The sequence below is a fragment of the Acinetobacter sp. AKBS16 genome, from assembly GCF_002899995.1.
Taxonomy (GTDB): domain Bacteria; phylum Pseudomonadota; class Gammaproteobacteria; order Pseudomonadales; family Moraxellaceae; genus Acinetobacter; species Acinetobacter baumannii.
The window spans coordinates 1-57,671 of the sequence record NZ_POYH01000019.1 but is presented as its reverse complement, the minus strand read 5'-3'; the positions used below and the strand labels follow the sequence as shown (position 1 = coordinate 57,671).

The following is a 57,671-nucleotide window of genomic DNA, read 5'->3' as shown; positions in this document are numbered from 1 at the left end:
AACTGTTGATTTGACATAACCAGCTAGTTTTTCGGCAGTATCTCTTTTTTCACTCGCTGGGAAATGTTGTACTAACTGAGTAAGTACATTTTCAATAATTTCTTCATTGAGTTGTAAAGCGATTTTGTCTCGAAGTGGATATAACGGTTCACTAGAATTTTTATTCGCAATTCCAGTCTGTATATCGTTCAATAAGCCTTCAGAAGGGGTAAAACCAAAAAACGGCATGGTGTATCCTCAAATTATTCGTTTTATTGTCGTGCCAATCGAATCGGTTTTGGCATCCATGTAAGATCCGATACTCGGCAAGGATTGATATCAAGTCCACCGCGGCGAGTATAAGTTGCATAAACCATCAGCTTTTCAGGTTGCAAATTTTGCCAAATATCGGCAAAGATTTGTTCGACACATTGTTCGTGGAAACCGTTATGCTGACGGTACGAAATAATATAGGCTAAAAGACTACGATAACAAGGTTTTTTGCCCTTAAAACGAATAAAAACTGTCCCCCAATCCGGCTGGCCCGTGACTGGACAGTTACTTCTCAAAAGATGAGAATACAGTTCAACTTCGATTTCTTCACCTGACTCATCAAGTTTTAAGAGAGTAGCATCAGGATGTTGTTCTAAACGCTCTGGCATAAGATCATCAATACAGATCCCTTGAGGTTTAGAAATCTCTAAATCATCTACTTGAAATAGGGTTAATTCAACTTTTGCACCAGCCGCAGCAGATAGATCTTTTTCAACTGTTTCAATGAATGACTGTGTAGAGTCAAACTGAGTGAAGTTAAGACTATTGAAATAAAGTTTTAATGACTTTGATTCAATCAAATTCGGTGAACAAGCTGGCAGTGTAATTCTGCCGATAGCAACCTGTGGAATACCGTGAGCATTTAACCAAGAAATTTCGAAAACGTGCCACCAATCTTTACCTTGGGTTATACCTTGGATATGAGCATATTTTTCACGAGATTGAGCACGTGCAATTGGAAATAATACATCGGGTTGATAGCTAGTTGGATATTGGGTTTCTTTACCCAATAAAGACTGTTCGACACTCATTCACGCATTCCTGAACCACGAGCAAGTAAATAATAAGCAATTCCGTAAAGTACAGCACAGCATAATGTCACAATGATTAAAGAGAACGAAACGTTCACGTCACTATGACCTAAAATGCCGAAACGGAAAGCATTTACCATATAAACAATAGGATTAATTAAAGAAAGTTTTTGCCAAAAAGGACCAAGTGCACTAATGGCATAAAACACACCACCTAAATAGGTAAGTGGAGTAAGTACAAATGTTGGAATAATAGAAATATCATCAAATGATTTTGCGTAGACTGCATTAATAAAACCGCCTAAAGAAAATAAAACGGATGTAATTAATACTGTATATATAGTTACGAACCAGTTATGGATAAAAAGATCAGTAAAAAACATACTCATCGCGGTAACGATTGCACCAACCAAGACACCTCGACAAATACCACCAATAACATAGCCCCACAAAATAATATGCAGAGGTACAGGGCTCATAATCAGCTCTTCAATGCTTTTTTGAAATTTCACACTAAAGAAACTCGATGATACATTGGCATAACTGTTGGTAATGACAGCCATCATGATGAGGCCAGGTACAATAAATTGCATGTAACTTACGCCACCCATTTCACCAATACGTGAGCCAACTAAATTACCGAAAATGACAAAGTACAAACTCATGGTAATTGCAGGTGGTAATAAGGTTTGTGGCCAAATGCGTAGAAATCGGCGTACTTCTTTACGAACTAGAGTCCAGAGGGCAATTTGCAGTTGGTTAAAGTTCATTTTGCCGCTCCTTCAAGATTTTTCTCGACCATTTTGACAAATAGCTCTTCAAGACGATTCGATTTATTTCGCATGCTGCGAACACGAATACCTTGTGACTCTAAAAGTTGGAATAAATCATTTAATGTATGTGCTTTATCCATTGTTACTTCTAAAGTACTACTATCAATTAAGTTGAACTTCACACCAATAATATTGAGCTGGAGTGGGGCAATAGGTTCAGCCAAATCAAAAATAAAAGACTCTTCACTCAGCTGGTTTAAGAAACTTTTCATGCTGGTATCTTCTTTAATGACACCACGGTCAATGATGGCAATTTGACGACACAACATTTCTGCTTCGAGATAATGTGTCGTTAAAATAATAGAAGTACCGTTTTCGTTCATTTCAGTCAGAAAATCCCACATAGAACGGCGTAACTCAATATCTACACCTGCAGTAGGCTCATCTAAAATAAGAAGTTTAGGCTCATGCATCATGGCACGGGCAATCATAAGACGGCGTTTCATACCACCTGACAGCATACGTGCTTGTATATTACGTTTTTCCCATAAGCCCAGTTTTTCTAAATAATGTTCTGCGCGCTTTTCTGCAATCTTTCTATGGATACCGTAATAACCAGCTTGCGTTACTAAAATATCAAATGCTTTTTCAAACTGCCCAAAGTTAAATTCCTGAGGGACAACGCCAAGCTGCTGTTTTGCTAAGGATGGATGAGTGTCGAGATTATGTCCGAAAATCTCAACTGTTCCTGAGGTCTTTTTCGTGAGGGAGCTGATAATACCAATGGTTGTTGATTTGCCGGCGCCATTTGGACCTAACAACGCATAAAATTCACCTTCAGGCACAGTGAGGTTAATACCTTTTAACGCCTGAAAACCATTACGATATGTTTTGGACAAATCTCTTAAAACCAAAGCATCAGTCATGAAATTCTCACATTATGAAAGAGGGGTATATTTTGAGCGATAATGATTAATAAACCAAGTAAAATAGTCGGAATTTTATAAAATTGAGATAAATTTATGAAGTTATTATATATAAAATGGTGCGCTCGGCGGGGATCGAACCCACGACCCCAGGCTTCGGAAACCTGTACTCTATCCAACTGAGCTACGAGCGCATGTGTGGGGCACATCATAGGAAAAAAACACTTGCAGGTAAAGCACGAAATACGTACCAAGTGAATTTAATGCTTAATTAAACAGCAGCTTGTTATGTTTTAGTTCTTTTGCTGAATGAGCTGAATTGAATAATTAATAGAGTGAAGCGTATGTGCCAGCTCATGAGGGGGAATCCTTGACTCTTGCAAACTGGTAATCCATTGCATTTGGCACATTTTTAGTTCTTGAAAATTTTTAATTTGTTCTATTTTTTGAATAAGTGGTTTGGCCATAAGCCCACAGTATTGGCTTAAGCTTTGTTTCATTAATAGTTGTATTTCTTCAAAACTAAGTTGTTGAACAGGAATTGGTGGCTGAGTATTTTCAATATTTGAAGAATGGCATGATGGTTCTAGAGAAACTTTAATTTCTCTAGTCAGATCGGCACTTTCATTTTCATCTATGGTGCTTTTTTGTTGCGCTTTTACTTCTAAACTCGTGGTAGGTGATACTGAGAGAGCTATTTGTTCAGTAAATTCTGAATCGTTTTCGCTAATAGGGGCAATAAGCTTTAAGTCAATAAGTTGTTGAATGAGTTCTGGTGGAGCAATGCGTTTTTTAAACTCGGTATTGAGACTTTGAAAATCTTCATGATCAATTAATAGAAGTAAACGTCTTTGTTTGGCATTTAAAGCAATATTACGTTGTTGAAGCGCGACTCTTCCCAAATTGGTTCGATAAAAACCAGCCATCATTTTTCCCCAATATAAAAATGAAGCAGCCTGTTTGATTTTTTCTATCAAACAGTACTGTTCTTAATAAAATATAAATGGGGCTAACGATAAAACTCAAAAATGACAATATGATGAAGAATTTATGAATATCATCTATTTAGGCCGTTAAAATGCACTTTCTAATGCTTTACGTAGGTAAACGTCCAGCTCGTCTTGGCGCAATAGCCATTGAATATAATCTTTAGGAAGTTCAGCAATAGCTGTACCTTTATGCTTGCCAAAGTTAATTGTTGTGGGAATACGTGCTTCTTCAGAAACACGGTACAACTCTTCAATGTCATGAATATTTAAATGATAGACAATATGCATCAAGATATTGGCAGTTAAAATAATATCCGCATCGGCACGGTGCGCGCCTTTGAGTAATTCACGAGCTTTACTGCTGCCTTGAGAAATCATATAGATCAGTGCTGAGATATTATGCGCTTCTGCATCAGGCCAGGTTTTACGTGCTAAAGCTAGCGTACAAATTGGTTTGATATGAGAAACATCTACACCGCAACGCGCAATCGCGGCAATATCATAATCAATATTGTGGCCAATAATATAAGTTGTAGTGTCTGGCAATTTAAAAGTTTTATAGTGGGGCTGATTTTCTAAATCCGATTCTAATATATGGTGTACTGCCATAGCTGCGTAAGAGATAGGGGTCCCAACTTGATAAAGTTGATCAAACAATTTGCTTTTATCTAAGGTGAGCTTGCCTGCATTAATTTCAATTGGGGCATATGCAATTTCAATAGGCAAACCATTTAGTGTATGTGTTTCTGTATCTAAAATAATGGCTTGCATATCCGGCCCTTTAAACAATTACGAGTAACCAAGAATGTTAACAGTTGGCCTCGCACTTTAAAACCTGAAGTGAGGCGGAAAGTGGTGAGAACGACAATTTATATTAAAAATAGAATTTTTCAGGGATTGATTTTGTCGAATAGAACTTGCGGAAAATTAAGATTAGGCGTAATTGTTTTTAAGACATTAGAAAATATTGATTAAAAAACTAAAGCACAACAAAAATGGAATTTAAGGGAAGATATGCCAATGAAAATGAAACTATTAATGACGAGCGTTCTTAGTACGAGTTTATTTTTAGTCGCTTGTGGAGGCGGAAGTAGTGATGATGGCCCAGCTACTACTAATCCATCCGGAACTCCAACCAATAATATTCAAAATCCAGTTGTTAAAGTTGAAGCCTATACAAGTACTAACTTAGGATCAGTTGCCGCAGAAAGTAGTATTTTAACTTATAAAATGTTAGGTCAAAGTGGACAAGAAGTGCAGGCAACAAGTCTAGTGTTTACACCAAACACTCCACCACCAGTCGGCGGTTGGCCCATTGTAGTCTGGGCGCATGGCACTACGGGTGTGGCAGATGTATGTGCACCAAGTAAAGCAGCTTTAGCAGACAGTACAAAAGATTTAATTAGTAAATTATTAGCAGCAGGTTATGTTGTTGTGGCACCTGATTATGAAGGTTTGGGTACCCCAGGCATACATCCTTTCTTAAATGTTAAAAGTGAGGCTTTTTCAATTACCGATGCTGTGGTTGCAGCGCGTAACTATTTATCGCAACGTAATTTATTAACTTCGAAAAAATGGGTCACTGTGGGCCATTCTCAAGGTGGGCATGCTGCATTAGGAGCTGCACAGTATGCGAGCCGTGCACAACTAGACTATAAAGGTACTGTAGCTGTAGCACCTGCTTCTAATTTGGGAAGTATTTTAGTAGATGGAGAGGCACAAGTTGCGAATGCACCTATAGACATTAAAATTGGAATCTATGCACAGCTTGATACATATACAGCTTTGGTTACAGCTGGTATTCGCAACACACAGCCGAGCTTTGATTATGGACAAGTATTTACTTCACAAATTTCAAGTATTGCTGCCCAAGCAGAAAACCTTTGTTCTGGACCATTGTATGGAGCTTTTTATGAAGGTATGAGTAATTATGCTAAAGACCATAATGGGACACTAGATGGCTTTACACGTACACAACCTAACTTTATGGCTGTACCGTTAGTTAAAACATTTTTAGATAAAGATTCGCAGCCGTTACAAGTAAAAGTTACTACTCCAATCATCATTTATCAAGGGATAGCTGATCCTACAGTACCTAAATTGGCAACTGATCTATTGATATCTAATGCCACTGCTGCAGGCACTAAAATTAATAATTATGTGACGGGTAACTGGGATCATGGGACGGCAATGAGTAGTAATGTAGATAATATTGTTGGAAATGTTCAGTCTTTACTGGCAGCTCAATAGAGTTATTGATATTTAAAAACTTTTTAATATTTTTATAAGCTAAAATTAACGATGGATAAATTTAAAATATAAGCTTTAAACGAGCTTTTTAATTGATTTATAAACAATGGCTCATTTTTTATAAAACTTGAGCCATTTTTATTTAAAACTGAGCTAACTTCATTCTGTTTAATTATAAAGTTCATGCTACAATATGCCGCAATCTTAGCACGGCTTAAAAGCCCTAATTTATAGGACCCCCGCTAATGTTTGCCAATATTTCCATTTCTGAATTTGATCCAGAATTAGCTCAAGCAATTGCTTCTGAAGATGAGCGTCAAGAAGCACATATCGAGTTAATTGCATCTGAAAACTATTGCTCTCCTGCGGTAATGGAAGCGCAAGGATCAAAACTTACGAACAAATACGCAGAAGGTTATCCTGGCAAACGCTATTATGGCGGTTGCGAATTTGTAGATGTTATTGAGCAAATGGCGATTGACCGTGCTAAAGAACTTTTTGGTGCAGATTACGCAAACGTTCAACCACACGCTGGCTCACAAGCTAACTCTGCTGTTTATCTAGCGCTTCTTAACCCGGGCGATACAGTTTTAGGTATGAGCTTGGCTCACGGTGGTCACTTGACTCACGGTGCAAAAGTTAGCTTCTCTGGTAAAACGTATAACGCTGTTCAGTATGGTCTAAATGCTGAAACTGGTGAGATTGATTACGAAGAAGTTGAACGTTTAGCATTGGAACACAAGCCACGTATGATCGTTGCTGGTTTCTCTGCTTATAGCCGTGTTGTAGATTGGCAACGTTTCCGTGACATCGCGGACAAAGTTGGTGCTTACCTTTTTGTTGATATGGCTCACGTTGCTGGTCTTGTTGCTGCTGGTGTATATCCAAACCCAGTTCAAATTGCTGACGTAACAACAACGACGACTCACAAAACACTTCGTGGTCCACGTTCTGGTTTAATCCTTGCGAAAGCGAATGAAGAAATCGAGAAAAAACTTCAATCAGCTGTATTCCCTGGTAACCAAGGTGGTCCATTAATGCATGCGATTGCTGCTAAAGCAATCTGCTTCAAAGAAGCAATGTCTGACGACTTTAAAGCTTACCAACAACAAGTTGTGAAAAATGCTCAAGCAATGGCTGAAGTATTCATCGCTCGTGGTTATGATGTTGTTTCTGGTGGTACAGACAACCACTTATTCTTGTTATCTTTAATCAAACAAGACGTAACTGGTAAAGATGCAGACGCTTGGTTAGGTGCTGCTCACATTACTGTGAACAAAAATTCAGTTCCAAATGACCCACGTTCTCCATTTGTGACTTCTGGTATCCGTATCGGTACTCCGGCAGTAACAACTCGTGGTTTTGGTGAAGCTGAAGTTCGTGAACTTGCTGGTTGGATCGCTGACGTGATTGACAGCAAAGGTGACGAAAAAGTTATTGCTGATGTAAAAGCAAAAGTTGAAGCTGTCTGTGCAAAATTCCCTGTATATGCAAAATAATTTGTGTATATAAAAAAAGCGCCGTAAGGCGCTTTTTTTATTAACTACTCCAACCGCCTCCTAAAGCACGGATTAAATTGATGCTTGCAATGATTTGGCTACCTTTCAGCTGAGCTGCTAATTGTTCTTGTTGCAAAATAGTGCGGTCAGAATCAATGACATCAAGATAGCTAATAGCACCTTCTCGATAACGTAAATGAGAAAGTTGATTGGCATGACGAGAAGAGGAGAGTGCTTGGTTTTGAGCCTGAATTTGCTGATCGAGAATTCTTTGATCAGATAAACCATTTTCAACTTCGCGAAATGCATTCAGTACAGTTTGTCTATAGTTGGCGACGCTTTCCTCATAAGCCGCTCTTGCTTGAGCAACGCCTGCTTTACGTTGTCCACCATCAAATAAAGGTAACGACAAAATAGTACCAGCGACAGGCCCTAGTAAAAAAGTCCGACTCGACCATTTACCCAACTCGCTTAAACTTGAAGATTCATAACCTAAAGCTCCTGTAAGACTGAGTTTTGGGAAAAATGCTGCACGAGCAATTCCAATACGCGCATTATCTGCTGCCATTGCACGCTCTGCAGCCGCAATATCGGGTCGTCTTTCAAGTAAAGTTGACGGCAAACCGGCAGGGAGACGGATACTATTTGCAGTTAAAGGTTGAACTGCCAAGTTAAAGTCTGCTGGTGGTTTTCCTAATAAGACTGCAAGCGCATGTTCTGCACTGGCTCTGTTACGAGCAATATTTAGGGCAGTGGTTTGTGCGGTAGCAAGTTCGGTTTGTGCACGAGAAACATCTAATTCACTGACCAGTCCGTTTTTAAAACGAAGCTGCATTAAATCTCGTGTTTCACCTAATAATTTGATTGTACGGTTATAAATTGCCTGTTCGGTATCAAGTTGACGTATCAGAAAATAACCTTGGGCAACATCCGCTTGTAGAGCTAAAAGTGCCGACTGGTATAAAGCTTCTTGTTGCTGTAGATCTGCTGTTGCTGCGTTGACACTACTTGCTACACGACCAAATAAATCGAGCTCATATGAAACATTGGCTTGAGCGCGCCATAAGGTTTGAGCCGAAGTATGTGCATTGTCATCTAAACCGAGTGAAGCCGGAGACGGCTTTTGGCGAGTTGGCCCAAATCCGGCATCAATACTTGGTAAGCGTTCAGCTTGAGCTGCCGAACGTAATGCACGTGAAGCCTGAATATTTGCTGCCACCGCTTTTAGGTTCTGGTTGCCTGCGATAGCTTGCTGTTCAAGTTCGTTCAGTTGAGCATCATTGTAAATGCGCCACCATTCACCACGAGTTTGTTGATCGGCAGGTTGGGCAATCTTCCAGTTATTATCTTCAAGTTTGGGGTCAGATTCTTTGAATTTGACTGGCACTATAACTTTTGCAGGTTGATATTCTGGGGCCAATGAGCAGCCTGCAAGGAGCAGGCTTCCCATGAGTGAGGACAACAACCAGTTTTGTTTTGATGTAATCACCAAATGTCCTCCTTAATGATCGTGTGGGCTAGCTAACGGCGCTTCATGAACTGCCGCAGAATGCAGTTTATGTTTGCTGTTGAGGGTACGAATCAGAACGTAAAAGGCCGGGGTGAGGAATAAACCAAAGAATGTTACACCGATCATGCCGAAGAATACGGCAACACCCATCGCATGTCGCATTTCAGAACCTGCGCCAGTTGAAGTAACCAGTGGCACTACACCCATAATAAATGCAATAGAGGTCATTAAAATTGGGCGTAAACGTAGACGACTTGCTTCAACGGCTGCTTTAAAGGCAGTCGCACCTTGCATTTCAAGTTCCCGCGCAAATTCGACAATCAAAATAGCATTTTTACAGGCTAGCCCCACCAGTACCATTAGACCGATTTGGGTAAAGATGTTGTTATCTCCAGCTGTCAACCAGACACCTGTCAGAGCTGCTAAGATTCCCATCGGTACAATTAAGATAACTGCTAATGGTAGGGTTAAGCTTTCATATTGAGCAGCTAATACTAAGAACACGAGTAATACGCTAATTGGGAATACCCAAAGTCCAGCATTACCAGCCAAGATTTTTTGGTAAGTTAAATCTGTCCATTCAAACTTGATACCACGCGGTAGAGTTTGTGCAGCAATACGTTCAACCGCAGCTTCTGCTTGGCTAGATGAATAACCTGGGGCAGGGCCGCCGTTAATATCTGCTGATGTGTAACCGTTATAACGAACGACCATTTCAGGACCATAGGTTTGAGTTACATTCACCAATGAAGATAATGGCACCATTTGTCCGGCACTATTACGGGTTTTAAGCTGCAAAATATCTTCAGGGTTAGCACGGAAAGGCGCATCGGCTTGTGCACGAACCTGATAAACACGTCCAAAGCGGTTAAAGTCGTTAACGTACTGAGAACCTAAATAAATCTGCATAGTGTTGAAAACATCTGTCACAGCAACGCCTTGCTGTTTAGCTTTTACACGGTCCAGATCTACGTTGAGTTGAGGTACGTTAATTTGATAACTTGAGAACATTGGACCCAGTTCAGGGGCTGATTGTGCTGCTTTCATAAAGTTTTGTGCAGCATCATTCAAGGCTGAATAGCCTAAGGCACCTCGGTCTTCAAGTTGGAGTTTAAAGCCGCCCATAGTACCTAAGCCCATCACTGGTGGTGGTGGGAAAACAGCGATATAAGCATCTTGAATAGCTGAATATTTCTGGTTGAGCGCACCTGCAATTGCATTTGCAGATAAGTCTTTTGCCTTACGTTCATCAAATGGCTTTAAAGTCACAAAAACAATACCGGCACTTGAGCTATTGGTGAAACCGTTAATTGATAGGCCAGGAAAGGCAACCGCACTTTCTACACCAGGTTGTTTAAGCGCAGTATCACTCATTTTACGAATGACTGCTTCGGTACGATCTAATGATGCGCCGTTTGGTAGCTGCGCAAAGCTAATTAAATATTGTTTGTCCTGCGCAGGAACGAAACCGCCCGGAACAATATAGGAAATACCAACGGTTAAACCTAGAAGTGCTGCATAGACACCCATTGCCGAAGCTTTATGGGAAATGACACGGCTGACGCCTTGACTATAACGGTCTGAAGCACGTGAAAACACACGGTTAAACAGTGCAAAGAAACGTCCGAATACACGATTCATAATACGTGTTAAGGCATCCGGTTTAGCATCATGTCCTTTCAGTAACAGCGCTGCCAAAGCAGGAGATAGGGTAAGCGAGTTAAATGCCGAAATAACCGTTGAAATGGCAATGGTCATGGCAAATTGTTTATAGAATTGCCCTGTTAAGCCTGTCATAAAGGCAAGAGGTACAAATACTGCAACAAGTGTTAAAGCAATGGCAATAATCGGTCCACTGACTTCTCGCATGGCACGGTAAGTCGCCTCTCTTGGGTTTAAGCCTGCTTCAATATTCCTCTCGACATTTTCGACGACCACAATCGCGTCATCGACCACAATCCCGATGGCAAGTACCATTCCGAACAGTGATAGCGCATTGATTGAGTAACCAAAAGCGAGCATGAGCGCGAATGTACCAATAATTGAAACTGGTACGGCAAGCAATGGAATGATTGAGGCACGCCATGTTTGTAAAAATAAAATAACAACCACAACAACCAGTGCAATTGCTTCAAGTAAGGTATGAACGACCGCTTTAATACTGGCCCGTACGAATTGAGTCGGGTCATAAACAATGTCGTATTTAATTGAAGATGGAAAATCTTTTGAAAGCTCCTTCATTGTGCTACGCACTTGATCGGAAACTTGTAAAGCATTCGCACCTGGTGCTTGGAAAATTGGAATCGCGACCGCTTGTTTATTATCAAGTAATGAACGTAAGCCATATTGAGAGGCTGCAAGTTCAACACGAGCAACATCACCCAATCGGGTAACCGCGCCATCTGGTGCAGTTTTTAAAATGATATCTGCAAATTCTTGTTCAGTAGTTAAACGACCTTGAGCATTGACTGAAAGTTGTAAAGGGGAATTACTTGGTGAGGCACCGATTGTACCCGCTGCAACCTGAATATTTTGTTCACGGATTGCATTCACAATTTCGGTCGCGGTGAGGTTACGCTGCGCTACTTTTTGCGGGTCAAGCCATACACGCATCGCGTAGTCACCAGAACCAAATAATCCGACTTCACCAACCCCTTGTAAACGTGCCAAACGGTCTTTTACGTTGAGCACCGCATAGTTACGTAAGTAGGTCATGTCATAGCGATTATCTGGGGAGGTCAGATGTACCACCATAGTTAAAGTAGGTGAGCTTTTTAGTGTGGTTACACCTAAGCGCTGTACATCTTCAGGTAAACGGGGCATGGCCTGAGACACACGGTTTTGAACCAGTTGTTGCGCTTTGTCTGGGTCGATACCGAGTTTAAAGTTCACCGTAATGGTTAAATTACCGTCGCTGTTTGCTTGAGATTGCATATACAGCATGTCTTCGACGCCGTTGATTGACTCTTCGAGCGGAGAAGCAACCGTTTCAGCAATCACTTTTGGGTTTGCACCCGGATATTGGGCGCGTACCACCACAGATGGTGGAACAACCTCCGGATATTCAGAAATCGGTAATTGGAATACCGAAAGCAGACCGGCGAGTAAAATCAAGACTGATAGCACACCAGCAAAGATCGGCCGATCAATAAAAAATTTAGAAATATTCATATGTGATTAACCTTTTGCCGGAGTTGATGTTTTATCTGTTGGCTGAGGTTGAGGAGGAGTAGCGCTAGCAGTGATTTGTGAATTTGGCATAGGAACGAGATGCGGTGTAACAGGGTCACCCGGACGAATTCGCTGTAAACCATTCACTACAATACGATCACCCGCTTGTAATCCGCTATTTACGATTTGCAAGCCATCTTGTTGGGCACCGAGTTTTACTTCGCGATAAGCAGTTTGATTTTTCGCATCAACTACTACGACAAAACGTTTATCTTGGTCGACACCAACCGCGGTTGGACTAATCAGAATCGCTGGGCGAGGTTGGCCTCCACCTAAACGGATTCGTGCATATAGGCCCGGTAATAAAACACCGTTTGGATTGTCAAAAGTTGCGCGAACACGAATCGTACCTGAGGTTGTATCCAGGTTGTTATCGATTGAGTTGATCGTACCTTCGCGAGTAAAGCCTGTTTCATTGGCAAGTCCCATATAGACAGGTACTTGCGAAGAATTGCGCTGATTACTGATATATTTCAGGTAAGTTTGTTCATCAACATCGAAAGATGCGTATAGGCGTGATACAGACACTAAACTTGTTAAAACCTGTGCTCCGTTACCTGCAGAAACCACATTACCAACGGTGACTTCGGCACGGGAAATTCGACCACTGACTGGTGCAGTAATACGGGTGTATTCCAGATTTAAGCGGGCAGATTGGACAGCAGCTCTAGCGGCTTGTAGGTTAGCATTTGCTGAACGTGCATCATTTTCGGCTAAATCCAGTTCTTGGCGAGAAACAGCATTACTCTGAATGAGACGTTGAATACGCGAAAGATTGCTGGCGGTATATGTTACCTGTGCTTCAGCTGAAGCAAGCTGGGCTTTTGCACGGTTCAGTTCTGCTTCAAAAGGACGAGGGTCGATTGTGAAAAGTAAATCACCTTTTTTAACGAGGCTTCCATCTTTGAAATGTACGGCAATGAGTTTTCCTGAAACTTGAGGTCGAATATCAACTTGATCAATTGCTTCTAAACGACCGGAATATTCTTGCCAATCGGTAATGGTTTTGCTTACTACTGTGGCTACATCAACAGTAGCAGCTTGTTGGGCAGCGGTTGGTGCAGCTTTTGCATCGGCATTTTCATGTAACAACATAAAACTGCCACCGGTTGCTAAAATAGCGACAAAGATGGCAGACAGTGCAAACTGTTTGCGGGAAAATGACATGAGGTGCTCCTAGTTATTTGGATACCTGTTTTCAGACTTTTAGTTATGGTCCGTATGGGAGAAACAGGGTTTATGGAATGGACGGAGCATAAAAGTTTGTCAATCACGAATAAATATATTAAATTTGATAACACTATTCGTATTTTTATAACAATTGATGTGTTTGCACTAGAAAATGCATTAATAGGAGTGTGCGTGTGGATCTATTTCATGCCATGAGAGTATTCAACAAAGTTGTTGAAACAAATAGTTTCAGTTTAGCAGCTGATAGTTTGGGTTTACCGCGTGCTTCTGTGACTACAACCATTCAGGCTTTAGAGAAGCATTTGCAAGTTCGATTGCTTAATCGGACAACACGAAAAATTAGTCTCACACCGGATGGCGCCGTATATTATGATCGGACAGCCCGTATTTTAGCGGATGTTGCCGATATTGAATCTTCTTTTCATGATGCAGAGCGGGGGCCAAGAGGTCAGCTTCGTATTGATGTGCCTGTGTCCATTGGCCGTCTAATTTTAATTCCAAGGCTCCGCGATTTTCATGCACGCTATCCTGATATTGATTTAGTAATTGGTCTGAATGACCGACCTGTAGATTTGGTTGGAGAAGCAGTTGATTGTGCAATTCGGGTGGGTGAATTAAAAGATTCAAGCTTAATTGCGCGTCGTATCGGAACTTTCCAGTGTGCAACTGCTGCTTCACCGATTTATTTAGAAAAATATGGCGAACCTACCTCAATTGAAGATTTGCAAAAAAATCATAAAGCGATTCACTTCTTTTCAAGCCGTACCGGACGCAACTTCGATTGGGACTTTGTAGTTGATGATTTAATTAAAAGTGTGTCAGTACGTGGACGTGTTTCGGTAAATGACGGTGATGCTTATATCGACTTGGCTTTGCAAGGTTTTGGTATAATTCAAGGCCCACGTTATATGCTCACCAATCATTTAGAATCAGGTTTATTAAAAGAGGTATTGCCTCAGTGGACGCCAGCGCCGATGCCGATTTCAGCAGTTTATCTTCAAAATCGTCATTTATCGCTTAAAGTAAAAGTGTTTGTAGATTGGGTCGCTGAACTTTTTGCAGGCTGTCCATTACTTGGCGGTACAGCTTTACCTTTCGACCAGAAATGTGAATTTGCCTGTGATAAAGAAACTGGTCATGAATATACAATTCGTACTTTGGTCGAGCAGCATAATATTGCTGAAGCAAGAGTATTAAAAACTTAAACTTATTGTTTATTGTAGTTTAAAGATGAAAGCACCCTAGACCAAAAAGGTACTAGGAGTACTTTTTATTATATTTTATAGATGGGTGTTTTTAGAAAACACATTAATAATCACAATGCCTGCGATCATTAAAGCTAAACCAATGCAGGCAGCTAAGTCTAAATGTTGTTTGTAAAATATCCAGCCAATTGCAGAAATTAAAATAATACCTGCGCCTGACCAAATGGCATAGGCAATCCCGATTGGAATTGTTTTGAGCGTAAGAGATAATAAATAAAAAGCAACTGCATAACCCACAACCGTAATAATAGACGGAATTGGAACAGTAAAACCTTGAGATGCTTTTAATGCTGAAGTTGCAATAACTTCACAAGCAATCGCAATTGCTAAATAAAGATAAGACATGGGAAGCTGCGCCAGAAAGGGTTTTAATCAATCTACATGAGATGTTGATATAGTTTGACCTGTTTTAACGATTGTTCAATTTTTTTGGTACAAAAGTACCAGTAAATGGAACTAAACTGATAAATTGATTTTATCACTAGCAATATGCTCTAGACCATTTCTTCATTTATTTAATAGCTGGTCAGCATAGTCATAAAAAGAGGATCAGCGATTTTAACTTGATCCTCTAAATGGTTTTAAGAAGAGAATGAGCCAATTAAATTCAGGCCTTTAAATTTCTCTAATAATTGTTCTTTGTTTTCAATATGTGCAGGGTCTTGTTTAATGCAATCGATTGGACAAACCGCCTTACATGTTGGTGCATCATAAAAACCTACACATTCTGTACAACGAAGTGGATCAATTTCATAAACTTTGTTGCCTTCAAAAATAGCCGTATTGGGGCATTCTGGTAAGCACATATCACAATTGATGCAGTCACTCGTAATTAAAAGTGCCATATTTAACTCGCTGAATAAGCCAATGTAGATGCAGTAATACTTTCTTTTGCATGCGGCAAATTACGTATGAGTAGGGCATAACTGATATCAACATCTTGTGAAAGTGGAATCTCAACAAAATGTCCCGAACCTTTAGCATCTGTAATTGGGTTGCCTTTTAAATCGCGCATTTCGGTTAAGTTAAAGGTGATATTGCCTTGAGGCGTCATCAGCTCAAGTGAGTCACCCACCACAAAACGGTTTTTAACTTCAATCCGAATATAATTATCGCGACGTTCTACAACCTCTCCACAAAATTGTTGGTAGTCGAAATGTGATGATCCATCAGCATAGTTTTGATATTCGCTATGTACATGCCGTCTTAAAAAGCCTTCGGTATAACCGCGATTTGCCAACCCTTCGAGTTGGGTCATTAAGCTTGGGTCAAAAGGTTTACCTGCTAAAGCATCATCAATGGCTTTTCGATAAATTTGAGCAGTACGGGCACAGTAAAAATAGGATTTAGTACGGCCTTCAATTTTGAGTGAGGCGATGCCCATTTTTGTTAAACGATCTACATGTTGTACCGCACGCAAATCTTTGGAGTTCATAAAATAGGTGCCGTGTTCATCTTCTTCGGCAGCAAACATTTCTTCATCATTACGTTGTACGAGTAAAGTTTGAACCGAGGTTGTTTCTGATTGTCCTGATGAGCAGCAAGACTTTTCTGGGGTATTTAGCTGAGTGACTGGAATTACATCGCCGTTTAAATCTTCTTGGGCTTCATGCAGTTTATAGTCCCAACGGCAAGCATTGGTACAAGCACCTTGGTTGGCATCACGCTTGTTCATATATCCAGAAAGTAAACAGCGGCCTGAGTAGGCCATGCATAGAGCGCCATGTACAAAAACTTCGAGTTCAATATCTGGCACATGTTGCTGGATTTCTTCTATTTCTTCTAAAGATAATTCACGAGATAAAATCACACGGCTTAGGCCGTAGTCTTTCCAAAATTTAACAGTGGCCCAGTTAATAGCGTTGGCTTGAACCGATAGATGAATTTGTATTTCTGGAAAATGCTCACGTACCATCATAATTAAGCCGGGATCAGACATAATCAAAGCATCTGGCTGCATAGCCACAATCGGTTCAAGATCACGAATAAAGTTTTTTAATTTGCTGTTATGTGGCTGGATATTCACCACAACATAAAACTTTTTACCCAAAGCGTGGGCTTCATCAATTCCGATTTTTAAATTGTCATGGTCAAAAGCATTATTTCGTACACGTAAGCTATAACGTGGTTGTCCTGCATATACGGCATCTGCACCATAGGCAAATGCATAGCGCATGTTTTTAAGTGAACCTGCGGGAGAGAGAAGTTCGGTTTTCATAAAATAAAAGGCATAAAAAATATATGGTTTTATTTTATTAACTCTATATTTTCGATTCAACCTACTGAATTAGTAGGGATTTGATCTATATCTTTTTGTACAGGCAGCATATTTTTTGCTAACTCTCCTAAACGCATCAAAGCATTTAACATTTTAGGATTTAACTCAAAACAAGCTGCAATACGTAAACAATGACTAAAACGTTTATCAGCCGAGCACAAAATTCCCGGCATACATAAGATTTTTTCATCCATGGCCTGATGAAACAGTTCTAGGGTATCAATTGATTCGGGTAGCTCTAACCATAAAATAAATCCCGCTTGTGGACGACTGACTCGAGTACCGACTGGAAAATAACGACAAATATAAGATTTGATGGTGTCAATTTGTTGTTGATAGCGTTTTTTGAGCTGACGTAAATGTAGATCATATCCGCCATTTTCTAAAAAAAGTCCCAACGTTTCTGTGAGTAAAGCTGGCTCGGCAACAGTGGTTGTAAATTTAAGCTGCTGCACAATATTACGGAAGCGTCCAGCTTCTAGCCAACCAATTCGATAGTCGGGTGCCACAGTTTTGGTGTAGCTGCCACAGACCAAAACCCATCCATTTTGGTCAAATGCCTTAATGTTTGGCAAAAGAGGCTCGGTGAGTTGTAATTCGGCATACATCGCATCTTCAATAACAGGAATTTGGAATTGATTAGCGAGCTCTGCTAAGCGACGCCGGTTGTTTTCAGGCATGCTAAAACCAAGAGGATTATGTCCCGTTGGAATAGTTAATATGGCTTGTACGCTTTGAGATTTTAAGAGTTCTTCAAGTGCGTCTAGACACATCCCTGTATGCGGCGAAGTCGGCACTTCTACAATTTTTCGTCCTAAATTCTGAAGAAGTGGATATAAGTTATGAAAAGTAGGGATCTCAAGCGCTATGCTGTCACCTGCTTGGGTGGTTGCCATAATCGCGAGACTTAAAGCCTCCATAGTGCCATGAGTCAGCACAATGTCATCTGCGGATAGAAACATACCAAGCTGTAAACTACGTCTAGCAATTTGAGTACGTAAACGTATAGAGCCGGGCGGTAAAGTATAGCTTTTAAAAATATCCGGCTGTGTTCGTAAAACCTGAGCAGTTAAACGTTTTAAGCGTTCAATCGGGTAGAAATTTTCACCAGATGGGCAAGCTAGGGCCAAATTGATATAGTCGGGGTCCATCTGCTTTTTAACAATTTGCGCGAGAAAACAGCTAATTCCTGAAAGGGGCACTTTTTCTTCACTGATATAACGCTCCTCAAGATCTGGCAAGTTTGAAGGTGTATGGCAAACATAATAGCCAGACTGTGGACGAACAGAAATTAAACCTTGGTCTTCAAGCTTCCGATAAGCTTCTTTTACGGTGTTAATACTAACTTGATAATGTTGGGCACAGTCTCGAATTGATGGCAACCGAGAACCCACAGGTTGCCTGCCATTCTGAATTTGAAGAGTAAGGTCATCACTCACTTTTTTATATTTGTACATATCAATTTATTAAAAAGCAAAAGCAATGGATACACTTTATAGTGATCTCATATTTATCTCAAATATTGTGATTAATTTAGTTTAATACTTTTAATGGAGGATTTAGTTTTAAGAACTGTGTCTATTATTTTTCATATTAACTGATACTGTGACCATTAAAAATAAAACAGTAAGATCAAAAAATGGTGAGGATTTAAAGCCATATTTTAAATTATAAAATCAGTAGGAGTGGTCTATGTCTGTTGTCGCATTTAAACAAGTTGATGTTTTTACTTCACAAGCATTTAAAGGTAATCCTGTTGCAGTCATTATGGACGCCAGTACTTTAACGTCTGAGCAGATGCAAGCCATTGCGAACTGGACCAATCTTTCTGAAACCACATTTGTATTGCCAGCCACTGATTCACAAGCTGACTATCAGGTTCGAATCTTTACTCCACAAAGTGAGTTGCCGTTTGCAGGACACCCTACCATTGGTACAGCCTATGCTTTGCTTGAGGCAGGCCTAGTTAAAGCGAAAGAAGGTCAGCTGGTACAGCAGTGCGCTGCTGGTTTGGTGACTTTGACTGTAAGTGATTCAAAGCATATTTCATTTGAACTCCCTAAGCCTAAAATTACTCCACTTGATGCAATGTATACTGAAAAATTGGCAGAAATTTTAAAATGTAAAATTAATACACAATGGAATGCCGCATTGGTAGATGTCGGAGCCCGCTGGGTTGTATTGCAAGCTGTTAATGCTGAGGCTGTTTTGGCAAGTCAGCCTGATCTAAACGCTTTAAAGCAATTTAGTTTAGATATGAAAGTAACAGGCTCTACAATTTATGGATTTTATGAAGAAAGTAATGAGCAAAAGCGCATAGAAGTTCGTTCATTTGCTCCGGCATATGGAGTTTACGAAGATCCTGTTTGTGGTAGCGGTAATGGTAGCGTGGCATCTTTCATTCGTTACCATGGTATTTTGCCTGCGCAAAATGATGTGGTGCTTTCTTCTCAGGGGCAAGCTTTAGGGCGTGAAGGACAGCTTCAACTTGAATTACATCAAGATAAAATTTTAGTGGGTGGAGCTGCTGTTACTTGTATCGACGGTACGATTAAGTTGTAAAAACAGAAATAAAAAACCGAGGACTTTGCCTCGGTTTTTTAATTAGAAAAAATCTTATTTTTCTACGAACGCACGTTCAATGACATAGTCGCCCATTTCACCCATACGAGGTGATTCAACTAAACCGTGTTGGTCAAGTAACGCAGCAACATCTTTCAAGAATGCAGGGCTACCACAAAGCATTGCGCGGTCAGTTTCACGGTTGAAACGTGGTAAACCAATTTTTTCAAATAAAGCACCAGTTTCAATTGCAGTTGTTACACGGCCTTGAGTATGGAAAGGTTCACGAGTAACGGTAGGGTAGTAAACAAGTTTGTCTTTAATACCTAATTCTTCAAAGAACTCATTGTTTGGTAATTCGTTCAAGATTAGGTCTTGATAAGCTAATTCAGAAATATACCGTGTACCGTGAACCACGATTACTTTTTCAAAGCGTTCGTAAGTTTCTGGGTCACGAATAATTGACAAGAATGGAGCAAGACCAGTACCAGAAGATAATAGATACAAGTTTTTACCAGGTAAAAGGTCATCATGAACCAATGTACCTGTTGGTTTTTTAGAAACTAAAATTTCGTCGCCAACTTGTACTTTTTGCAAAATCGAAGTTAAAGGACCGTCTTGTACTTTAATCGAGAAGAATTCTAACTCTTCTTCGTAGTTCGCACTTGCAATCGAATATGCACGCATTAACGGTTTGCCATTCACTTCAAGTCCGATCATCACGAACTGACCATTTTTAAAACGTAAGCTAGCGTCGCGTGTAGTTTTAAAACTGAAAAGGGTGTCATTCCAGTGGTGCACATGAGTAATGCGTTCAACGTTAAAAGCAGCCATTAAAGGTCTCGATCACGATTAAAAGAAAACAGGTTGCTATTCTAATCTAATTTCATTCCCGATAAACTGAATATATTTAATTGTGTTTATAAGAAAAAGTGATGATGAATTCTGTCACCCTCCCAATAGTCGGGCACATGTGCTCACCTTTTCGAGAAAAATTTGGTATTCCACGTCAGCCTAATTTGGTCAATATCGAGTCTTATATCGAAATGGTAGAACCTTATAATGACTTATTAGCTTTTGAGGGAATCGAACAATTTAGTCATCTTTGGCTCATCTGGCAGTTTCATGACAATAAAAATCAGGAGACTGCAACTAAGTTTCGGCCTCAAGTTCGCCCACCACGTCTAGGGGGCAATGAGAAAATAGGTGTGTTTGCAACACGTAGTATGTATCGTCCAGCACCTATAGGCTTATCTGTAGTACGTTTAAACAAGGTTGAAAAAGTCGGTAAATCATTAAGAGTTTATGTTACTGGCAGTGATTTATTAAATGGCACGCCAATTTTAGATATTAAGCCTTATATTCAATATTCAGATGCAATTGTTGATGCTCAAAGTGGTTATGCGCAGGCTGAACCAGAACGAAAATCGGTCTTATGGTCTGAAAATGCATTGTCTACCCAGCAGTCTCTTTTTAAAAATAAAGAAATTAATGCCCAATATCTTGATGAATTAGAACAAGTATTATCATTAGACCCTAGACCTGCCTATCAAGAAGACCCTGAACGAGTCTATAAAATGAAATTTTCGAATTTTGATATTCATTTTAAAGTTAATGGCAATGTCATTACAGTTGTTGATATGGTTAAAGCTATTTAGAACCAATGTATGTTCATCCAGAGCAAGCTAATAAATATTGTCATATGCAAAATTTGGGCAGGTATGAAAGCAAGGGCATAATGCAGTCCACCAGAAATGGCAGAGTTAATGCTCTTGGCAATTGCATGAACAGCAAAGCCACCCATGAACGCGATTAATAACGACGTCTGAGAGTTATTTGGTTCACCTTGTACAATCACTGCTGCAATAGCGGCATGTATTTCGAACAAAGAGGCAAGTAGTGTCCCTGCGATTAAGCCTGCATTACCTAAATATAGACTTAGGCCATAAACCCCTGCCTGAATGAGCGTAAGTGTCCCAGCAATAATAATCGCTTCTTTTAAGCTGAACATTCTGGTATCGAGTTCAGATGAAGTCGTACTTGGTTCTGCCTTACGTAATAAGATGAAAGCCCATACCGCTAAAAAAGCCAATGCAATGAGTGTTGGAAATATAATGAGTTTGAACCATGCCAAACTTATACCGACGACAATAATTAAGGTTTGTACCAATGTGGAAACGCATGACATTAATGCTGCACCTGCATTTGTTTTTGCATTCGCGCGACCAGAGCGTACTTCTAAGCCTAGACTCGCGATGGTGGCAGTACTTGAAACAAAACCCGAGGCTAAAGAAGAAAGTAATAAGGCATTTTTAGAGGATAAAAGCCGCTTTGCAATATGTGCGAGGGCTTGTACAAATAAAATCAACGTCAGTAACTTTAAAATCACATGAGGGTTTAGAACGGGTCCCCAAAAAGGTTTATTGGGAACTAAGGGTAAAGCAATTAGAAGTAGAGCAAGTAAAAAAATCCCGTCGCGCAATTCTGATTCGGTAATCCATTGACTGGCAATGCCGTGCATTGATTGTTTTGCTAATAAAATAATCGTCATGATGACGGCGAGTCCCGCAGCTAACGAAATATTCCAGATACAAAGTGCCCCAATAAAGTAAGTCATAATAAAGGCAAGTTCTGTGGTGACACCGGGGTCATTTGGCTGATTTTTAAGAGATACAATACTGATCGCGCCTATAAGTAGAGCGCCTACAATCCCGATTGCGGTACCAAATAAAAAACAAACTGCTCCGAGTAAGGAACTAATTGCAAAAGAGCGAAAACCCGCGAAAGTTTTATATTCGTGTTTTAACTTACTTCGTTCGCGCTCCAGACCTACCAATAAGCCGCAGCCTAATGCAGCCGCAATGGTGGTAATAAACTCTTCAAAAGATACGGTTTGTAATGACATTGTCATTGGAAGATTCATAATACTTCCTCTTTGGTTTATTGTTATATGTAGATGTCAGCCATTTAAAAATCATGTATTCCATTTCAGTTTATGCTTTTTCTTGTATTGAGCCTAGTCTCTTTTTTAATCAAACTATCACAATAAGCATCTTTATAAATATGATCTACGACACAAAAAAATACTAAGTTGAGAATTGGATTAATTATTTGAAGTTCAAAGATATTTAAAAGCTAAACTTGGGTTTTTTAGACGGGCTAAATCTAAAACTTCTCTGATATATTATAAAAATATATTGGGGAAAACACATGAATATACATGTAGAAATAGACACACATTGGTGTCTAGAACAACTATTACAAGAAGGCCGTATCACTGAACGAGATAAGTTACTTGTACAAACCACAAATAGGCAAAAAGATCAGTTGAAATGGCATCCATTACAGTGGATTGCGCATTTTAATTTAAAAGACCAACATCATGTACAAGCACATTTAAGTTTAAACCGTCTGTGCCAATGGTTTGCAGATCGGGCGCAATTACCTTTATTTGTGATTGATCCTTTAAAGGCAGATGTGAGTGCTTTAACTCAAGTCATGTCGCAAGAGTTTGCGATCCGTAATCATATTTTAGCTGTAGAAGTCCATGCGGACCGAATTGTGATAGGAACAGACCAGCCTTTTCAAACAGACTGGCTAAATAATTTAGAGAAGAGTTTGGCACCCAAAAAAATTGAACGGGTATTTCTCAACCCCGAGCAATTACAACGTTATTTACGAGAATATTATCAAGTCAGCCGAGCAGTAAACTCAGCTCAAAAAGATGCGGCTCATGACCGTGATAACAAAGGTGTAGAAGCGCTTTTACAACTTGGCGATAGCCAAAACCCTGATGCCAATGATCAGCATATTGTGAAATTGGTAGACTGGATTTTGCAATTTGCATTTGAACAGAGCGCCAGTGACATTCACATGGAACCGCGTAAAGACAATGGCAAAGTTCGGTTCCGTATCGATGGTGTTTTACATACCATTTATAACATGCCTTCAAATACTCTGACCGCCGTGATTTCTCGGATTAAAATTTTAGGGCGGCTAAATGTAGCAGAAAAGCGTAAACCGCAAGATGGTCGATTAAAAACACGTACGCCGAAAGGACAAGAAACCGAACTACGTCTATCTACCTTACCAACAGCGTTTGGTGAAAAACTGGTTATGCGTATTTTTGATCCAGATGTGTTAGTACGTTCTTTTCAGCAATTGGGTTTTGACCAGTCTTTATTACAGCAATGGCAGCGTATTACGCAAAATAGTCACGGCATTATTTTGGTTACGGGGCCAACAGGTTCTGGTAAAACTACAACGTTATATTCTTCTTTAAAACAGCTTGCAACCGAGCAGGTCAATGTCTGTACCATTGAAGATCCGATTGAAATGCTAGAGCCTAGTTTTAACCAAATGCAGGTCAATCATGCAATTGAACTGGGCTTTGCAGATGGTGTGCGTGCGCTTATGCGACAAGACCCAGACATTATTATGATTGGGGAAATTCGTGACCAAGATACTGCGAATATGGCCATTCAGGCTGCACTCACAGGCCATTTAGTATTATCAACTTTACACACCAATGATGCGCCGTCTAGTTTGACCCGTTTACACGATTTAGGCGTACAACCATTTTTAACAGCCGCGACTATTTTAGGTGTATTAGCGCAGCGCTTAGTGCGTAAGCTTTGCCCGCACTGCAAACAACAAACTCATATTAATGAAGATGAATGGCAGCACCTAACATTTGACTACATTATGGAAATGCCAGAAAAAGTTTATCGGGCAGTAGGTTGTGAAGAGTGCCGGCATACGGGTTATAAAGGTCGAATCGGCATTTATGAGTTTATGCCAGTTAGTCTTGAGCTTAAGCATCTTATTAGCAGTCATGCGACATTAAATGAATTAAGAAGCCAAACTAAAAAAGAAAGTGTAGAGCCTTTAAGAATTGCAGGAGCTCGCAAAGTTATTGAAGGTTTGACCACCTTGGAAGAGGTATTGCGGGTTGTTCCATTAAATTAAATTTTTCTTAAGATTCACCTCATCTACCGATGATGTAATTGTTTTATTCCAAGGGTAAACCAAATAACAGAGGGTAATTTTATGAAAATGCTTAAAGTAATTTTGATGACTGCGGGTATGGCAACAGCGGGTGTGGTTGTAGCAAATACACCTGTGAATCAGGCAGCTATTGCTCCAGCGACAGTTACTACAGTGAAACAAGCTTTAGCATCAAAAGATAATACACCTGTAAAATTACATGGTCAGGTCGTAAAATCTTTAGGCGATGAAAAATATCAATTCCGCGATAAGAGCGGTAGCATTACAATTGATGTAGATGATGAGCTTTGGCAAGGACGTCCTGTTTCAGCCAATACAAATGTGACTTTAATTGGTGAAGTAGACATAGATTATAAGCCTTTAAAACGTGTAGAAATTGATGTAGATCAGGTCCAGTTCTAATAAATTAATTTCTACATTTATTCCTTTTAGCCGCATTTAAATCATGCGGCTTTGCTTTTTTTATAAAGACTTGGCAACATCCAATCAGGATATAACAGGAAAAACAGATGAGAATTTTGCTTGCAGAAGATGATCGCTCTCAAGCTGAAAGTATTCAATCATGGTTAGAATTAGACGGTTATCAAGTAGACTGGGTAGAACGTGGTGATTATGCCCTTACAGCAATTGAGCAGCATGATTATGACTGTATTTTGCTTGATCGGGGCTTACCCCAACTGACTGGTGAAAAAGTTTTAACAACCATCCGCCATAAACAAAAAAATGTTCCCGTGATTTTTATTACCGCACGTGACAGCATCCATGACCGAGTAGAAGGGCTTGATTTAGGTGCAAATGATTATTTGGTTAAACCATTTAGCCTAGAAGAATTATCGGCTCGCATCCGCGCTCAATTACGTAAACAAACTCTGAGTCAGCAATCGATTTTAACGTGGGGTGATTTGCAACTTGATACACAAGCGAAAGTTGTATTATGTGCTGGTAAGACTATCGATTTAACAGCAAAAGAATTTCAAATATTACGTAAACTTATGGTTCATCCTGAGCATATTATTACCCGTGATCAATTAGAAGAAGCACTTTATGCATGGGGCGAGGAAATCGAGAGTAACGCAATCGAAGTTTTTATTTATCAGCTTCGAAAGAAAATCGGAAGCAGCAGTATTAAAACCATACGGGGGCTCGGCTACCGTATGGGAGATTTAAAATGAAATCAAATCGGTCATCCTTGCAGTCACAACTGGTTAAAACCACCATGTGGAGCAGTATTGTGGTGGGGCTACTGGCATTAAGTTTACTCACCATATTTTCGATTTATCACAACATGTCAGTACAAGATGAAATCATGGATGAAATTTCAGATACCTTACTGGTTTCTGACCTTTCTAAACACTCGATGAAGCAGTTTGACGAGCTGAGTGATGAATTTGATATTCAATATGAGTTATTAGATACAGGTCAGGTGCTTACCCATTCTCATACCTATCAGCATGAACTTTTTGAAAAAGGTAACTTATCAGACGGTTTTTCATATTTTTGGTTTGATGGCCAGTTATGGCGTAGTCTGGCTGCACAACAAGAAGATTCAGAGCTACAAGTTGAAGTTTTTCAGCCCATTAGTACACGCATTGAAGAGGTATTAAAAGCACTTGCTGGATATAGTGGCCTTATGGTGCTGTTCTGGTTACTACAGTGGGTTATTGTAAGTTGGCGTACCGAGCAACAATTGGCTGCGCTGAATTTACTCTCTAAACGTATTGCTCAAAAAACTGCCTCAAACTTAGAGCCAATTCAAGAACCAGATGTTATTACAGAAATTCAGCCTGTGATTGATGCTTTAAATCAGCTACTTGCAAGGCTACAAAGGGCACTGGTTGCTGAACAGCGTTTTACTGCAGATGCTTCACATGAATTACGTTCACCTTTATCAGCCATACAAATGCGTCTTCAGGTGTTGCAACGGAAATATCAGCATATTCCAGAGCTTGATCATGATTTTGAGCGTATTCAAGAAGACGTTTCAAGAAGTACAAAAATACTGGAAAATTTATTGTTACTCGCTCGCTTGGAACCTAATGAAACAGAGCAATTAGAACTCTCTAAGAGTGTCGTTGATTTAAATCATGTATTAGCTAGAGTGATAGATACAGTAAATATTGATGCACAAGCCAAACACATGGTAATTGAGACAAACATTCTGTCAAATGAAACCAAAACATTTGCAAATGAAGAGCTCATGTTTATTGCTTTTAGAAATCTATTTGATAACGCTATTCGTTATAGTCCGGCTTTGGGTGCTATTCATGTTGAGCTAAGCCAGTACCAGCAAAAGCTGAAGATTTCTATAGAAGATACTGGGAATGGTGTGGATGATGAAGTCTTAAGGCGTTTAGGACAGCGTTTTTTTCGTGTATTAGGGACAAAGCAACAAGGCTCAGGGTTAGGGTTATCAATTACTAAAAAAATTATTCAACTCCATGGTGGGGAATTACATTTTATGCATGCAAGCCAAGGCGGCTTAAAAGTTGAAGTAATACTGCCTTTTAACCGTGAAATACAAAAATAGCATGGTTGCCCATGCTATCCATTTTTTGTTTTCCCACGAATATTATTGAAACGCGAGGATCGTTCTTATTTAGTTAAAATGAGACGGTTATTGCGAGTAAGGCGTAAACGATATTCCTCGCCAGCATGCATAATTCGAATTTCACGACCTAAGGCAAATAGGTTGTTAGAATGCAGCATTGGTAAGGCATGAGCTGAATCTGTATTGCGTGTAAATAAGCTAAAAGGTGCGTTCATTTGTTGTGCTCCGTGGTATATTCTTGAACGATTTAAATGATAATCATTATCGAATAGATCTGTCAATGAGATTTTAAAGATTTTATAAATTGATAAAATTTGCTTACACTTGTGAAAAATTTTAGTGAGTAGAAAAATGCCCAAACCGATTGTCGATGTCGCAATAGCTATCTTAATTCATCGTGGAAAAATATTAGTGGGATGGCGTGGTGAACAGCAGCATCAAGGTGGAAAGCATGAGTTTCCTGGTGGAAAGGTAGAGCAGGGTGAAACGCCTGAAGAAGCCTGCCGTCGTGAAATTTATGAAGAAGTCGGTATTGGTTTAAAAGATTGGCATCAATTTGATTATATTCACCATGAATATGATGACATTATTGTCAACCTTCATTTGTTTCATAGTTATGTACCTGATGAGTTATTAAATCTTATCCATCAGCCTTGGACATGGTACACACGTGAACAGCTACTTCACCTAAACTTCCCGAAAGCTAATAAAGACATTATTAAAAGATTATATTGGCCTCATTTTATTAAAATTAGCCATATACTTACATCTGTAGAGAATAGTGATGCTTTATTATATTGGCGTATAGAAGATGAATTTGGCCCGCGAGAAGTAGAACAATTAACGGCCTTAGATGAAGGGCAACGATCAAATTTAATTATAAATGTAGATATTTGGCAGCAATTGAGCTCCGAATTAAAAAAACAGATCAAGACTGTTCATTTAAAACAATCTCAGCTCATGAGTTTACATAAAGGTGACTTAGAGGTAGGAATACGTTTTATTGCTGCTTGTCACGATGCAGTTTCTTTACAACATGCTCAGCAAATTGGCTGTGATGCCGTTTTTGTTAGTCCTGTAAAAGTGACGGCTACTCATCCGGACGTTAGTGCATTAGGATGGGATCGTTTTGCTGATTTAATCGAGAAGTGCCAAATTCCCGTATTTGCTTTGGGAGGCATGAGTCCTGATGATTTAGCCACAGCACAACAACATGGTGCATATGGCTTGGCGGGTATTCGTAATTTTTAATAAGAAATAAAGCATTAAAAGCTAGAAAGCTTTCAATGCTTGTTGTGCTTCTTGAACAGTTTTTGGGTTATTGCGCTGTTGTCCAGCTTTTAAAATGACCAACCAAAGTTGTTTTTTCATGGCTTGACTCTGCGCAAAGCTTAAACCACGTCTTGCAAGAGACTCAGCGTTAGAATATTGCTGTTTATGATTTGCAGTTAATGCCAGAAATAAATAGGTCTCGGCTGCCTGTGGCGCTAAACGCTGTGCTTGAAGAGCGTAGCGCTCAGCCTCGGACCATTGTTGGTTTTTGTAAGCCTGCTCGGTTTTTTGCATTAAAGTTTTAAAAGCGGGTAACTGGCTTCCATCATCATTAAAGCGTTGCGGCTTTTTCTGCTGAGGAACAATCACTTGTAAACTTTTACGTTGAATTTCCGGATGATCATAAGGTGTAATTTTTACACCAGATGAGGACTCGGACTTCTTCTTTTCAGAAACAGGAGGTGTTTTCTCTTTTGGAGCTGAATGATCTGGTAAAGTTGTACAGCCGACCATAAGTACAGCACCAATATAAAAAACACCTTTCTTTAACATATCCTGTTTCCTGTTAACGCTTAGTTGTTATAACTACCACTTGAAATGATTCGTGTGTTATTCGACAGATCTTGTTCCATCTGGTTTTCACTTTCACGAATATAACTGTCGGTATTATCATCCTGAGGCTCAGGAATTGTGTTATCACTTTGTGGCGTATATGTTGGATCAACTTGATAATACGGTGCTCCACATGGCGTAGCACGATGTGGGACTGTATGCGCTAGCATTGGAATATACATGGCACCATCACAAGCCTGTGCCGATAAGTCACCCGATGCACGGTCAATCCATTGCCATTGTACAGAGTCTGGTTGACGTAAGTTTACTGGTGTCTGGCGTAATTGTTTCATCACATTAATCCATACTGGTAATGCACCAGATGAACCTGTTAAACCAGTTACTTTATTGTCATCTAAACCTAACCATACTACTGCAACATGATTACCTGAATAGCCAGCAAACCATGAGTCACGTGTATCGTTAGTCGTACCTGATTTACCCGCTAATTTTAAAGCTGGAGATAAGCTGTTATAGGCTGCACGTCCTGTACCTGATGACATGACCTGTTGTAAACCATAGTTCATGATATAACCGACAGATGGATCAATGGTTTGTTGTACGTTTAGACCATAACGATCAAGTAAACGTCCATTTGCATCTACAACAGAACGAATCGCACGAGTCGGATATTTGAAACCGCCTGTAGCAAAGTTTTCATAAATACCCAGTACTTCCATTGGTGACATATTGACTGCACCAAGGAAAATAGAAGGGTAGGCCGGGATTGTCGATTCAACACCAAATTTTCTTAAATTGTTGGTAAATGTAGATAACCCGAACTCTTGACCTAAGCGCACAGCAGAAAGGTTATAAGAATTTGCTAAGGCTTCACTTAAACTCACAATTCCATGACCACCGCCGCTATAGTTCTTCGGTGTCCAACTTTTACCGCCGTCTACTGGAACACTAATTGGAGCGTCTTCAATCTGGCTTGCCCAGTTATAACGTCCAGATTCAATTGCGCTCAAATAAATGACAGGTTTCAATAAAGAACCGACTTGGCGTTTTGCATCTAAGGCACGGTTAAAACCAGTAAAGTCTTGCGTTGACCCGACAGCTGCAATTAATTCGCCATTTTCAGGATGGGCAATCAGTACAGCCCCTTGCAGGTTTTTCAAGCGAGCAGGGTTGCTATTAGCTAAGCGCTCTACAGAAGCTTTAAAGGCGTTTTGAACTTGTGTTTGAGCAATTGGGTCCAAGGTCGTAAAAATACGTAATCCTTGATTGGTTAAATCACTTTCCTGATATTCGGTACGTAATTGACGACGCACAATATCTAAAAAGTCAGGGAATTTTGCTGGACCTAGGCTTGGTTTGCTTAGAACATTTAAAGGACGCGCAATTTCAGTTTCATACTCTGCTTGAGTTAAATACCCCATGACACGCATGTTATTTAATACTGTATCGCGGCGATTTTTTGCCCCTTCAGGGTTTTTCCAAGGGTTATATAAAGATGGACCTTGAACCAAACCGACTAAATAAGCTTGTTGTGCAACATTAAGCTCACGTAGTGGTAAACCGAAATAAAACTGAGAGGCCAATCCATAACCATTGATTGAATAGTTACCGTTTTGACCTAAATTCACTTCATTTAAATATGCTTCTAAAATTTCATCTTTGCTGTAATGCAACTCAATAAGTAAAGCCATTAATGCTTCATTAACTTTACGTTTAAGTGTGCGTTCAGGGGTTAGATAGAAGTTTTTGACTAACTGTTGGGTGAGGGTCGAACCACCTTGGCGACGTCCTCCAGTTACATTACTTACCAAAGCACGTGCTGTACCACGAATCGAAATACCGTGGTGATGATAAAAGTTACGGTCTTCTGTAGAAATTAAAGCTTCAATAAGTGGTTTAGGAACACTATTAAGCTTAATCAAAACGCGGTCTTCATTATGTTGAGGATAAATGCCCCCAATTAATAAAGGTTCTAAACGGGCAACCCCAGTTGAGGAAGGTTTAGTACTGCGAACTTCTACAACTTGGTCGTTTGCAAAACTCAGTTCTAAAACCTGTTCAGGCTCTACGCTGTCGCCATAGTCAAAACCACGTGTATGGACATACATGTTGCTGCCTTGAGCAACATAGGTTCCAGACTTGTCATAATTACTTGAAGTTTTGTAACCTAGTAATTTTAATTCTTGGGTGAAATTTGCTTGAGTAATTGGCGCATTATTATAAATTTCCAAAGGTCGAGCAAACACCTTGGCCGGAATGTCCCAGCGCTGGCCTTCAAATTTTTCACGTATAATATTATCTAAACGAATCAGATAGATACTAAGAGCAATAAAAGCACCAATCACCAAAATGGAAAAAATTAGCGCGAAGAAACCGATACCACGTTCAAACTTCATATAAATGAGATAAAACCCTAAACAATGCGTTAATGATGCGATAGCTTGTCATCAATTTGCAATGATAAAACTGTGAATAAATGGAAAACTTAGATTGAATTTTACAGTATCTTGTTGTTATGTTTTTTTAAATTAATCTGGTTAATGTTATGATAGCGTAGAATCGCAGCGGAGCTTACTCATTCGTGCAAATTTCACATAAGTCCTTCAGAAACGTCGGGTTAATTGGTCGACCAGATAAATCATCAGTTGTAGAAACACTATGTTTAATTCATGACCATTTGCTAAGTTTAGGCCTAAACCCCATTTTTGATCAGGAAACTGCCGAATTAGTGCCCTATGATCATGCGCAAGTCGTTAGTCGTCACTTATTAGGTGAAGTCGCTGATCTGGTGATTGTTGTAGGTGGTGACGGTTCATTGCTTCATGCAGCCAGAGCTTTAGTGCGCTACAATACGCCTGTGATCGGGATTAACCGTGGACGTTTAGGTTTTTTAACCGATATTAAGCCTTCGGAAGCTATTTTTAAGCTTGATCAGGTTTTACAAGGTCATTTCCAGCTTGATCGCCGTTTCTTGCTTGAAATGGAAGTACGTACCAATGGTGAAGTCATTTATGATGCAATTGCTTTAAATGATGTCGTACTACACTCTGGTAAGTCGGTACATATGATCGATTTTGAACTCAATATCGATGGGCAATATGTTTATCGCCAGCATAGTGATGGTTTAATTGTTTCGACACCAACCGGTTCAACTGCTTATGCTTTATCAGGTGGTGGTCCAATTTTACATCCAAGTATGGATGCTATTGCATTAGTTCCTATGCATCCCCATACATTATCTTCACGTCCGATCGTAGTTGGTGGGCAAAGTGAAATTAAAATCGTCATTCGCGAAAATCGGGTATTACCGATGGTAAGTGCAGATGGACAACATAGTGTCTCTCTCAATGTCGGTGATAGTTTGCACATCCGCAAACACCCATTTAAATTAAGTTTATTACACCCACCTGGTTATGATTTCTATATGGCTTGTCGTACCAAATTGGGTTGGAACCAAGATTTTGAATCTTTTCAAAGAGATGAATCATGAATATTGAACAAATGCTATCTGTTTTAAACCCTGAGATTGTAGAGCGTTTAAAAACAGCAGTAGAAATTGGTAAATGGCCAAATGGTGTTGCTTTAACGAAAGAACAGCGTGAAACATGTATGCAAGCTGTTATTGCTTGGGAGTTAAAGAACTTACCAGAAGAACAGCGTAGTGGTTATATTGACCGTGGTACTAAAGAAGAGGGTGAGGTTTGTGAAGATGATCATCACAAGCATGAGCCTGAATTTAAACCGATTCGTTTTGTTTAAAACTTAATAAGACAGAAAAATTATTTTTGGTTATTCCATACAGCCTTATATAGCATGTTTTTCATAAGTTATAGCATATAGGCTTTTATTACTTTTGAAGGATCAAAAGTAACCAAAAATTCTCTGTATCACTGACGATACTTCCTGTATCGCAGTGATACGGTCGACATCCATGTCGACCTTCACGATAGCATTTGTTAACTACGAATTAAGATTGCTTAAATTTCGTGTTTCCCATAATACTTTTGCTTTTTGCATCGCTTCCTCGAAATTAGAAACTACGCCCATGGTATATAACGCAATACCCATGGTTTCTGTTACGGCCATTTCCCCATATTCGTGATGCTGTTGACCAAGCCAGACAGCTTTAAAGGTTGCTAAGTCTAACTCTTCTTCAATTGGGCTACGTTCAGGCGTAAGCTTTGGCAACTCATGCTCATAGAGTTCACCATTTTTAATTCCGCAAATCAGCGTTTTCGCGTCTGGGTTTCGTTCAAATTCGCCGCCTTCGCCCTTAATAACTGCGCTATTTTGATAGCCTAAGCGAAGTGCACTATGCTGATGGGAAGTTCTGTAAGCAGGATGGAATATGGCTTGTAAGGTGGCTTTAGCGTTAAAAGGATTAATTAAACGGGCTAAAGTATGAATAGGTGAACGCAATCCCATGACATTTCTTAGAGAAATCAGTTCGCTTAAAACTGGTGAAATTACTTCTAAGGGTAGGTAAGCGAAATTTTGTTCTGCCAATTGGGTGCGAACTTCTTGTTCAGAATGACAAATTTTATAATCTAAATATTCCAAAACTTGTTCGGTATAAACCCGGTTTATGGTATGCCCGGAAGCGCCATGCATTACGATTTTATAACCGTGATGAGCAAGGGTAAGAGCCGCTAATAAAAACCAAGGATAATGTTTACGTTTACCAGCATAAGATGACCAATCTAAGTCAACTTCTAAAGGTGCAAAATGAAGCTGGTCTTTTGTGGCTTGTACAAAACCTGCAAGTTCATCAATCGATTCTTCTTTAACACGTAGCAGCATTAAAAAAGCACCCAACTGAACGTCAAGAACTTCGCCTTTTAAAATCATAGTAAAAGCCTGATAGGCTTCTTCATAACTCAGTGAGCGAGATCCAGTTTTCCCCTTACCTAAAATACGGACATATTGAGCAAAGGGATGTTCAGCATCTTTATAGATATTACGTTTAGTATTCATGGCAATTCAAAACAGTAAAAATAAGGGGAGTAGGCAGCTCAAAATGAAATGTCTACAAGGACTTATCAATATGACATAAAAAACTGATGAAAAAATATCAAAAGTGTTTCTCATACTAAAGTCTTAAGGCTGCATGAGTATTTTTTGTGCGTATTAGCCAAAATTTTAATCGAATCGTTATTTAATTCGAGTAAACTTCATGTGCTTTTTTGAGCACTCATATCATAATTTTCTGTGATTCTCCTATATCTTCAGCTTTTTATTGAAAAAGTAAGAGGTTATTTCTAGCTACTCAAAGTAGTTAGAAACTTCAGGTATTCTCCTGTTTTAGAAAACAGTTTTTTGTTTTCATTGAGGTAGTAGGAAGGTTTTTGTTTCTAAAAAACCGTTTCCCTTTTGCGGTGTTCATGTGAAAGGTTAGGGCTGTGTATTCGTAAAGAATAGACGTTTCATTTTGATATTTCCAACGGACTTGGAAATATAGATTGAAGTAAAGTTATGGCTAAAAAACCGATTTATAAATCACTTTATTTTCAAGTGATTATTGCGATTATTGCGGGTGTTTTGGTAGGGCATTTCTCACCAAGTACAACGCAAATTGTTAATGGTGTTGAACAACATATTCCAGGTTTAGGTGAGCAACTCAAGCCATTAGGTGATGCTTTTATTCGTTTGATTAAAATGATCATCGCACCTGTTATTTTCTGTACAGTAGTAAGTGGTATTGCTGGTATGGAAAGCATGAAGTCAGTTGGTAAAACTGGCGGTGTTGCGTTGTTATACTTCGAGATCGTTTCAACAATCGCGCTTCTGATTGGCCTTGTGGTGATTAACATTGCAAAGCCAGGCGTAGGAATGAATGTTGATCCTGCAACTCTGGACACTTCAGGTATCCAAAAATACGTCACTTCTGGTGAGTCACAATCTACCATTGATTTCTTAATGCACATCATCCCGGATACGGTGGTTGGTGCATTTGCAAATGGTGAAATCTTACAGGTCCTTCTTTTTGCAATCCTATTTGGTTTTGCGCTCCATAAGTTAGGTGATGCAGGACGCCCAGTTTTAAAGTTAATTGATCAAATTGCACACGTATTCTTTAACATTGTGAATATGATTATGAAGCTTGCGCCAATTGGTGCATTTGGGGCAATGGCGTTTACTATCGGTAAATATGGTGTAGGTTCACTGGTACAGTTAGGCCAGCTTATTATCTGCTTCTATATTACGTGTTTACTCTTTATTTTCTTAATTTTGGGTACAATCAGCCGCATTAGTGGATTCAGTATTCTGAAAATGATTCGCCTGATTCGTGAAGAACTATTAATTGTACTGGGTACATCTTCTTCTGAGTCGGTCTTACCACGCATGCTCCGTAAACTTGAAATTGCAGGTTGTGAAAAGTCGGTTGTTGGTTTAGTTATTCCAACAGGTTATTCATTTAACCTTGATGGTACGTCAATCTATTTGACTATGGCTGCAATCTTTATTGCTCAGGCAACGAATACACAGCTTGATATTCAACATCAGATTACTTTGTTGTTGGTACTCCTAATCTCATCTAAAGGTGCAGCGGGTGTAACAGGCTCTGGCTTTATTGTTATGGCAGCAACTTTATCTGCAGTAGGACATATTCCGGTAGCTGGTTTGGCATTGATTTTAGGTATTGACCGCTTCATGTCAGAAGCACGTGCTTTAACCAATCTTGTTGGTAACTCTTTGGCAACGATTGTAGTTGCAAAATGGGTGGGTGCTTTAGATAAAGATAAGCTCAATGATGCTTTAAACAACCCAGATGAAGTTGACAGAAAAATGTTGGCTCCAAAAAATCCTCAGGTTGCAGAAGGTTTAGATTAATTCAGATCTACCTATATAAAAAAGGAAGCTTTGGCTTCCTTTTTTATTGGCTGACTGAAAAGTACAGTTTAAATGAGCAGCTAAGCCATGACAGTTGTGTAAAAAATGATTAGCATGCACAGCAATGAGATTCGATAAAACAATAAAGCCGAAGGAAAATATTATGTTGGCATATGATGCAGATTTAGAATTATTCCGTGATAATTTTAAACGTTTTATGAATGAGCATATTGCTCCACATTATGATCAATGGGAACGTGAAGGAATTATGCCGCGTTCAGTTTGGTCTCAACTGGGCGAAAATGGCTTTTTATGTGTGGATGTCCCAGAAGAATATGGTGGTTATGGCGTCCCGACGTATTATTCATTAATGTTAGTTGAAGAATCGGCTCGTGCTGGATTTTGCGCATTATCAACCGCTATTTCTTGTCACTCTGAGATTGCAGCGCCTTATATTTTACATATTGGGACCGAAGAACAAAAACAATACTGGTTACCGAAAATGGTAACAGGTGAAGTAGTCGGAGCAATTGGTATGACAGAACCGGGTGCCGGTTCGGACTTACAGTCAATGCGTACCAGTGCCATTTTGCAAGATGACCATTATTTGCTAAATGGTTCTAAAACGTTTATTTCAAATGGACAACATGCTGACCTTGTAGTGCTTGCAGTAAAAACCGATCCTCAAGCGCGTGCGAAAGGTGTATCTTTATTATTGGTGGATACTCACCTAGAAGGTTTCAAAAAAGGAACTAACCTCGACAAAATCGGATTGCATTCTCAAGACACATCTGAGCTATTTTTTGACAATGTTAAGGTTCCTAAAAACCAGTTACTCGGACAAGCTGGACAAGGTTTTGCTTATTTAATGCAAGAATTACCGCGCGAACGTACGGCTATCGCATCGACAGCGGTCGGCGCTATTCGTGGTGCAATTGATTTGGCAACCGCTTATGTAAAAGAACGTCATGCATTTGGTCAACCTATTTCACAGTTCCAAAATACTCGTTTTGTTTTAGCACAAGCAAAAATTGATGAGCTTGCGACAACAGCTTTCTATGAGCGAAATGTTGCTTTATATCAAGAAGGTAAACTTGATGTTGAGACGGCGGCAGCACTGAAAAGTTTTAGTACAGATATGCAAATGAAGGTGGCGGATAACCTATTACAACTATTTGGTGGTTATGGTTATATGACTGAATATCCAATTTCACGCTTCTTTGTAGATGCCCGTATTCAACGTATTTACGGCGGTACAAATGAAATTATGAAAGAAATCGTAGCACGTGGATTAATCGGCAAAGCTTAATAATAGTTTCAAAAACAGCCTACCTTTGAGTAGGCTTTTTTTTATTATTTAGCTGTTTTCTGCGATGGTTCATCGAATAAAGATTTACAGCTTTCTAGATTTTGGCATGAAGCAAACATAAGCACTTTAGGTAAGCTCGCATACAAATTGGTGATATGCTGTTCAGCAGGATTATTGAAATGCCAATAAGTAAATTGGTCTGAACGTTTATTTTCTAAGACTTTAAAGAAATCGTCTTTATTAATTCTTTGATTAAACTGGGTATGTGGCCCACCTTGTTCATGTGTACCGACTGTCGTCATCAGCATTGGGAACACGGTTTGCTTTTGACTTTGCCATTGTTCTAATTCTCGAAATAACATGCCTTGATCAAACCAGAGAGAAGGACTTGCAGCAAAGTAACGCTGGAATGCAGTAGGTTTTTGAAAAAAATGATAAAGCACAAACAACCCTCCAAAAGAATGCCCATAGAGACTTTGCTGTTGGCTATTAATTGGAAATTGTTTAGCGATTTCAGGCTTAAGCTCATTATTTAAAAAAGCAATAAACTGGTCAGCACCACCATATTTATATTTACCTTGTGCTTGAAACTCGGCAGAAGGTTTTGGGGTGTAATCATAAGCGCGTTTTTGCACATCAAAGGTTTTTTGCTGAGGATAGCCCACAGCTACAATAATGAGCGGATCTAAACCTAATTTTGCAGAGCCTGATCCAATCGACTGGGCAATATTCATTGCGCTTGGAAATGTTGCATTACCATCTAATATATAAAGTACCGGATAACCATGTTGGGGTGGGGCAACAGGTGGTTTATAAATTTGAATAAGGTATTCATGTCCAGTATTTTTAGATTTGATTTGGAACTGGGCCTGATTGTTGTGAAAATCGATTTTTGATTGATTTTTTACAGGGGCTTGAGCCAAAACGGAACTACTTATTAAAGAGCCTAGAAAGAAATTACAAGATAAAAAGAAAAAAGATTTAAGCATAATAAAGTTAAGAAAATGTTATAAGTCAAATAATAAATGAAAATCATTATCAAATAAAGTGATCTTATACAAAGGTTCGAGCCGGATTAATGAAAAAAGCCCATACACCCATATTGCCTAACAAATCAAAGCCGACTATTGTTATACTCTCGTTTAAAAGATGATTTTGCTGAGGCTGCCTTCCAATGATCAACGATGATCAAAACAAAACGACTTCTCTTAGTTTAGAACAAATTCGCGAAGATATTGATAGCGTAGATCAACAGATTCAAGAGTTATTAAATCGCCGCGCAAGCCTTGCTGAAGCTGTTGCGAAAGCTAAATTTGCTTCTGAAGAGAATCCTTTGTTTTATCGTCCTGAACGTGAAGCACAAGTTTTACGTAAAGTTATGGAGCGCAATCAAGGGCCTTTATCTGACGTAACTATGGCCCGTTTGTTCCGTGAAATTATGTCTGCTTGCCTTGCTTTAGAAGCTCCGCAAAGTATTGCATTTTTAGGCCCAGAAGGTACTTTTACTCAATCTGCCGTACTTAAACATTTTGGTAAAGATGCGGTTGTTCGTCCGCTACCAACTATTGATGAAGTATTCCGTGAAGTAGAAGCGGGTAGTGCGCATTATGGTGTAGTTCCGGTTGAAAACTCATCTGAAGGTATCGTAAATCATACTTTAGATTGTTTTAAAACTTCGAATTTAAATGTGATTGGTGAAGTTGAATTGCGTATTCATCATCAATTCCTTGTTTCTGAAAATACACGTAAAGACAGTATTAAGCAGATTTATGCGCATCAGCAAACTTTGGCTCAATGTCGTCAGTGGTTAGACGCACATTATCCGGGTGTTGAGCGTGTTGCCTTAAACTCAAATGCAGAAGCTGCACGCCGTATTCGCAATGAATGGCATTCAGCAGCGATTGCGTCCGATATTGCAGCAGGTATGTATAACCTTGAAATCTTGCATAGCAATATTGAAGATAATCCGGAAAATACCACTCGCTTCTTAGTGATTGGCCGTGAAAAAATTCCACAAAGTGGCAATGACAAAACTTCATTATTAATTTCAGCGCATGACCGTGCAGGCGCTTTATTAGAAATTTTAGCGCCGTTTGCAAAACATAATATTAGCTTAACGAGCATTGAGACCCGTCCAGCATTACCTGAAAAATGGGCATATGTATTCTTTATTGACTTAGAAGGTCATATCGATCAGGAAAATGTGGCTGCGGCAATCAATGAGATTCGTCCAATGGTAAAAGAGCTTCGTATTTTAGGTTCTTATCCTGCTGCCGTTCTTTAATCACTCATGTTGGAATAATGACATGTATCAAGATGGGCATGTCATTATGCTTAAAAAACAAATTGCTCAAAGGTTTAAATAACGTTGAGCAAAAGCAAAGTTGAAGTTATGTCACAACCCCTATTTAAAAAAGTTGCATTTATTGGTTTAGGACTCATTGGGTCGAGTTTGGCTCGCGTTATTGTTGCCGAAAAGTTGGCGACAACTATTGTGGCATCTACACGTTCACAGAAAACTTTAGAAGATGCAAAATCACTTGGCTTAATACAAGAAGGGTTTTCCGATCCTGTAGAAGCTGTGAAAGGGGCGGATTTAGTTGTTTTAGCCTTGCCAGTGCGTGCCACTCAAAAAGTGCTTGAGCAAATTAAACCTTATTTGTCTGAAACCACAATTGTAACTGACGTGGGAAGTACAAAAGGTAATGTCGTAGATGCAGCAAAAGCTGTATTTGGTGAAGATTTACCAGCAGGGTTTGTTCCCGGGCATCCGATTGCGGGAAGTGAACACACGGGTGTCCACGCAGGTAAGGTCGATCTCTTTGCAAATCACAAAGTCATTTTGACGCCATTACCAACCAGTGCAGAATGGGCAGTTGAGAAACTGATTCAACTTTGGTCAGCTGCTAAAGCTGAAGTCATTTGTATGGATGTTGCCAAACATGATGAGGTTTTGGCGCATACCAGTCATTTACCGCACTTAATGGCATTTAATCTGGTCGAGCAACTTGCAAACCGTGAAGATAACCTTGATATTTTCCGTTATGCAGCGGGTGGTTTTCGTGACTTTTCACGAATTGCTGCCAGTGATCCTCAAATGTGGCATGACATTTTCTTTGCCAATAAAACAGCCATATTAAATGCTGTAGATGGCTTCGAGAAACAACTTACCGTACTTAGAAAATTGATTGAAAACGAAGATTCTCATGCATTAATGGGTTTACTCGGCCATGCTCAGGCAGCACGTCAGCATTTCAATCATATGTTAGCCAAAAAACCTTTAATGGAGAAAAATAAGGTGACACAGCAATTCAGTATCTTACCGGGAAATAAGGCTTTTAAAGGTAAATTTACCGTACCGGGTGACAAATCTGTGTCACATCGCTCCATTATGTTTGGTGCTATTGCAGAAGGCACGACTCATGTAACTGGCTTCCTTGAAGGTGAAGATGCTTTAGCAACTTTACAAGCTTTCCGTGATATGGGTGTAAGCATTGAAGGCCCTAAAAATGGTGAAGTGACCATTCATGGCGTGGGTATGCATGGCTTAAAAGCACCAGCGAGTGCCTTATATATGGGTAACTCTGGAACAAGCATGCGTTTGCTTTCAGGTATGCTTTCTGCACAAAAGTTTGATTCTGTTATGACAGGTGATGCTTCGCTCTCTAAACGTCCAATGGAGCGTATTGCTAAGCCATTACGTTTAATGGGTGCGCAAATCCAAACAACAGGTGAGAAAGGTACACCACCTGTAAGCATTACTGGTGGTCAGCAATTAAAAGGTATTCAATACGATTTACCTATGGCATCTGCTCAGGTGAAGTCGGGTATTTTACTAGCTGGTTTATGGGCTGAAGGTGAAACTTCGGTAACTGAGCCGGAACCAACACGTGATCATACAGAGCGTATGCTTCGTGCATTTGGCTATGATGTTAAAACTGAAGGCAATAAAATTTCCCTTGTGGGCGGCGGTAAGTTAGTGGGTACTAATATTCAAGTACCATCTGATATTTCATCTGCTGCTTTCTTCATGGTGGGTGCTGCAATTACTGAAGGTGCAGACGTTGTTCTGGAAGCGGTAGGTATTAATCCAACACGTACTGGCGTAATTGAAATTTTAAAACAGATGGGTGCTGACCTGACTGTTGAAAATGAGCGGATCGCTGGTGGAGAGCCTATTGCTGATATTCATATTAAAGGTTCACGCACGCTTAAAGGCATTCATATGCCTGAAGACCAAGTACCTTTAGCAATTGATGAATTCCCAGCCTTATTTATTGCAGCGGCTTGTGCCGAAGGCCAAACAGTATTAACAGGTGCAGCAGAGCTTCGCGTGAAAGAATCTGACCGTATTCAAGTTATGGCAGATGGTTTAAAAATCATGGGCATTGATTGTACACCTACTGAAGATGGCATCATTATCGAAGGTAAAGGCAAATCTGGTGATTGGTCACCAATCTTTGCTGGTGGTGAAATTGAATCACACCATGACCACCGTATTGCTATGAGTTTTAGTATGGCAGGTCTTCGTACTTCTGGTCCGATTACAATTCATGGTACTGAAACTGTTGCCACAAGTTTCCCAACTTTTACTGAATTGGCGAATCGTGCAGGCTTAACAATTGAAGTTAGCCAATAACTTTTTACCTAACACATTTTATAATTGCTAACACAATAGCAACGGCAGCAGCGAGCTAAAGGCTTGGCTGCTGTTTGTTTATTGCTTATGCTAAGTGCAGATAATGATAAAAGTGTTAGGACAAAGGATGAAAAAATTACAATTTATTGCCAGTTGCCCACAACATGGGGTGCTTGATCATCCACCAAATGAATGCCATATCACTCAAGAATATGTAGCGGCTTTACTGTTTAAACAACTGGGGAATTATGGTTTTGATGCACAGCATATTGTGCATGAACATGAAAAAGTGGAAGTAAGTATTGATAATCACCTTTTACCATTGTCTATTACTTGCCAGCAAACCGACCATGATGGGCATTTAATGTGTGAAATCTCTGCCAATCCTGATGAAGAACAAGACTGGTTTGAGAAAATCGAAACACAAAGTATTATTCGTCAGCTTGCACAGGCTGTTGAAAATAGCTTGAAAGCCGATCATAGCTTTTCAGCATTTGAGTGGAAAAGCTAAACATATTATTGTTAAGACTTATTTGTGAAGTACGGCTTTTTAGAAAAGTCGTACAATTTCTTTAAATTAAATATAAAAATACAAAATCTTTCCCGAAATCGCTACCTATCTTTAATGCTTTGTGTATATTGAAATTATTAAGATATTTACATAATTAGAGTGTAGTTTTCATGACACAAGTTGATATTGCAGCATTATCTCCTCAAGTCGTTTGGCAGCATTTTCAAACACTTTGTACTATTCCTCGTCCGTCAAAGCATGAACAGCAACTTCGTGAGTTTTTACAAAACTGGGCCGAAAGTCGGAATTTAGAAACTTATGTAGATGAAGTAGGAAATTTGATTATCCGTAAAAATGCGACTCCGGGTAAAGAACATATGTCTGGAGTTATTCTTCAGGGCCATTTAGATATGGTTACACAAGCCAATACTGGTACGGTACATGACTTCTTTAAAGACCCGATTCGTCCAGTTCTTGAGGATGGCTGGCTAATTGCCAAAGACACTACTTTAGGTGCTGATAATGGTATTGGGGTGGCTTTGGCATTAGCTGTTTTAGATTCAAATGATATTGCTCATGGCCCAATAGAAGTTCTTTTAACAGTCGATGAAGAAGCAGGGATGAGTGGTGCGCGGCTTTTAGAGACAGGTGTGCTAAAAGGAAAATGGCTATTTAATATTGATACAGAAGAATGGGGTGAGTTGTATTTAGGGTGTGCTGGTAGTATTGATGTTGAGGTAGAGCAGCCGCTTAGTTATGAACCAATCCCTGAAAATTTGAATATTGTGAATATTCAGGTGGCTGGTCTTAAAGGTGGTCACTCTGGCGTAGATATTCATTTAGGACGTGGCAATGCCAACGTTATTTTGGCTCGCTTTTTAAATCAACATTTAGCCTCACAGGGTGGGCATCTTGTTGAGTTTACAGGTGGTACGGCCCGTAATGCTTTACCGCGAGAAGCAGTGGCAACTATTGCAATTTCGCCTAATCAGTTATCAAACCTAGAAAAGTTACTTGCTGAATATCAAACGACATGGAAAAAACAGCTAAAGGGTATTGATGACAACTTGCAATTAAGTATTCAATCCACTGGTGCTGAAGTGACCGAAGCGATTGCTCAACAACAGCAAAATGAATGGTTGCAAGCTTTGGCAACAAGTCCTTATGGTGTTGCAAGTATGAGTCAGGTTCTACCAGATGTAGTTGAAACCTCAAATAACATTGGGGTGGTGAGACTAAATCGAGAAGGTGGAAAAGCTGTTTTAATGGTCCGTTCAATGGTGAACCAAGAAGCTCAAGATTTTGCCGAAAAAATTCAGGCCCATTTTAGCCAATTTAATATCGGCTCTACACTTACGCCGTTAGTGTCGGGTTGGACACCAAATCCAGATTCGGCTGCTCTAAAGTGCTTACAACAAGCTTATCAAAATGCATTTAATATTGAGCCAAATCTAAAAGTAATTCATGCAGGCTTAGAATGTGGGATTATTGCTGAACATTACCCACATTTACAGATGGTTTCATTTGGACCGGATATTCAAGGTGCACATGCACCGGGTGAACGAGTCAAAGTTGATACTGTAGAGAAATGCTGGAAGCTACTGGTAACCGCTTTGGCATCTGTAGAGTAATTTTTTAAGAGATAAGAAGCTCAATTGTGAGCTTCTTAAACTTTTATATAGAAATGATATGTAGCTAATTCGATCTCACAACAAATATGATTTTTACTCGATTTTTAAAAGTTGTCCTGTTTCACTTAAAGTAAATTCATCAAAATCATTCGCTAAATAAAAATGACCTTTATAAAACTGGCGAACTTCTTCGGTAATAGCTTGCTGCCCAGTTTTATCCTGATGTCTAGGGCTAAAGTGTGTCAGAATTAAATTGTCTAGAGATTGCTGCTCAGCAAATTCAGCCACCATTTTTGCTGAGCTGTGCATTGGTCCTTTACCTACTTTATCTAAGACTGTTTGCAAATAAGTTGCTTCATGAATAAGTAATTGAGCATCCTTACAAGCATCGGCTAATAATTCTGGCCGATCATTATCACCACCTATAATTGCGTGAATCTGCTGATTTTGAATTTTGATAAAGTCTTGAGATTTTAAAATTCGCCCCTCAAACTCAACATCGTAGCCTCGTTTTAAATGCCCCCAAATATCGCCTTTAGGTACGCCAAGCTGAGTTAAAGCTTGAATATCTATCTTCTTCTGGGTGGATTTTATATAAATACTAAATGCAAAACTCGGAACACGATGACTTAGTGGATGTGCTTGAATAAAGAGTTCATCGGTGAGCTGCTGTGGCCGAGTTGCTTCATTAACATCAATAAATTTTATTGAATAAGGCAAATGTAAGTCTGTAAGTTGAGCAGTGATTTCAAACCATTGTTGAATTTCTTTGGGCGCAATCACGATTAATGGTTTTGTACGGGCATTCATGCCTGCACTTGCCAGTAAACCAACTAGGCCATAACAATGATCGCCGTGAACGTGTGTAATACAAATGGCAATTAAGTTTTGTAGTGAGAGTCTAGCTTGCTGAATACGATGCTGTGTACCTTCACCAGCATCAACTAAAATCCAGTCCTTATTTTTACTGTTACGAACAGCTAATCCTGAAACATTGCGTGAAAGCGTGGGTACACCTGATGATGTGCCTAAAAAGGTAAAATGAAGCATATTCTTGGAATTTTTTAGTCAAATGCGTAATTTTTATATTATAGACACTTATTAAAATTTTATAAAAATTATGGTGCGTGGTAGCGACCGAGTAAAAAAATATTTAGCGCGTTTTGGATTGAGTTGGAATAATTTTCAATAATGACATGGCTTAAAAATGATGGGCATAGACTCAATCTATGCCCATCAGGTTACCGTTTATTTCATAATAATAAAACGTGTAATGATTTGGCGAAGCTGTTTTAAATAACCTGTAAAGAAGTGGTTGGCGCCCGGCAAAATCGTAATTGGATGCTTTTGTGGTTTTGCCCACTCAATTGCATCTGAAAGTAAGGTAATGTCATCTTGCTCACCATGAATGAGTAGAATATCACCTTGAATTTCAGGTGTTTTATAGTGACGTAAGCCCACAACAGTAGCTGTTGGTAAACCACATAAAATTAACTGTACTGGCTGTAATTCAGGGCTAAGCTGCGCATGACATTTTGCCAAAACATGTGAGCCAAAGCTAAAGCCACCTGCATAAAATGGCAAACCTGCATGAAGCTTACGGACATGCTCAATCACAGCTAAAATATCTTCAGTTTCTCCATGACCTTCATCATGAACACGAACACCTTCACTGCCGCCTAAACCACGGAAACTAGGACGGTAAACAATACAGCCATATTCATTAAAGATTTGGGTTAAAAGAGCAGGGACTTTATGTTGAGGGGTTCCACCTTGTAATGGGTGGGGGTGACAAACAACTGCAAAGCCTTTGATTTCACCTTCAGGGCGGTCAACGAAAAGTTCAATTTTACCTACTGGACCCTGGATGAAAATTTGCTCAGACATAGAAGAACCGCTAAATAACAATACATAAGTGCTATTTTACCGATAGTCGTCATTGAAAACACGAGTTAGCATTAAAAAATATCTACTGTTATAGTTGGCATTAATAATAATTTTTTCAGGTTGTCTATGCTTGCTTTAATTTCTCCTGCAAAAACTTTAGATTATGAAACAGCGTTACCTACAGATGAGTTTACTCAGCCGCGCTTGTTAGAACACTCCGCACAATTAATTGATGTTTGCCGCAAACTTTCTGCGTCGGAAATTGCGAGTCTAATGAGTGTCAGTGAAAAAATTGCCACACTTAATGCTGATCGTTTTAGGGACTGGAAGCCAGAATTTGATTTTTCAAATGCTCGTCAGGCAATTTATGCATTTAAAGGAGATGTTTATACTGGTTTAGATGCTTATCACTTAAAAGATAAAGATATTGATTTTGCTCAGCAGCATTTGCGTATGCTCTCTGGTTTATATGGTTTATTGCGTCCTTTAGATTTAATGATGCCTTATCGTTTAGAGATGGGCACTAAATTAAAAAATACGCGCGGTCATAATTTGTATGAATTTTGGGATGACATCATCACTAACCAGATTAATGAAGATTTAGCGGCAATTAAATCAGAATTGCTGGTAAATTTGGCTTCAGATGAATATTACAAATCTGTCAATGAAAAGAAAATTAAGGCTGAAATTGTGAAGCCTATTTTCCTTGACCAGAAAAATGGCAAATATAAAGTCATTAGTTTCTATGCGAAAAAAGCACGTGGTTTAATGGCTCGTTTTATTATTGAAAACCAATTAAATAAAGCTGAAGACATCAAAGCGTTTAATACCGAGGGTTACTACTTTGATGCTGATAACTCATCGGCAAAAGAGTTGGTGTTTAAGCGTGATGAACAATAATCCTAAGCGTGGTTAATAGATGCTGATACAGCTTTACTTATTAAAACTGGAACTTTTTTGGTTTGAGCTGCATCAGCATTATCATTTTTCTGAACCGCAGAAAATTTTAAATGAACTTATTGCTGCTTATAGTGAAAAGCAGCGTGCCTACCACACCGTACAACATTTATATGAATGTTTGAGTTTAATTGAGACGATTCAGTCCGAATTAAATGATCCATATGCTGTTGCATTGGCTCTCTGGTTCCATGATGTAGTCTACGAACCTCAAGCGCTAGATAATGAACTTAAAAGTGCCGAGTTATTTGAGCAATTAATGGCTCAAGATTTACAGCTCGATACAATACAGAAAATAAAGCGTTGGATTCTTGCGACTCAAAAGCATGCACCAACCGGTGAAACAGATTTGCAATTTTTGTTAGATATCGATTTAGCTATTTTGGCAGCAACACCTGAACGTTTTATCCAGTATGAACAGCAAATTCAGCAAGAATATGCTTGGGTTGATCCAGAAGTATATGCGATTAAGCGAAAAGAAGTTTTAAAGCATTTTTATCAGTCTGAGCCGCTTTATCAAACTGCATATTTCCAAAAGAATTTTGAGTTAAACGCCAAGCAAAATTTAAAGAAAATATTGGAATAGCCTAAGCTAAATATAAAATTTAGATCTGTTGATTGAATAAAGTGATATAGATTTTTAATCTTTTTTGAAAAGTGAAAATGGTTACATGAGAGGAGAGAGGAACCACTGAAAAAAACAGTGATTCCTTAGAAATAAATTATTTAAAGAAATAACCTGTTTCTGGTGAACTTGCATTTGCCATGCGTTTGCGTGACATACGCCCAGCTAAAAATGCTTCACGTCCTGCTTCAACAGCTTTCTTCATTGCAGAAGCCATCAAAATAGGATTTTGAGCCGCTGCAATCGCTGTGTTCATCAATACGCCATCACAACCAAGCTCCATCGCAATAGCAGCGTCACTTGCTGTACCAACACCTGCATCTACTAAAACCGGTACTTTGGCATTTTCTTTAATAATTGAAATGGTATGCGGGTTTAAAATACCTAGGCCTGAACCAATCAAACTACCTAAAGGCATAATTGCAACACAGCCCATACTTTCAAGTTCTTGAGCAATGATTGGGTCGTCAGAGGTATAGACCATAATCTCAAAACCGTCATCAATCAAAGTGCGAGCGGCTTTTAAAGTCTCGGTTACATTTGGATATAAAGTTTTTTCATCACCCAACACTTCAAGTTTTACTAGGTTATGACCATCAAGTAGCTCGCGCGCTAGCATACACGTGCGTACTGCGCTGTCAGCGTCAAAACAACCTGCAGTATTTGGCAAGATTGTATATTTTTCTGGTGGAATGACAGAAAGTAAATTCGGTTGATCTGGATTTTGTCCAATATTCACACGGCGGATTGCGACAGTTACGATTTCTGCACCACTAGCTTGAATGGCTAAATCCGTTTCATTTAAGTCTTTATATTTCCCTGTTCCTACCAATAAACGAGATTGAAAAGAACGTGAACCAATAATGAGAGGGGTGTCTTGCATGGATAACTCCGACTTAGCCGCCGCCAACAGCGTGAATAATTTCGATACGGTCATGTTGAGCAATCGTAATTTGCTCTAATTTGCTTTTAGGCACGATTTGCTGATTGTGTTCAACAGCAAAACGTTTTCCTTCAAGTGCCAGTTCCTGAATGAGTTGCAACAGGTTTTGGCTAGGCGTGTCCGTTAATTCGCCATTTAAATAAATTTGCATGATCACATTCCGATTATTTTGCGTATTTGAAAGCATTCCAAGCCAAGATTAGCCATCCAGCAATCATCAAAGCTCCACCTATTGGCGTAATTGCGCCTAATATCCGTGGTAAACCCAATGCCATGATATAAAGCGAACCACAAAAGAACAGAATGCCAATCTGAATAAGCAAGAAAGATAACTTGATTGGGAAATGAGGAAGAACCTTGCTTAAAATACCAAGCGCTAACAATCCAAGCGCATGATAAAAAAAGTAGTCGGTTGCAGTCTGCCACCAAGCAAGTTGTTCAGGGCTCGCGTGAGCTTTAAGACCATGTGCTCCAAAAGCACCCAACATGACTGCGAAAGCAAGATTAAGGGCTGAAATGGCAATCCACATAACAAAAAACGCAACTGAATAATGAAAGGCAACGTTACCATAGAATAGGTTGGCTAAACATAGCCAGATAAAACAAAAGGGCTTATCGCCCTTTTATTTTTTTGATTTTCTTTAGCTTGCAGACATTGCGACTTTAATTTTTTCCATCGCATTCTTTTCAAGCTGACGAATACGTTCGGCAGAAACATTATATTCAGCAGCAAGCTCATGGAGGGTAGATTTATCGTCATCTAACCAACGGCGCTGCAAAATATTACGTGAACGGTCATCTAGCTGGTTCATTGCGTCATGCAAAGCAGATGTACTTTGTTCTTCCCAATCCTCATTTTCTACTAAACGAGCAGGGTCATAACGATTATCTTCAAGATATAACACTGGCGCAGTGTGCGGGGTGTCATCATCGTCATCGCCTTGAGCTTCAAAAGCAGCATCATATGCTGTTAAACGACCTTCCATTTCCAAAACTTGTTCTGGAGTAACATTTAAATCGTTTGCAATAGATTGTGCTTCTTCTAATGTGAGCTTTTTACTCGATTTTTTTAAGCTGCGTAAATTGAAGAAAAGTTTACGCTGAGCTTTGGTTGTTGCAATTTTTACAATACGCCAGTTACGAATAACATATTCGTGAATTTCTGCCTTGATCCAGTGGACGGCAAAAGATACAAGACGTACGCCCATATTTGGGTCAAAACGTTTTACGGCTTTCATTAAGCCTAAGTTACCTTCTTGAATAAGGTCACCTTGAGGTAGGCCATAACCTGCATAGCTGCGCGCAATGTGAACGACGAAGCGTAAATGCGACATTACCAGCATTTTTGCGGCATCAAGATCTTGGTCATAATAATAACGCTCAGCAAGCTCTTTTTCTTGCTCAGCCGTTAAAATAGGAATCTGATTGACAGTACTGATATATGCACCAAGGTTTACACCGGGCGCAGACAATGACAGGGGCATCAATTGATTGCTGCTGTCACTCATGAGTTCTCCTTATAGGATAGGATGGATTAACCAATAAGTTCATCTTAATTTGAATCGGCTTCATAATTAAGGAAAATTGGGTATAGAAATGTAAAATTTTATGCAGTTTCTAATCTTTTAGTTTAGCAAAGAATTATTGAGTTTCAATTAAATAGTGAAATTCTCTTTCTGAAATCTGCATGGTTTGACACGTAAAATGATGTAATTGGCAATAACGTGTTACATCAATTTCACTATGCGGGTCAGATGATTTTAATAAGAATAGTTGTTTTCCCGATAATTTTTTAAGTTCACGTTTCAACATTAATAATGGCATTGGACAAGGTTGGCCAAGGGCATTAATTTCAATAGGCGTCGTAGCGGAAGAAGTAGTGCTCATTCATCATCAAAACAACTAAAAAAATTATTTTAACAAATTTTTGTAAACACTACATAACTTTATATAAAGAACAACTAATCAATACTGATAAAAATTATTGTAATAAGCTGTTTAAAAAAACAGCTAAAAATAGGGGAAATAAATGAAAAAAATTCTATTAATTGTCATAAACCCGTGTTAAGCTCGAACCGTTTTAGGAATTACCACACAGTTAAATTGTTTTAATAACCCTATAACAAATGGATGTAACCGGAAATTGTTGATAGTTTTACAGAATGATTACAAGCTTTAAGATTATAAAAATTTTAAAACCTTGTTTGCTCTGCTGTTTGCAACACCGGAAGGTCCTTTTTTCATCATCTGAGGATTGACTTATGACAGCTCGTGAACAAGGCGTAGTAAAGTGGTTTAATGACACTAAAGGCTTTGGTTTTATTCAACGTAACGGCGGCGACGATGTATTCGTTCACTTCCGTGCAATCGTAGGTGACGGTCACCGTTCTCTACGTGACGGTCAACGTGTAGAATTTAGCGTTGTACAAGGTCAAAAAGGTTTTCAAGCTGAAAACGTTCAGCCTTTAGACTAATTCATCTTTTTGATGAATCATGGACGCTCCAATTTTTGAATTGGGGCGTTTTTGTTTATAATGATCTTCTCATTCGAGAGATTGTTTGTTAGAGCGCGTATTTATGACATCTGGTTTTGAAACCTTGAATTTACATCCGCAACTTAAAAAGGCGATTGATGCTTTAGGGTTTACTCAAATGACCCCAATTCAGCAAAAGGTTTTAAAATATACATTAGCCGGGCATGATGCAATTGGGCGAGCACAGACAGGTACAGGTAAGACTGCTGCCTTTCTGATTAGTGTAATTAATGATTTGCTCAATAATCCGGTTCAGGAGCAACGCTTCCGTGGTGAGCCTCGTGCTTTAATCTTAGCACCTACTCGTGAGTTGGCATTGCAGATTGAAAGTGATGCAAAATCTCTCACAAAATTTTCTAATTTACACCTAGTGACCCTATTAGGTGGTGTTGATTTCGATAAGCAGAAGAAGCAACTTGATGCTAATTTTGTCGATATCATGGTTGCCACACCAGGGCGTTTAATTGATTTTGTAGAACAAAAAGAAGTTTGGCTCGATCAAATTGAATTTTTAGTGATTGATGAAGCTGACCGTTTATTGGATATGGGCTTTATTCCTTCGGTAAAACGTATTGTGCGTTATTCACCACGTAAGGAACAACGTCAAACCTTAATGTTCTCTGCAACATTTAGTTATGATGTCTTGAACTTGGCAAGACAGTGGTTATTTGAACCAGTAACTGTTGAAATTGAACCTGAACAAAAGACCAATAATGATGTCGAACAACGTGTTTACGTTGTGGCTAAACAGGATAAATATCGTCTTTTACAAGATATTTTACGTGAAGAGCCAATTGATAAAGTTATGATCTTTGCCAATCGCCGTGATCAGGTACGTCGTCTTTACGACCATTTGAAAAAAGATGGATACAAAGTGGGGATGCTATCTGGTGAAATTGCTCAAGATAAACGTTTAAAAATGTTGGAGCAGTTTAAGCAAGGCAAACATAACATCATGATCGCAACCGATGTTGCTGGTCGTGGTATTCATGTAGACGGTGTATCACATGTAGTGAATTTTACATTACCTGAGCAGTCTGATGATTATGTCCATCGTATTGGTCGTACAGGTCGTGCAGGGGCACAAGGGGTAAGTATTAGTTTCTTATCTGAAGATGATGCTTTCTATTTACCCGAAATTGAAAAAGCAATTGGTAAGAAATTGCCTCTAACCCGACTAGATGGTTATTGCTAATAAAAAATCCCAATCATTTGATTGGGATTTTTTTTGATTAATTTATTTTACAATAGAAGGTAAGCGTTGTTTGATAGTCATCATCTTTTGCTAAAGATGCATTTTTACCAGTTAAAGTACCGATGACACCCGCAGCAGCTTCTACCATTTGACCAGTCTTTTCACTTACCACATCTTTTAAAACCCCGTGATAAGACGTTTTTTCATCAACAATAACTGGTGTTGTGCTCTTAGAGCATGTTTTTTGTGCCGCAGTAACCGCATTATTCTTTGCAATTAAATTGGTTTTGCCAATTCCAGTCACTTCAAACTGATTATTTTCTTTTTGAATCGCTAAAGTGTTTTTAGGCGTGGTTGCACAAGCTCCTAGTAATAAAACAACACCGCTCATTGCGGTCGCTAAAATTATTTTTTTCATAATGCACCTAAGTTAATCACCAAAAGATAGGGTTATTTGAACATAAGTTTTCTAATTGATTTTGAAGACGTTGTATGAGTTTTGATGTTTTGTATTAAAAAATGTCAAACTATGAATTCACTAAGTTTATAAGCTAGATTCAATGGTGGATTAACGGTAGATTATGCTAATCTATTTCGAATTTTTGAGTTAGATTAATATTAATGACGGATTCAGCAATACAAATAATTCACCAAAATATTCATCAGCGTCAGTCTATTGGCCAATTAGTTGAGCCAGCCCCAAATACAGACCAGTTAGAGTTGGCTTTTCAGGCAGCTTTAACAGCTCCAGATCATCATAGACTTAAGCCAACGCGTTTTGTAATTGTGTCAGGTGACCAACGTGCTGCTTTTGGTGAAGTTCTGGCAAAAGCATTGGTCGATTTGGGTGAGTCTGATCCTGCACAGCTTGAACGAGTGAAGCAACATCCTTTTCGAGCTCCGCTACTTATTTTAGCTCTTACGCAATTACAAGATCATCCGAAAGTTCCACACTTCGAACAAATTTTGAGTACAGGCGCAGCAGTACAAAATCTTTTGTTATCTTTACAAGCTCAAGGGTTCTCGACCATGTGGCGTAGTGGTGCCGTTGTCGAATCAAACTGGTTAAAACAGCATTTAGGTCTGCAACCGCATGATTTGATTTCAGGTATTATTTATATCGGCACAGCAGCTAAAGCAATTGCTCCACGTGCAGATATTGATAGTAAAGAATTCGTAAAAGTTTGGCAGGCTTAACGTCTGTAAAAGTAAGAAATAGGATAATAAAGCATGGCTGAATTTAAGTTTACAGATTTGGTGGAACCTGTTGCGGTCGATAAAAAAACGGCATTACGTATTACCGTTTTAGGGGGCGGTAGCTTTGGTACGGCCATGGCAAATTTAGCTGCTCGTAATGGCTGCGATACCATGATCTGGATTCGTGATGCCGAAACAGCAGAAGAAATTAATAAAACCCATATTAATAAACGTTATTTAACAGACTTCACTTTAGAATCTTCATTACGTGCAGTTTCTGATCTTGAGCAAGCGGTATGTGATCGAGATATTATTTTAGTTGCAATTCCAAGCCACTCATTCCGTGACGTTTTAAAACAAATAGCGCCTTATATTACTGCACAAGCTGTGGTGTCTTTAACCAAAGGTGTTGAAGCTAAAACATTTAGCTTCATGAGTGATATTATTCGTGAAGAATTACCAGAAGTGCCGTATGGCGTATTGTCAGGACCAAATCTTGCTAAAGAAATTATGGCAGGTATGCCTTCTGGTACTGTAATTGCAAGTGATTCTGAACTCGTCCGTTATGCCGTACAGCATGCACTTCATAGTGCATTATTCCGTGTTTTTGGTAGCGATGATGTACATGGAGTTGAGTTAGGCGGTGCCCTTAAGAATATTTATGCCGTTGCTATGGGAATTGGGGCAGCATATAAAATTGGTGAAAATACCAAGAGTATGATTTTAACGCGTGCTTTGGCTGAAATGAGCCGTTTCGCGGTAAAACAAGGTGCAAACCCACTTACGTTCTTAGGTTTATCTGGAGTAGGTGATTTATTTGCGACTTGTAATAGTCCATTAAGCCGTAATTATCAAATTGGTTATGCGCTAGGTTCTGGTAAAACGCTTGAACAAGCGAGTAAAGAATTAGGTCAAACTGCAGAAGGTATTAACACGATTGTTCAGGTGCGTGGCAAGGCACAAGAACTAGACGTATATATGCCAATTACCAATGCTTTATATGAGGTCATTTTTGAAGGCGCTCCACCATTAAATATTGCACTTTCTCTTATGAAAAATGGACACCGTAGTGATGTCGAGTTTGTTTTACCTCATCATGAAGTCTGACGAATAAATGTCATAAATTGTGGTTATAATGCAGGAATTGTTTACAAGGAAATTTTATGCAACTGACATTAGTTCGTCATGGGGAAGCTGCTCCGCCAGTAAATGGTAATGATATTAAACGTCCCCTTACTGCGCGTGGACATGCACAGGCTGAGCAAACGGCAACCTTTTTAAAAGATATTGTAAAACCAGATATTTTTGTTGTTAGTCCTTTGCTGCGTGCTCAGGAAACGTTGGCGCATATCCAGACCTATTTTAAAGATGTGCCAGTGTTGTTATGCGACAAAATTAAGCCTGACGATGATGCAAAAGAAGCGATTGAATGGCTATCTCAAATTCCTTATGAGTCGATTGTGGTTGTTTGCCATATGAATGTGGTAGGGCATATTGCAGAGTTACTTACTCATGAAAATTTCAATCCATTTGCACTTGCTGAAGCTAGAATTTATGATCAAGCTGTTATTGCAAATGGTTTATCAACACAAAAAAATAGTTTTATACCCACAATATAATTAAAAAGGTTATTTAGCCCACATGCTGTATATATGGATGCCTGAAACCAATGGAGTTTGGCATTGGTCTAACGGAGAAAACTGGTTGCAGGCTGCAAGTCTCGATCAATTAATACAAGACTTGCAAATACATCAAGGAAAAGAAGCTACAGTCTTTTTTCCGAGTCGTCATGCTCAAATGCTTCAGCAAACGATGGCAAAGTCCCATTACAAACAGCTTGGCGCTGATGGGGTTAAATATCTACTTGAAGAGTTTGTGACTTTACCGATTGATCACATGAAAGTGGTTCACAATTTTCATGCCGATCAGTTAACTGTTTTGGGTGTTGCTCAGGGGATGGTAGAGACATGGCAACATTCTTTAGCTTTGTTACCAACCAAACTTGTGGCTTTGTTGCCAGATTTTCTAGTTTTACCTGAACCACAAGCTCAGCAAGTTATTCTGTGTAATATTGGTCATCAGCTTTTGGTGCGTGAGAATAAGTGGTTAGGTAATTCCATTGATGACTTGGGGCTTTTTTTAGAGTTCCAGTCAGCCGAAACACATTATCAATATAGCGGTTTAACAGCAGAGCAACTAGAGAGCTTAGAAGCTGCCTCAAGCGCAGAGCAACGTTCTGAGTTTGTTTATCAATTTCAGCCTTTAGATAAAACTAAGCAGCATCCTTTTAATGTTTTGCCAAAATCAAAAGGGCAAGAACGTACTTTTTCTAATTATTGGAAAACTTGTGCCGCCGTTGTTCTAGCAATTATTGTCGTGCAGTTTAGCTATGATTTATTGCGTTGGGTAAAATTGAAAAAGGTGGCAGATCAGACTGCTGAACAGGCAATTGAGCAATATAAATATTGGTTTGGTCCATCTAGTCGTGTGACTGAACAAAATATTAAAGGACAATTCGAAAGTCATTTAAGAATGAGCCAGCAAGGTGATACCCAGGCACTTTCTCTGTTAAGCCGGGTTGGGCCTATTTTAATGCAAAGACAGATTTTAGCTCAGCAACTCAATTATGATGCTTCAATCTTAACAATGGCATTAAAAGCAAAATCAGCAGATGATTTGCAAGCTTTAACCCAACAACTTAATCAACAAGGTTTTAAAGCTGAGTTAGGTAATGTTCAAGCTGATGGTAGTGGTGCGATTGGGGTGGTGAAAATACAATAATGAAAATGTTAGCTCAGTTGCAAAACCACTTTGATCAGTGGATTGAACAAATTGTTCAATATTTAGATCGCTTAACTGTCCGTGAACGTATTATGGTGGTCTTTACTACTATTTTTGTTGTAGTCGTCATTGTTGCATATTCACTTTGGAAAATGCATTCCTTAGCAGAACAACAGCAAAAACGTTTAAATGATTTAAAAGATTTGATGGTGTGGATGCAGAGTAATGCAGTCACGATGAAGCCTGCCAATGAGCTTGAACTAGATAAGTCTGGAAAAATACAACGAGTAGCTCAGCAACAAGGTTTAACTGTGTCTTCCCAGCAAAATGGAGAACAGTTACAAATTGTTGTAACACATCAGAATTATGCAATTTTAGCTAACTTTTTAACACAACTTGCACAGATGGGCTTAAGTATTCAAAAGATGGAAATGGTTTCTAGTGAAGGTCAGATTAAATTAACAGCGACAGTTCAATAACATATCAAAATATGCTTGTGTCAAGCATGGTGTTTTGTGCTGCCTGTGCCTATAATATGCGTACCTAAAATCAGTAGACTGTGATTGGTATGTTATATTCACTTGCTCGCCCGATGTTGTTTAGTTTAGCACCAGAGCGTGCCCATGAATTAACATTATCCATGCTTGATAAAGCGCATAAGCTAGGCATGATGCGCCAGACCGTAGAAGCGAAGCCAACTACATGTATGGGGATCGAATTTCCTAATCCGGTAGGGTTGGCAGCCGGTCTAGATAAAAATGGTGCTCATATTGATGCATTAGCTGGGTTGGGTTTCGGTTTCATTGAAATTGGTACAATTACACCTCGCCCGCAATCTGGTAACCCAAAGCCACGTTTATTCCGTATTCCTGAAGCTAAAGCTATTATTAACCGCATGGGTTTTAATAATGATGGCGTTGATAAGCTAATCGAGAATGTTAAAGCATCAAAATTTAGAGGCATTTTAGGGATTAATATTGGTAAAAATGCTGATACACCTGTCGAAAAAGCCGTTGATGATTATTTGATTTGTCTTGAGAAAGTTTATAATTACGCTTCATACATTACGGTTAATATTTCGTCTCCAAATACTAAAAATTTGCGTAGTCTGCAAAGTGGTGATGCATTAACTGAATTATTGCAAATCTTAAAAGCACGTCAACTTGAGTTGGCAGAGCAATATAATCACTATGTACCTTTAGTTCTTAAAGTCGCTCCAGACTTAACAGCTGAAGATGTTGAATTTATTTCAGCACAATTATTAGATTTTAAAATTGATGGTCTTATTGTGACGAACACGACCTTATCGAGAGAAGGGGTAGAGAACCTGCCTTATGGTAATGAGTCAGGTGGTTTGTCGGGTGCACCTGTATTTGAAAAAAGTACGGAATGTTTACGTTTATTTGCTCAAACATTAAAAGGACAAATTCCTTTAATTGGTGTGGGCGGCATTTTGTCGGGTGAACAAGCTGCAGCGAAACAACAGGCTGGAGCAACGCTTGTACAAATTTATAGTGGTCTGATTTATACGGGACCAACGCTTGTGAAGCAATGTGTTGAAGCCATGACTTAATTGAACATGAACACCATTGATATCATCATTCTGATACTTTTGCTCATTGGGGGGCTAAACGGTTTGCGACAAGGATTTATAAAAGCCTTTGCGAACTTGGTAGGATGGATTTTTGCATTA

The 57,671-nt window shown here is 39.2% G+C and carries 58 protein-coding genes and 1 tRNA gene (1 of these 59 running past the window's edge); 29 read left to right on the top strand and 30 right to left on the bottom strand.

Annotated elements, in window-relative coordinates; all coding sequences use genetic code 11:
- The 7 genes from C1642_RS03240 to C1642_RS03210 all read right to left on the bottom strand — a co-directional run.
- On the bottom strand, positions 1-228 hold the beginning of the coding sequence (locus tag C1642_RS03240; RefSeq protein ID WP_001115740.1) for a hypothetical protein. It extends 423 nt beyond the left edge of the window; the window shows 228 of its 651 coding nt (coding positions 1-228); it begins with the start codon at positions 226-228; its stop codon lies beyond the left edge, outside the window.
- A gap of 23 nt (positions 229-251) precedes the next feature.
- A complete protein-coding gene (gene queF / locus C1642_RS03235; protein WP_103235897.1) occupies positions 252-1,064 on the bottom strand; it encodes an NADPH-dependent 7-cyano-7-deazaguanine reductase QueF in 813 nt (270 codons plus the stop codon).
- Complete coding sequence (locus C1642_RS03230; RefSeq protein ID WP_001010536.1) at positions 1,061-1,834, bottom strand: ABC transporter permease; 774 nt, start codon at positions 1,832-1,834, stop codon at positions 1,061-1,063. Before C1642_RS03230 ends, queF begins: the two co-directional genes overlap by 4 nt.
- Positions 1,831-2,763, bottom strand: a complete 933-nt coding sequence (locus C1642_RS03225; protein ID WP_103235896.1) for an ABC transporter ATP-binding protein — start codon at positions 2,761-2,763, stop codon at positions 1,831-1,833. Before C1642_RS03225 ends, C1642_RS03230 begins: the two co-directional genes overlap by 4 nt.
- A gap of 117 nt (positions 2,764-2,880) precedes the next feature.
- Positions 2,881-2,957, bottom strand: a tRNA-Arg gene (locus C1642_RS03220).
- A gap of 99 nt (positions 2,958-3,056) precedes the next feature.
- Positions 3,057-3,692 carry a hypothetical protein gene (locus C1642_RS03215; protein ID WP_171304687.1) on the bottom strand — a complete coding sequence of 212 codons (636 nt, stop codon included), beginning with the start codon at positions 3,690-3,692 and terminating at the stop codon, positions 3,057-3,059.
- 144 nt (positions 3,693-3,836) lie between these two features.
- A complete protein-coding gene (locus C1642_RS03210) occupies positions 3,837-4,523 on the bottom strand; it encodes a putative quorum-sensing-regulated virulence factor (RefSeq protein WP_001147934.1) in 687 nt (228 codons plus the stop codon).
- 249 nt (positions 4,524-4,772) lie between these two features.
- Between C1642_RS03210 and C1642_RS03205 the strand changes: the two genes are divergently transcribed.
- Positions 4,773-6,002 (top strand): alpha/beta hydrolase, encoded by a 1,230-nt coding sequence (locus C1642_RS03205; RefSeq protein ID WP_103235900.1) that lies wholly within the window; start codon positions 4,773-4,775, stop codon positions 6,000-6,002.
- 32 nt (positions 6,003-6,034) lie between these two features.
- On the opposite strand, the gene C1642_RS03200 is transcribed toward C1642_RS03205, so the two are convergent.
- Positions 6,035-6,187, bottom strand: coding sequence for a hypothetical protein (locus C1642_RS03200; RefSeq protein WP_001985370.1), 153 nt, complete (start codon positions 6,185-6,187; stop codon positions 6,035-6,037).
- A 60-nt stretch (positions 6,188-6,247) separates the two neighbouring features.
- Here C1642_RS03200 and glyA point away from each other — a divergent pair, with 60 nt between their 5' ends.
- Positions 6,248-7,501, top strand: a complete 1,254-nt coding sequence (gene glyA / locus C1642_RS03195) for a serine hydroxymethyltransferase (RefSeq protein ID WP_000457893.1) — start codon at positions 6,248-6,250, stop codon at positions 7,499-7,501.
- Between the two features lie 40 nt (positions 7,502-7,541).
- Here glyA and adeH read toward each other — a convergent pair whose 3' ends face one another.
- From adeH to adeF, 3 genes are read right to left on the bottom strand one after another with little or no spacing between them, the layout of a single operon-like run.
- Entirely contained in the window at positions 7,542-8,990 is a 1,449-nt protein-coding gene (gene adeH, locus C1642_RS03190; RefSeq protein WP_000633128.1) for a multidrug efflux RND transporter outer membrane subunit AdeH, read from the bottom strand.
- Positions 8,991-9,002: 12 nt separating this feature from the next.
- The gene (gene adeG, locus C1642_RS03185; protein ID WP_001027060.1) at positions 9,003-12,182 is read right to left on the bottom strand and encodes a multidrug efflux RND transporter permease subunit AdeG; all 3,180 of its coding nucleotides are present in this window, start codon (positions 12,180-12,182) and stop codon (positions 9,003-9,005) included.
- Positions 12,183-12,188: 6 nt separating this feature from the next.
- Positions 12,189-13,409 carry a multidrug efflux RND transporter periplasmic adaptor subunit AdeF gene (gene adeF, locus C1642_RS03180; protein WP_103235894.1) on the bottom strand — a complete coding sequence of 407 codons (1,221 nt, stop codon included), beginning with the start codon at positions 13,407-13,409 and terminating at the stop codon, positions 12,189-12,191.
- 197 nt (positions 13,410-13,606) lie between these two features.
- Between adeF and adeL the strand changes: the two genes are divergently transcribed.
- The gene (gene adeL / locus C1642_RS03175) at positions 13,607-14,638 is read left to right on the top strand and encodes a multidrug efflux transcriptional repressor AdeL (protein ID WP_002040670.1); all 1,032 of its coding nucleotides are present in this window, start codon (positions 13,607-13,609) and stop codon (positions 14,636-14,638) included.
- Positions 14,639-14,713: 75 nt separating this feature from the next.
- On the opposite strand, the gene abeS is transcribed toward adeL, so the two are convergent.
- From abeS to C1642_RS03155, 4 genes are all read right to left on the bottom strand, one after another.
- Positions 14,714-15,043: a multidrug efflux SMR transporter AbeS gene (gene abeS / locus C1642_RS03170; RefSeq protein ID WP_000121131.1), complete on the bottom strand. Its 330-nt coding sequence runs from the start codon at positions 15,041-15,043 to the stop codon at positions 14,714-14,716.
- A gap of 236 nt (positions 15,044-15,279) precedes the next feature.
- Positions 15,280-15,543 (bottom strand): YfhL family 4Fe-4S dicluster ferredoxin, encoded by a 264-nt coding sequence (locus tag C1642_RS03165; protein ID WP_001196301.1) that lies wholly within the window; start codon positions 15,541-15,543, stop codon positions 15,280-15,282.
- 2 nt (positions 15,544-15,545) lie between these two features.
- A complete protein-coding gene (yegQ, locus tag C1642_RS03160) occupies positions 15,546-16,916 on the bottom strand; it encodes a tRNA 5-hydroxyuridine modification protein YegQ (protein WP_045543910.1) in 1,371 nt (456 codons plus the stop codon).
- Positions 16,917-16,972: 56 nt separating this feature from the next.
- The gene (locus tag C1642_RS03155; RefSeq protein ID WP_103235893.1) at positions 16,973-18,439 is read right to left on the bottom strand and encodes a PLP-dependent aminotransferase family protein; all 1,467 of its coding nucleotides are present in this window, start codon (positions 18,437-18,439) and stop codon (positions 16,973-16,975) included.
- 229 nt (positions 18,440-18,668) lie between these two features.
- Between C1642_RS03155 and C1642_RS03150 the strand changes: the two genes are divergently transcribed.
- Positions 18,669-19,538, top strand: coding sequence for a PhzF family phenazine biosynthesis protein (locus C1642_RS03150; RefSeq protein WP_047481345.1), 870 nt, complete (start codon positions 18,669-18,671; stop codon positions 19,536-19,538).
- A gap of 54 nt (positions 19,539-19,592) precedes the next feature.
- On the opposite strand, the gene C1642_RS03145 is transcribed toward C1642_RS03150, so the two are convergent.
- Positions 19,593-20,372 carry a ferredoxin--NADP reductase gene (locus C1642_RS03145; protein ID WP_000718711.1) on the bottom strand — a complete coding sequence of 260 codons (780 nt, stop codon included), beginning with the start codon at positions 20,370-20,372 and terminating at the stop codon, positions 19,593-19,595.
- Positions 20,373-20,476: 104 nt separating this feature from the next.
- On the opposite strand from C1642_RS03145, the gene tsaA reads away from it, so the two are divergent.
- Positions 20,477-21,196: a tRNA (N6-threonylcarbamoyladenosine(37)-N6)-methyltransferase TrmO gene (gene tsaA / locus C1642_RS03140; protein WP_078202775.1), complete on the top strand. Its 720-nt coding sequence runs from the start codon at positions 20,477-20,479 to the stop codon at positions 21,194-21,196.
- On the opposite strand, the gene C1642_RS03135 is transcribed toward tsaA, so the two are convergent.
- The gene (locus C1642_RS03135) at positions 21,193-22,461 is read right to left on the bottom strand and encodes an MgtC/SapB family protein (protein ID WP_031962659.1); all 1,269 of its coding nucleotides are present in this window, start codon (positions 22,459-22,461) and stop codon (positions 21,193-21,195) included. The genes tsaA and C1642_RS03135 overlap by 4 nt on opposite strands.
- 287 nt (positions 22,462-22,748) lie before the next feature.
- Here C1642_RS03135 and C1642_RS03130 point away from each other — a divergent pair, with 287 nt between their 5' ends.
- The 4 genes from C1642_RS03130 to C1642_RS03115 all read left to right on the top strand — a co-directional run bounded on the left by C1642_RS03130 (position 22,749) and on the right by C1642_RS03115 (position 27,072).
- The gene (locus C1642_RS03130) at positions 22,749-24,506 is read left to right on the top strand and encodes a GspE/PulE family protein (RefSeq protein WP_001020905.1); all 1,758 of its coding nucleotides are present in this window, start codon (positions 22,749-22,751) and stop codon (positions 24,504-24,506) included.
- Positions 24,507-24,587: 81 nt separating this feature from the next.
- Positions 24,588-24,947 (top strand): NirD/YgiW/YdeI family stress tolerance protein, encoded by a 360-nt coding sequence (locus C1642_RS03125; protein ID WP_000783090.1) that lies wholly within the window; start codon positions 24,588-24,590, stop codon positions 24,945-24,947.
- Positions 24,948-25,054: 107 nt separating this feature from the next.
- Positions 25,055-25,717 carry a response regulator transcription factor gene (locus C1642_RS03120; protein WP_001221454.1) on the top strand — a complete coding sequence of 221 codons (663 nt, stop codon included), beginning with the start codon at positions 25,055-25,057 and terminating at the stop codon, positions 25,715-25,717.
- Positions 25,714-27,072, top strand: a complete 1,359-nt coding sequence (locus C1642_RS03115) for a sensor histidine kinase (protein WP_098728359.1) — start codon at positions 25,714-25,716, stop codon at positions 27,070-27,072. Before C1642_RS03120 ends, C1642_RS03115 begins: the two co-directional genes overlap by 4 nt.
- 65 nt (positions 27,073-27,137) lie before the next feature.
- Here C1642_RS03115 and hemP read toward each other — a convergent pair whose 3' ends face one another.
- Entirely contained in the window at positions 27,138-27,308 is a 171-nt protein-coding gene (hemP, locus tag C1642_RS03110) for a hemin uptake protein HemP (RefSeq protein ID WP_000993415.1), read from the bottom strand.
- 136 nt (positions 27,309-27,444) lie between these two features.
- On the opposite strand from hemP, the gene C1642_RS03105 reads away from it, so the two are divergent.
- Complete coding sequence (locus tag C1642_RS03105) at positions 27,445-28,344, top strand: NUDIX domain-containing protein (protein WP_103235892.1); 900 nt, start codon at positions 27,445-27,447, stop codon at positions 28,342-28,344.
- 21 nt (positions 28,345-28,365) lie between these two features.
- On the opposite strand, the gene C1642_RS03100 is transcribed toward C1642_RS03105, so the two are convergent.
- Entirely contained in the window at positions 28,366-28,917 is a 552-nt protein-coding gene (locus C1642_RS03100) for a tetratricopeptide repeat protein (protein ID WP_000913439.1), read from the bottom strand.
- 20 nt (positions 28,918-28,937) lie between these two features.
- Positions 28,938-31,334, bottom strand: coding sequence for a penicillin-binding protein 1B (mrcB, locus tag C1642_RS03095; protein WP_000667412.1), 2,397 nt, complete (start codon positions 31,332-31,334; stop codon positions 28,938-28,940).
- A 185-nt stretch (positions 31,335-31,519) separates the two neighbouring features.
- On the opposite strand from mrcB, the gene C1642_RS03090 reads away from it, so the two are divergent.
- A complete protein-coding gene (locus C1642_RS03090) occupies positions 31,520-32,428 on the top strand; it encodes an NAD(+) kinase (RefSeq protein ID WP_001167242.1) in 909 nt (302 codons plus the stop codon).
- Positions 32,425-32,697 carry a YeaC family protein gene (locus C1642_RS03085; protein WP_001019667.1) on the top strand — a complete coding sequence of 91 codons (273 nt, stop codon included), beginning with the start codon at positions 32,425-32,427 and terminating at the stop codon, positions 32,695-32,697. The genes C1642_RS03090 and C1642_RS03085 overlap by 4 nt, the downstream gene beginning before the upstream one ends.
- Before the next feature lie 201 nt (positions 32,698-32,898).
- On the opposite strand, the gene C1642_RS03080 is transcribed toward C1642_RS03085, so the two are convergent.
- On the bottom strand, positions 32,899-33,912 hold the full coding sequence (locus C1642_RS03080; protein ID WP_001093417.1) for a glycosyl transferase family protein: 1,014 nt from the start codon (positions 33,910-33,912) through the stop codon (positions 32,899-32,901).
- 498 nt (positions 33,913-34,410) lie between these two features.
- Between C1642_RS03080 and C1642_RS03070 the strand changes: the two genes are divergently transcribed.
- Positions 34,411-35,769, top strand: a complete 1,359-nt coding sequence (locus C1642_RS03070) for a dicarboxylate/amino acid:cation symporter (protein ID WP_001085436.1) — start codon at positions 34,411-34,413, stop codon at positions 35,767-35,769.
- Between the two features lie 163 nt (positions 35,770-35,932).
- Entirely contained in the window at positions 35,933-37,078 is a 1,146-nt protein-coding gene (locus C1642_RS03065; protein ID WP_000881868.1) for an acyl-CoA dehydrogenase family protein, read from the top strand.
- 44 nt (positions 37,079-37,122) lie between these two features.
- Here the strand turns inward: C1642_RS03065 and C1642_RS03060 are convergent, their stop codons facing one another.
- Entirely contained in the window at positions 37,123-38,067 is a 945-nt protein-coding gene (locus C1642_RS03060; protein ID WP_171304686.1) for an alpha/beta hydrolase, read from the bottom strand.
- A 185-nt stretch (positions 38,068-38,252) separates the two neighbouring features.
- Between C1642_RS03060 and pheA the strand changes: the two genes are divergently transcribed.
- The 4 genes from pheA to C1642_RS03040 all read left to right on the top strand — a co-directional run bounded on the left by pheA (position 38,253) and on the right by C1642_RS03040 (position 43,859).
- The gene (gene pheA / locus C1642_RS03055) at positions 38,253-39,362 is read left to right on the top strand and encodes a prephenate dehydratase (protein WP_000606364.1); all 1,110 of its coding nucleotides are present in this window, start codon (positions 38,253-38,255) and stop codon (positions 39,360-39,362) included.
- A gap of 108 nt (positions 39,363-39,470) precedes the next feature.
- A complete protein-coding gene (locus C1642_RS03050; protein WP_000082052.1) occupies positions 39,471-41,717 on the top strand; it encodes a bifunctional prephenate dehydrogenase/3-phosphoshikimate 1-carboxyvinyltransferase in 2,247 nt (748 codons plus the stop codon).
- Positions 41,718-41,844: 127 nt separating this feature from the next.
- Complete coding sequence (locus C1642_RS03045) at positions 41,845-42,228, top strand: hypothetical protein (RefSeq protein ID WP_000735997.1); 384 nt, start codon at positions 41,845-41,847, stop codon at positions 42,226-42,228.
- 170 nt (positions 42,229-42,398) lie between these two features.
- Positions 42,399-43,859, top strand: a complete 1,461-nt coding sequence (locus tag C1642_RS03040; RefSeq protein WP_103235890.1) for an aminoacyl-histidine dipeptidase — start codon at positions 42,399-42,401, stop codon at positions 43,857-43,859.
- Between the two features lie 93 nt (positions 43,860-43,952).
- On the opposite strand, the gene C1642_RS03035 is transcribed toward C1642_RS03040, so the two are convergent.
- The gene (locus C1642_RS03035; RefSeq protein WP_000902238.1) at positions 43,953-44,909 is read right to left on the bottom strand and encodes a ribonuclease Z; all 957 of its coding nucleotides are present in this window, start codon (positions 44,907-44,909) and stop codon (positions 43,953-43,955) included.
- Positions 44,910-45,107: 198 nt separating this feature from the next.
- Positions 45,108-45,746, bottom strand: a complete 639-nt coding sequence (locus C1642_RS03030) for an alpha/beta hydrolase (RefSeq protein WP_103235889.1) — start codon at positions 45,744-45,746, stop codon at positions 45,108-45,110.
- A gap of 126 nt (positions 45,747-45,872) precedes the next feature.
- On the opposite strand from C1642_RS03030, the gene yaaA reads away from it, so the two are divergent.
- On the top strand, positions 45,873-46,646 hold the full coding sequence (gene yaaA, locus C1642_RS03025) for a peroxide stress protein YaaA (protein WP_000880398.1): 774 nt from the start codon (positions 45,873-45,875) through the stop codon (positions 46,644-46,646).
- A gap of 19 nt (positions 46,647-46,665) precedes the next feature.
- Complete coding sequence (locus tag C1642_RS03020) at positions 46,666-47,289, top strand: metal-dependent hydrolase (RefSeq protein ID WP_103235888.1); 624 nt, start codon at positions 46,666-46,668, stop codon at positions 47,287-47,289.
- A 136-nt stretch (positions 47,290-47,425) separates the two neighbouring features.
- Here C1642_RS03020 and C1642_RS03015 read toward each other — a convergent pair whose 3' ends face one another.
- From C1642_RS03015 to C1642_RS02995, 5 genes are all read right to left on the bottom strand, one after another.
- A complete protein-coding gene (locus tag C1642_RS03015; RefSeq protein ID WP_001154367.1) occupies positions 47,426-48,211 on the bottom strand; it encodes a thiazole synthase in 786 nt (261 codons plus the stop codon).
- A gap of 13 nt (positions 48,212-48,224) precedes the next feature.
- A complete protein-coding gene (gene thiS, locus C1642_RS03010; protein ID WP_001167820.1) occupies positions 48,225-48,422 on the bottom strand; it encodes a sulfur carrier protein ThiS in 198 nt (65 codons plus the stop codon).
- A 13-nt stretch (positions 48,423-48,435) separates the two neighbouring features.
- Entirely contained in the window at positions 48,436-48,801 is a 366-nt protein-coding gene (locus C1642_RS03005; protein WP_000264715.1) for a DUF423 domain-containing protein, read from the bottom strand.
- Between the two features lie 111 nt (positions 48,802-48,912).
- Positions 48,913-49,779 (bottom strand): RNA polymerase sigma factor RpoH, encoded by an 867-nt coding sequence (gene rpoH / locus C1642_RS03000; RefSeq protein ID WP_001285359.1) that lies wholly within the window; start codon positions 49,777-49,779, stop codon positions 48,913-48,915.
- A gap of 133 nt (positions 49,780-49,912) precedes the next feature.
- Entirely contained in the window at positions 49,913-50,158 is a 246-nt protein-coding gene (locus tag C1642_RS02995; RefSeq protein ID WP_000108398.1) for a sulfurtransferase TusA family protein, read from the bottom strand.
- 374 nt (positions 50,159-50,532) lie between these two features.
- On the opposite strand from C1642_RS02995, the gene C1642_RS02990 reads away from it, so the two are divergent.
- Complete coding sequence (locus C1642_RS02990; protein ID WP_000126912.1) at positions 50,533-50,745, top strand: cold-shock protein; 213 nt, start codon at positions 50,533-50,535, stop codon at positions 50,743-50,745.
- A gap of 103 nt (positions 50,746-50,848) precedes the next feature.
- Positions 50,849-52,000, top strand: a complete 1,152-nt coding sequence (gene rhlB / locus C1642_RS02985; protein ID WP_000200418.1) for an ATP-dependent RNA helicase RhlB — start codon at positions 50,849-50,851, stop codon at positions 51,998-52,000.
- Positions 52,001-52,037: 37 nt separating this feature from the next.
- Here rhlB and C1642_RS02980 read toward each other — a convergent pair whose 3' ends face one another.
- Entirely contained in the window at positions 52,038-52,418 is a 381-nt protein-coding gene (locus tag C1642_RS02980; RefSeq protein WP_000720499.1) for a hypothetical protein, read from the bottom strand.
- A gap of 203 nt (positions 52,419-52,621) precedes the next feature.
- On the opposite strand from C1642_RS02980, the gene C1642_RS02975 reads away from it, so the two are divergent.
- From C1642_RS02975 to C1642_RS02945, 7 genes are all read left to right on the top strand, one after another.
- Positions 52,622-53,197 (top strand): nitroreductase, encoded by a 576-nt coding sequence (locus tag C1642_RS02975; RefSeq protein WP_103235887.1) that lies wholly within the window; start codon positions 52,622-52,624, stop codon positions 53,195-53,197.
- 33 nt (positions 53,198-53,230) lie between these two features.
- Positions 53,231-54,304, top strand: a complete 1,074-nt coding sequence (locus C1642_RS02970) for an NAD(P)H-dependent glycerol-3-phosphate dehydrogenase (protein WP_103235886.1) — start codon at positions 53,231-53,233, stop codon at positions 54,302-54,304.
- Between the two features lie 56 nt (positions 54,305-54,360).
- Positions 54,361-54,816, top strand: coding sequence for a SixA phosphatase family protein (locus C1642_RS02965; RefSeq protein WP_001177595.1), 456 nt, complete (start codon positions 54,361-54,363; stop codon positions 54,814-54,816).
- A gap of 22 nt (positions 54,817-54,838) precedes the next feature.
- A complete protein-coding gene (gspL, locus tag C1642_RS02960) occupies positions 54,839-55,978 on the top strand; it encodes a type II secretion system protein GspL (RefSeq protein WP_103235885.1) in 1,140 nt (379 codons plus the stop codon).
- On the top strand, positions 55,978-56,457 hold the full coding sequence (gene gspM, locus C1642_RS02955) for a type II secretion system protein GspM (protein ID WP_103235884.1): 480 nt from the start codon (positions 55,978-55,980) through the stop codon (positions 56,455-56,457). The genes gspL and gspM overlap by 1 nt, the downstream gene beginning before the upstream one ends.
- Positions 56,458-56,546: 89 nt before the next feature.
- The gene (locus C1642_RS02950; RefSeq protein WP_103235883.1) at positions 56,547-57,551 is read left to right on the top strand and encodes a quinone-dependent dihydroorotate dehydrogenase; all 1,005 of its coding nucleotides are present in this window, start codon (positions 56,547-56,549) and stop codon (positions 57,549-57,551) included.
- A 6-nt stretch (positions 57,552-57,557) separates the two neighbouring features.
- Positions 57,558-57,671: CvpA family protein (locus C1642_RS02945; RefSeq protein WP_171304684.1), on the top strand; the 114-nt coding region annotated here is incomplete at its 3' end.

Excerpts from the sequence above, each read along its gene's own strand:
- C1642_RS02970 (WP_103235886.1), top strand. The coding sequence starts at position 53,231 with ATGGCTGAATTTAAGTTTACAGATTTGGTGGAACCTGTTGCGGTCGAT.
- C1642_RS03125 (WP_000783090.1), top strand. The coding sequence starts at position 24,588 with ATGAAAATGCTTAAAGTAATTTTGATGACTGCGGGTATGGCAACAGCG.
- pheA (WP_000606364.1), top strand. The coding sequence starts at position 38,253 with ATGATCAACGATGATCAAAACAAAACGACTTCTCTTAGTTTAGAACAA.
- C1642_RS03005 (WP_000264715.1), bottom strand. The coding sequence starts at position 48,801 with ATGTGGATTGCCATTTCAGCCCTTAATCTTGCTTTCGCAGTCATGTTG.
- yaaA (WP_000880398.1), top strand. The coding sequence starts at position 45,873 with ATGCTTGCTTTAATTTCTCCTGCAAAAACTTTAGATTATGAAACAGCG.
- C1642_RS03065 (WP_000881868.1), top strand. The coding sequence starts at position 35,933 with ATGTTGGCATATGATGCAGATTTAGAATTATTCCGTGATAATTTTAAA.
- C1642_RS03205 (WP_103235900.1), top strand. The coding sequence starts at position 4,773 with ATGAAAATGAAACTATTAATGACGAGCGTTCTTAGTACGAGTTTATTT.
- C1642_RS03035 (WP_000902238.1), bottom strand. The coding sequence starts at position 44,909 with ATGCTTCATTTTACCTTTTTAGGCACATCATCAGGTGTACCCACGCTT.
- C1642_RS02965 (WP_001177595.1), top strand. The coding sequence starts at position 54,361 with ATGCAACTGACATTAGTTCGTCATGGGGAAGCTGCTCCGCCAGTAAAT.
- glyA (WP_000457893.1), top strand. The coding sequence starts at position 6,248 with ATGTTTGCCAATATTTCCATTTCTGAATTTGATCCAGAATTAGCTCAA.
- C1642_RS03030 (WP_103235889.1), bottom strand. The coding sequence starts at position 45,746 with ATGTCTGAGCAAATTTTCATCCAGGGTCCAGTAGGTAAAATTGAACTT.
- queF (WP_103235897.1), bottom strand. The coding sequence starts at position 1,064 with ATGAGTGTCGAACAGTCTTTATTGGGTAAAGAAACCCAATATCCAACT.
- C1642_RS03135 (WP_031962659.1), bottom strand. The coding sequence starts at position 22,461 with ATGAATCTTCCAATGACAATGTCATTACAAACCGTATCTTTTGAAGAG.
- C1642_RS03150 (WP_047481345.1), top strand. The coding sequence starts at position 18,669 with ATGTCTGTTGTCGCATTTAAACAAGTTGATGTTTTTACTTCACAAGCA.
- gspM (WP_103235884.1), top strand. The coding sequence starts at position 55,978 with ATGAAAATGTTAGCTCAGTTGCAAAACCACTTTGATCAGTGGATTGAA.
- thiS (WP_001167820.1), bottom strand. The coding sequence starts at position 48,422 with ATGCAAATTTATTTAAATGGCGAATTAACGGACACGCCTAGCCAAAAC.
- C1642_RS03115 (WP_098728359.1), top strand. The coding sequence starts at position 25,714 with ATGAAATCAAATCGGTCATCCTTGCAGTCACAACTGGTTAAAACCACC.
- C1642_RS03210 (WP_001147934.1), bottom strand. The coding sequence starts at position 4,523 with ATGCAAGCCATTATTTTAGATACAGAAACACATACACTAAATGGTTTG.
- C1642_RS03085 (WP_001019667.1), top strand. The coding sequence starts at position 32,425 with ATGAATATTGAACAAATGCTATCTGTTTTAAACCCTGAGATTGTAGAG.
- mrcB (WP_000667412.1), bottom strand. The coding sequence starts at position 31,334 with ATGAAGTTTGAACGTGGTATCGGTTTCTTCGCGCTAATTTTTTCCATT.
- C1642_RS03080 (WP_001093417.1), bottom strand. The coding sequence starts at position 33,912 with ATGAATACTAAACGTAATATCTATAAAGATGCTGAACATCCCTTTGCT.
- C1642_RS03105 (WP_103235892.1), top strand. The coding sequence starts at position 27,445 with ATGCCCAAACCGATTGTCGATGTCGCAATAGCTATCTTAATTCATCGT.
- rpoH (WP_001285359.1), bottom strand. The coding sequence starts at position 49,779 with ATGAGTGACAGCAGCAATCAATTGATGCCCCTGTCATTGTCTGCGCCC.
- hemP (WP_000993415.1), bottom strand. The coding sequence starts at position 27,308 with ATGAACGCACCTTTTAGCTTATTTACACGCAATACAGATTCAGCTCAT.
- C1642_RS03145 (WP_000718711.1), bottom strand. The coding sequence starts at position 20,372 with ATGGCTGCTTTTAACGTTGAACGCATTACTCATGTGCACCACTGGAAT.
- C1642_RS02980 (WP_000720499.1), bottom strand. The coding sequence starts at position 52,418 with ATGAAAAAAATAATTTTAGCGACCGCAATGAGCGGTGTTGTTTTATTA.
- C1642_RS03165 (WP_001196301.1), bottom strand. The coding sequence starts at position 15,543 with ATGGCACTTTTAATTACGAGTGACTGCATCAATTGTGATATGTGCTTA.
- C1642_RS03040 (WP_103235890.1), top strand. The coding sequence starts at position 42,399 with ATGACACAAGTTGATATTGCAGCATTATCTCCTCAAGTCGTTTGGCAG.
- adeF (WP_103235894.1), bottom strand. The coding sequence starts at position 13,409 with ATGTCATTTTCCCGCAAACAGTTTGCACTGTCTGCCATCTTTGTCGCT.
- C1642_RS03015 (WP_001154367.1), bottom strand. The coding sequence starts at position 48,211 with ATGCAAGACACCCCTCTCATTATTGGTTCACGTTCTTTTCAATCTCGT.
- tsaA (WP_078202775.1), top strand. The coding sequence starts at position 20,477 with ATGAATTCTGTCACCCTCCCAATAGTCGGGCACATGTGCTCACCTTTT.
- C1642_RS03225 (WP_103235896.1), bottom strand. The coding sequence starts at position 2,763 with ATGACTGATGCTTTGGTTTTAAGAGATTTGTCCAAAACATATCGTAAT.
- C1642_RS02950 (WP_103235883.1), top strand. The coding sequence starts at position 56,547 with ATGTTATATTCACTTGCTCGCCCGATGTTGTTTAGTTTAGCACCAGAG.
- C1642_RS03215 (WP_171304687.1), bottom strand. The coding sequence starts at position 3,692 with ATGATGGCTGGTTTTTATCGAACCAATTTGGGAAGAGTCGCGCTTCAA.
- C1642_RS03070 (WP_001085436.1), top strand. The coding sequence starts at position 34,411 with ATGGCTAAAAAACCGATTTATAAATCACTTTATTTTCAAGTGATTATT.
- adeG (WP_001027060.1), bottom strand. The coding sequence starts at position 12,182 with ATGAATATTTCTAAATTTTTTATTGATCGGCCGATCTTTGCTGGTGTG.
- C1642_RS03200 (WP_001985370.1), bottom strand. The coding sequence starts at position 6,187 with ATGAACTTTATAATTAAACAGAATGAAGTTAGCTCAGTTTTAAATAAA.
- C1642_RS03100 (WP_000913439.1), bottom strand. The coding sequence starts at position 28,917 with ATGTTAAAGAAAGGTGTTTTTTATATTGGTGCTGTACTTATGGTCGGC.
- rhlB (WP_000200418.1), top strand. The coding sequence starts at position 50,849 with ATGACATCTGGTTTTGAAACCTTGAATTTACATCCGCAACTTAAAAAG.
- C1642_RS03045 (WP_000735997.1), top strand. The coding sequence starts at position 41,845 with ATGAAAAAATTACAATTTATTGCCAGTTGCCCACAACATGGGGTGCTT.
- C1642_RS03020 (WP_103235888.1), top strand. The coding sequence starts at position 46,666 with ATGCTGATACAGCTTTACTTATTAAAACTGGAACTTTTTTGGTTTGAG.
- gspL (WP_103235885.1), top strand. The coding sequence starts at position 54,839 with ATGCTGTATATATGGATGCCTGAAACCAATGGAGTTTGGCATTGGTCT.
- C1642_RS03060 (WP_171304686.1), bottom strand. The coding sequence starts at position 38,067 with ATGCTTAAATCTTTTTTCTTTTTATCTTGTAATTTCTTTCTAGGCTCT.
- C1642_RS03120 (WP_001221454.1), top strand. The coding sequence starts at position 25,055 with ATGAGAATTTTGCTTGCAGAAGATGATCGCTCTCAAGCTGAAAGTATT.
- C1642_RS03050 (WP_000082052.1), top strand. The coding sequence starts at position 39,471 with ATGTCACAACCCCTATTTAAAAAAGTTGCATTTATTGGTTTAGGACTC.
- C1642_RS02975 (WP_103235887.1), top strand. The coding sequence starts at position 52,622 with ATGACGGATTCAGCAATACAAATAATTCACCAAAATATTCATCAGCGT.
- abeS (WP_000121131.1), bottom strand. The coding sequence starts at position 15,043 with ATGTCTTATCTTTATTTAGCAATTGCGATTGCTTGTGAAGTTATTGCA.
- yegQ (WP_045543910.1), bottom strand. The coding sequence starts at position 16,916 with ATGAAAACCGAACTTCTCTCTCCCGCAGGTTCACTTAAAAACATGCGC.
- C1642_RS02990 (WP_000126912.1), top strand. The coding sequence starts at position 50,533 with ATGACAGCTCGTGAACAAGGCGTAGTAAAGTGGTTTAATGACACTAAA.
- C1642_RS03230 (WP_001010536.1), bottom strand. The coding sequence starts at position 1,834 with ATGAACTTTAACCAACTGCAAATTGCCCTCTGGACTCTAGTTCGTAAA.
- C1642_RS03130 (WP_001020905.1), top strand. The coding sequence starts at position 22,749 with ATGAATATACATGTAGAAATAGACACACATTGGTGTCTAGAACAACTA.
- C1642_RS02995 (WP_000108398.1), bottom strand. The coding sequence starts at position 50,158 with ATGAGCACTACTTCTTCCGCTACGACGCCTATTGAAATTAATGCCCTT.